This is a genomic window from Frigoribacterium sp. CFBP 13707, assembly GCF_014842245.1.
Taxonomy (GTDB): domain Bacteria; phylum Actinomycetota; class Actinomycetes; order Actinomycetales; family Microbacteriaceae; genus Frigoribacterium; species Frigoribacterium endophyticum.
In genome coordinates, this window is the sequence record NZ_JACYVL010000008.1 from 1 (window position 1) to 56,395 (window position 56,395).

At 73.3% G+C, this 56,395-nt stretch carries 49 protein-coding genes and 2 tRNA genes (1 of these 51 cut by a window edge); 28 read left to right on the plus strand and 23 right to left on the minus strand.

The genetic code is table 11. The features are described 5' to 3' along the window. Positions 1-238, plus strand: a 238-nt coding sequence (locus tag IFT45_RS16795; RefSeq protein WP_206759075.1) for a hypothetical protein, incomplete at its 5' end; no start/stop codon positions are given. 1,818 nt (positions 239-2,056) lie between these two features. On the opposite strand, the gene IFT45_RS12785 is transcribed toward IFT45_RS16795, so the two are convergent. Beyond that, a complete protein-coding gene (locus IFT45_RS12785; protein ID WP_192128573.1) occupies positions 2,057-2,269 on the minus strand; it encodes a hypothetical protein in 213 nt (70 codons plus the stop codon). Positions 2,270-2,426: 157 nt separating this feature from the next. Beyond that, the gene (locus tag IFT45_RS17545; protein ID WP_256414321.1) at positions 2,427-2,558 is read right to left on the minus strand and encodes a hypothetical protein; all 132 of its coding nucleotides are present in this window, start codon (positions 2,556-2,558) and stop codon (positions 2,427-2,429) included. A 226-nt stretch (positions 2,559-2,784) separates the two neighbouring features. Here IFT45_RS17545 and IFT45_RS12790 point away from each other — a divergent pair, with 226 nt between their 5' ends. From IFT45_RS12790 to IFT45_RS12800, 3 genes are read left to right on the plus strand one after another with little or no spacing between them, the layout of a single operon-like run. After that, the gene (locus IFT45_RS12790) at positions 2,785-4,617 is read left to right on the plus strand and encodes a circularly permuted type 2 ATP-grasp protein (protein ID WP_371811004.1); all 1,833 of its coding nucleotides are present in this window, start codon (positions 2,785-2,787) and stop codon (positions 4,615-4,617) included. Next, a complete protein-coding gene (locus IFT45_RS12795) occupies positions 4,611-5,540 on the plus strand; it encodes an alpha-E domain-containing protein (protein ID WP_167257887.1) in 930 nt (309 codons plus the stop codon). Before IFT45_RS12790 ends, IFT45_RS12795 begins: the two co-directional genes overlap by 7 nt. Beyond that, entirely contained in the window at positions 5,537-6,379 is an 843-nt protein-coding gene (locus tag IFT45_RS12800; RefSeq protein ID WP_192128575.1) for a transglutaminase family protein, read from the plus strand. Before IFT45_RS12795 ends, IFT45_RS12800 begins: the two co-directional genes overlap by 4 nt. A 15-nt stretch (positions 6,380-6,394) precedes the next feature. Here the strand turns inward: IFT45_RS12800 and IFT45_RS12805 are convergent, their stop codons facing one another. The 4 genes from IFT45_RS12805 to IFT45_RS12820 form a co-directional block, all read right to left on the minus strand. Further along, positions 6,395-7,219, minus strand: a complete 825-nt coding sequence (locus tag IFT45_RS12805; protein ID WP_192128577.1) for an endo alpha-1,4 polygalactosaminidase — start codon at positions 7,217-7,219, stop codon at positions 6,395-6,397. Between the two features lie 79 nt (positions 7,220-7,298). Further along, complete coding sequence (locus IFT45_RS12810; RefSeq protein WP_192128579.1) at positions 7,299-7,877, minus strand: hypothetical protein; 579 nt, start codon at positions 7,875-7,877, stop codon at positions 7,299-7,301. Between the two features lie 106 nt (positions 7,878-7,983). Then, the gene (locus tag IFT45_RS12815) at positions 7,984-9,321 is read right to left on the minus strand and encodes an MFS transporter (RefSeq protein WP_185231214.1); all 1,338 of its coding nucleotides are present in this window, start codon (positions 9,319-9,321) and stop codon (positions 7,984-7,986) included. Next, entirely contained in the window at positions 9,318-9,797 is a 480-nt protein-coding gene (locus IFT45_RS12820; RefSeq protein ID WP_192128581.1) for a MarR family winged helix-turn-helix transcriptional regulator, read from the minus strand. The genes IFT45_RS12815 and IFT45_RS12820 overlap by 4 nt, the downstream gene beginning before the upstream one ends. Positions 9,798-9,981: 184 nt before the next feature. Between IFT45_RS12820 and IFT45_RS12825 the strand changes: the two genes are divergently transcribed. From IFT45_RS12825 to IFT45_RS12850, 6 genes are all read left to right on the plus strand, one after another. Next, entirely contained in the window at positions 9,982-10,734 is a 753-nt protein-coding gene (locus tag IFT45_RS12825; protein WP_192128583.1) for an SDR family NAD(P)-dependent oxidoreductase, read from the plus strand. Between the two features lie 253 nt (positions 10,735-10,987). Then, a complete protein-coding gene (locus IFT45_RS12830; RefSeq protein ID WP_167257897.1) occupies positions 10,988-11,665 on the plus strand; it encodes a response regulator transcription factor in 678 nt (225 codons plus the stop codon). Beyond that, the gene (locus tag IFT45_RS12835; RefSeq protein ID WP_371811005.1) at positions 11,658-13,169 is read left to right on the plus strand and encodes an ATP-binding protein; all 1,512 of its coding nucleotides are present in this window, start codon (positions 11,658-11,660) and stop codon (positions 13,167-13,169) included. Before IFT45_RS12830 ends, IFT45_RS12835 begins: the two co-directional genes overlap by 8 nt. A gap of 256 nt (positions 13,170-13,425) precedes the next feature. Next, a complete protein-coding gene (locus IFT45_RS12840) occupies positions 13,426-14,055 on the plus strand; it encodes a PepSY domain-containing protein (RefSeq protein WP_192128585.1) in 630 nt (209 codons plus the stop codon). A gap of 109 nt (positions 14,056-14,164) precedes the next feature. Continuing rightward, complete coding sequence (locus IFT45_RS12845) at positions 14,165-15,034, plus strand: alpha/beta hydrolase (protein WP_192128587.1); 870 nt, start codon at positions 14,165-14,167, stop codon at positions 15,032-15,034. A gap of 37 nt (positions 15,035-15,071) precedes the next feature. Continuing rightward, positions 15,072-16,121 carry a biotin/lipoate A/B protein ligase family protein gene (locus IFT45_RS12850; protein WP_056052046.1) on the plus strand — a complete coding sequence of 350 codons (1,050 nt, stop codon included), beginning with the start codon at positions 15,072-15,074 and terminating at the stop codon, positions 16,119-16,121. 72 nt (positions 16,122-16,193) lie between these two features. Here the strand turns inward: IFT45_RS12850 and IFT45_RS12855 are convergent, their stop codons facing one another. Further along, entirely contained in the window at positions 16,194-16,478 is a 285-nt protein-coding gene (locus IFT45_RS12855; RefSeq protein WP_056052050.1) for a GNAT family N-acetyltransferase, read from the minus strand. Positions 16,479-16,525: 47 nt separating this feature from the next. On the opposite strand from IFT45_RS12855, the gene IFT45_RS12860 reads away from it, so the two are divergent. Next, positions 16,526-17,440, plus strand: coding sequence for a site-specific DNA-methyltransferase (locus IFT45_RS12860; protein ID WP_370543590.1), 915 nt, complete (start codon positions 16,526-16,528; stop codon positions 17,438-17,440). A 72-nt stretch (positions 17,441-17,512) separates the two neighbouring features. Here the strand turns inward: IFT45_RS12860 and IFT45_RS12865 are convergent, their stop codons facing one another. Beyond that, complete coding sequence (locus tag IFT45_RS12865) at positions 17,513-18,121, minus strand: MarR family winged helix-turn-helix transcriptional regulator (protein ID WP_167257904.1); 609 nt, start codon at positions 18,119-18,121, stop codon at positions 17,513-17,515. 242 nt (positions 18,122-18,363) lie between these two features. Continuing rightward, positions 18,364-20,229 carry an MDR family MFS transporter gene (locus IFT45_RS12870; protein ID WP_244638000.1) on the minus strand — a complete coding sequence of 622 codons (1,866 nt, stop codon included), beginning with the start codon at positions 20,227-20,229 and terminating at the stop codon, positions 18,364-18,366. 206 nt (positions 20,230-20,435) lie between these two features. Here IFT45_RS12870 and IFT45_RS12875 point away from each other — a divergent pair, with 206 nt between their 5' ends. Continuing rightward, complete coding sequence (locus IFT45_RS12875; protein ID WP_192128589.1) at positions 20,436-21,302, plus strand: M15 family metallopeptidase; 867 nt, start codon at positions 20,436-20,438, stop codon at positions 21,300-21,302. 122 nt (positions 21,303-21,424) lie between these two features. Here IFT45_RS12875 and pgm read toward each other — a convergent pair whose 3' ends face one another. Next, the gene (gene pgm / locus IFT45_RS12880; protein WP_192128591.1) at positions 21,425-23,044 is read right to left on the minus strand and encodes a phosphoglucomutase (alpha-D-glucose-1,6-bisphosphate-dependent); all 1,620 of its coding nucleotides are present in this window, start codon (positions 23,042-23,044) and stop codon (positions 21,425-21,427) included. Between the two features lie 69 nt (positions 23,045-23,113). Between pgm and pheA the strand changes: the two genes are divergently transcribed. Further along, positions 23,114-24,067 carry a prephenate dehydratase gene (gene pheA / locus IFT45_RS12885; RefSeq protein WP_192128593.1) on the plus strand — a complete coding sequence of 318 codons (954 nt, stop codon included), beginning with the start codon at positions 23,114-23,116 and terminating at the stop codon, positions 24,065-24,067. A 48-nt stretch (positions 24,068-24,115) separates the two neighbouring features. Here the strand turns inward: pheA and IFT45_RS12890 are convergent, their stop codons facing one another. Next, entirely contained in the window at positions 24,116-25,144 is a 1,029-nt protein-coding gene (locus tag IFT45_RS12890) for a diacylglycerol kinase family protein (RefSeq protein ID WP_192128595.1), read from the minus strand. A 128-nt stretch (positions 25,145-25,272) separates the two neighbouring features. Here IFT45_RS12890 and serS point away from each other — a divergent pair, with 128 nt between their 5' ends. The 3 genes from serS (at position 25,273) to IFT45_RS12905 (ending at position 27,630) form a co-directional block, all read left to right on the plus strand. Beyond that, positions 25,273-26,538, plus strand: coding sequence for a serine--tRNA ligase (gene serS, locus IFT45_RS12895; RefSeq protein ID WP_192128597.1), 1,266 nt, complete (start codon positions 25,273-25,275; stop codon positions 26,536-26,538). 5 nt (positions 26,539-26,543) lie between these two features. Further along, complete coding sequence (locus tag IFT45_RS12900) at positions 26,544-27,395, plus strand: HAD family hydrolase (RefSeq protein WP_371811006.1); 852 nt, start codon at positions 26,544-26,546, stop codon at positions 27,393-27,395. Between the two features lie 150 nt (positions 27,396-27,545). Further along, positions 27,546-27,630 (plus strand) — tRNA-Ser (locus IFT45_RS12905). Between the two features lie 102 nt (positions 27,631-27,732). Here the strand turns inward: IFT45_RS12905 and arfB are convergent. Beyond that, positions 27,733-28,155, minus strand: coding sequence for an alternative ribosome rescue aminoacyl-tRNA hydrolase ArfB (gene arfB, locus IFT45_RS12910; RefSeq protein WP_192128599.1), 423 nt, complete (start codon positions 28,153-28,155; stop codon positions 27,733-27,735). Between the two features lie 138 nt (positions 28,156-28,293). Between arfB and IFT45_RS12915 the strand changes: the two genes are divergently transcribed. From IFT45_RS12915 to IFT45_RS12930, 4 genes are all read left to right on the plus strand, one after another. After that, on the plus strand, positions 28,294-29,850 hold the full coding sequence (locus tag IFT45_RS12915; protein WP_056052072.1) for a sodium:proton antiporter: 1,557 nt from the start codon (positions 28,294-28,296) through the stop codon (positions 29,848-29,850). A gap of 31 nt (positions 29,851-29,881) precedes the next feature. Continuing rightward, positions 29,882-30,568, plus strand: a complete 687-nt coding sequence (locus IFT45_RS12920; protein ID WP_192128601.1) for an MSMEG_4193 family putative phosphomutase — start codon at positions 29,882-29,884, stop codon at positions 30,566-30,568. A 105-nt stretch (positions 30,569-30,673) separates the two neighbouring features. Then, on the plus strand, positions 30,674-31,339 hold the full coding sequence (locus IFT45_RS12925; RefSeq protein ID WP_192128603.1) for a DUF3090 domain-containing protein: 666 nt from the start codon (positions 30,674-30,676) through the stop codon (positions 31,337-31,339). Positions 31,340-31,402: 63 nt separating this feature from the next. Continuing rightward, positions 31,403-32,230: an SCO1664 family protein gene (locus IFT45_RS12930; RefSeq protein WP_192128693.1), complete on the plus strand. Its 828-nt coding sequence runs from the start codon at positions 31,403-31,405 to the stop codon at positions 32,228-32,230. A 14-nt stretch (positions 32,231-32,244) separates the two neighbouring features. Here IFT45_RS12930 and IFT45_RS12935 read toward each other — a convergent pair whose 3' ends face one another. Together IFT45_RS12935 and IFT45_RS12940 are read right to left on the minus strand one after the other, a co-directional pair. After that, a complete protein-coding gene (locus IFT45_RS12935; protein ID WP_192128605.1) occupies positions 32,245-34,248 on the minus strand; it encodes a VWA domain-containing protein in 2,004 nt (667 codons plus the stop codon). Continuing rightward, a complete protein-coding gene (locus IFT45_RS12940) occupies positions 34,241-35,626 on the minus strand; it encodes an AAA family ATPase (RefSeq protein ID WP_056052084.1) in 1,386 nt (461 codons plus the stop codon). The genes IFT45_RS12935 and IFT45_RS12940 overlap by 8 nt, the downstream gene beginning before the upstream one ends. A gap of 376 nt (positions 35,627-36,002) precedes the next feature. On the opposite strand from IFT45_RS12940, the gene IFT45_RS12945 reads away from it, so the two are divergent. Next, complete coding sequence (locus tag IFT45_RS12945; RefSeq protein WP_192128607.1) at positions 36,003-37,034, plus strand: glycoside hydrolase family 6 protein; 1,032 nt, start codon at positions 36,003-36,005, stop codon at positions 37,032-37,034. Positions 37,035-37,054: 20 nt separating this feature from the next. Here the strand turns inward: IFT45_RS12945 and IFT45_RS12950 are convergent, their stop codons facing one another. Beyond that, on the minus strand, positions 37,055-38,872 hold the full coding sequence (locus IFT45_RS12950; protein ID WP_244638001.1) for a serine/threonine-protein kinase: 1,818 nt from the start codon (positions 38,870-38,872) through the stop codon (positions 37,055-37,057). Positions 38,873-39,149: 277 nt separating this feature from the next. Between IFT45_RS12950 and IFT45_RS12955 the strand changes: the two genes are divergently transcribed. Together IFT45_RS12955 and IFT45_RS12960 are read left to right on the plus strand one after the other, a co-directional pair. Then, positions 39,150-40,589 (plus strand): LCP family protein, encoded by a 1,440-nt coding sequence (locus tag IFT45_RS12955; RefSeq protein ID WP_371811007.1) that lies wholly within the window; start codon positions 39,150-39,152, stop codon positions 40,587-40,589. Between the two features lie 513 nt (positions 40,590-41,102). After that, positions 41,103-41,192, plus strand: a tRNA-Ser gene (locus tag IFT45_RS12960). Positions 41,193-41,293: 101 nt separating this feature from the next. On the opposite strand, the gene IFT45_RS12965 is transcribed toward IFT45_RS12960, so the two are convergent. Then, entirely contained in the window at positions 41,294-41,923 is a 630-nt protein-coding gene (locus tag IFT45_RS12965) for a Pr6Pr family membrane protein (RefSeq protein WP_192128609.1), read from the minus strand. A gap of 113 nt (positions 41,924-42,036) precedes the next feature. Between IFT45_RS12965 and IFT45_RS12970 the strand changes: the two genes are divergently transcribed. The 3 genes from IFT45_RS12970 to IFT45_RS12980 all read left to right on the plus strand — a co-directional run bounded on the left by IFT45_RS12970 (position 42,037) and on the right by IFT45_RS12980 (position 47,444). Further along, the gene (locus IFT45_RS12970; RefSeq protein WP_192128611.1) at positions 42,037-44,649 is read left to right on the plus strand and encodes an ATP-binding protein; all 2,613 of its coding nucleotides are present in this window, start codon (positions 42,037-42,039) and stop codon (positions 44,647-44,649) included. After that, positions 44,646-45,356: a response regulator gene (locus tag IFT45_RS12975; protein ID WP_192128613.1), complete on the plus strand. Its 711-nt coding sequence runs from the start codon at positions 44,646-44,648 to the stop codon at positions 45,354-45,356. Before IFT45_RS12970 ends, IFT45_RS12975 begins: the two co-directional genes overlap by 4 nt. Before the next feature lie 273 nt (positions 45,357-45,629). Continuing rightward, positions 45,630-47,444 (plus strand): amino acid transporter, encoded by a 1,815-nt coding sequence (locus IFT45_RS12980; protein ID WP_244638004.1) that lies wholly within the window; start codon positions 45,630-45,632, stop codon positions 47,442-47,444. A gap of 150 nt (positions 47,445-47,594) precedes the next feature. On the opposite strand, the gene IFT45_RS12985 is transcribed toward IFT45_RS12980, so the two are convergent. Next, a complete protein-coding gene (locus IFT45_RS12985; RefSeq protein ID WP_192128615.1) occupies positions 47,595-48,641 on the minus strand; it encodes a hypothetical protein in 1,047 nt (348 codons plus the stop codon). 348 nt (positions 48,642-48,989) lie between these two features. Here IFT45_RS12985 and glgX point away from each other — a divergent pair, with 348 nt between their 5' ends. Then, positions 48,990-51,056, plus strand: a complete 2,067-nt coding sequence (gene glgX / locus IFT45_RS12990; RefSeq protein ID WP_185231254.1) for a glycogen debranching protein GlgX — start codon at positions 48,990-48,992, stop codon at positions 51,054-51,056. A gap of 183 nt (positions 51,057-51,239) precedes the next feature. On the opposite strand, the gene IFT45_RS12995 is transcribed toward glgX, so the two are convergent. Beyond that, positions 51,240-51,518, minus strand: coding sequence for a hypothetical protein (locus tag IFT45_RS12995; RefSeq protein WP_192128617.1), 279 nt, complete (start codon positions 51,516-51,518; stop codon positions 51,240-51,242). Between the two features lie 358 nt (positions 51,519-51,876). On the opposite strand from IFT45_RS12995, the gene IFT45_RS13000 reads away from it, so the two are divergent. Continuing rightward, entirely contained in the window at positions 51,877-52,350 is a 474-nt protein-coding gene (locus IFT45_RS13000; protein ID WP_192128619.1) for a DUF4383 domain-containing protein, read from the plus strand. Here IFT45_RS13000 and IFT45_RS13005 read toward each other — a convergent pair. From IFT45_RS13005 to IFT45_RS13025, 5 genes are all read right to left on the minus strand, one after another. Next, positions 52,347-53,255 (minus strand): aminodeoxychorismate lyase, encoded by a 909-nt coding sequence (locus IFT45_RS13005; RefSeq protein WP_371811008.1) that lies wholly within the window; start codon positions 53,253-53,255, stop codon positions 52,347-52,349. The two genes, IFT45_RS13000 and IFT45_RS13005, sit on opposite strands and share 4 nt — an antisense overlap. A gap of 354 nt (positions 53,256-53,609) precedes the next feature. Then, positions 53,610-53,885 (minus strand): hypothetical protein, encoded by a 276-nt coding sequence (locus tag IFT45_RS13010; RefSeq protein WP_167257815.1) that lies wholly within the window; start codon positions 53,883-53,885, stop codon positions 53,610-53,612. A gap of 94 nt (positions 53,886-53,979) precedes the next feature. Further along, positions 53,980-54,996, minus strand: a complete 1,017-nt coding sequence (locus tag IFT45_RS13015) for an NAD-dependent epimerase/dehydratase family protein (RefSeq protein ID WP_192128621.1) — start codon at positions 54,994-54,996, stop codon at positions 53,980-53,982. A 126-nt stretch (positions 54,997-55,122) separates the two neighbouring features. Beyond that, the gene (locus tag IFT45_RS13020; RefSeq protein WP_192128623.1) at positions 55,123-56,016 is read right to left on the minus strand and encodes a metallophosphoesterase; all 894 of its coding nucleotides are present in this window, start codon (positions 56,014-56,016) and stop codon (positions 55,123-55,125) included. A 68-nt stretch (positions 56,017-56,084) separates the two neighbouring features. Continuing rightward, a protein-coding gene (locus IFT45_RS13025; RefSeq protein WP_056052120.1) for a hypothetical protein crosses the window boundary here: on the minus strand, positions 56,085-56,395 show its 3' portion. It continues 121 nt past the right edge of the window; only the last 311 of its 432 coding nucleotides appear in the window; its start codon lies off the right edge, out of view; the stop codon is at positions 56,085-56,087.

Sequence of the window (56,395 nt, forward strand, 5' to 3'; positions counted from 1 at the left end):
TGTTCAGGCCATTGCGGCCGGCGTGTGGATCGCCAAAGCATCACGGGGTAGTGGCAACAAGCCCAAGAATGATGTGCCCAGTTACGCAGTAGGCAAGTACTGGGAGAAAAGCCGCGGTGAAGGATTAAAGCAGGCCATTGATCGAGTTATGCTCGGCCAGCAAATCGGAGTCAAAGGCACAGGGCCTACTTCGGATTACAACCAAATTAAAAAGTACCTTGGACAGCGAGCTAGATAGGCAGGGGGGTACGTGAACATTCGACAAGGCCGGCCCGTCTGCGTACGCCTGGACGTAGGACCTCGCTTCGTATGGTGGGGTGAAGATGCGGACAATGAGGCGCTGGATGCCGTAGGCGTGCAAAATGCGCAGGTCCTTACTTTTACGAGCGCTAGGCAAGCTGTGGACTTTGCAAGGAACCGAGGGTGGCACGAAGCCTCGGATGAACCTGTTGCGCTTGTGGATGTGCCAGCCGCCAGACAAAATGTTCGCCTGGCTTCGCGCTTAGAGGCCTATCGCGCTTGGCTGACAGCTGTAAATTTCGCAGACGATATTGAGCACTCCTTGGGTGTTTCGCAGCGACGTTCTGGTCAGGCATTAGCCGCCTACCAACGACTCGTGGAAGCGACGATTCCATACCTGACAGGCGAGTCGGATAGCCCGCGCAAGCGATGGTCGAAACACGACCTCGACCGAGTCGCGGCGATGGTTAGTCGGTCAATTCGAATTATCGAAGCGAGCCTTGGCTGCTAAACGCTCGTTTGCACCCCTAGGGATCGTATTTGTGAAGCGTAGGGACTATAAGTGCTGATAGTCACTCGGGCATGCGTCTCGTGGGGATATTTTTTCTGGCCCGCGACTCATCCTTTTTGCTGCGATTGGTCGCTCGTTGGCAACCTTCGGAGCAGACATCGCAGTCGAGATGCCGCAGGCGAGAGGCAGCCGCAGCAATCCCGCGATTTGGGATGTCAAACGGCAAAGGCCTCCTGGGACAAGTGTCTGACTTGTCCGCGCGAAAGACGGCCGTTCACTGGTACGAAGATGAGCCCTGCCAGGACGGCGGGGCCCATCGACACTCGAAGGCGTTGCGTGAACTAGGAGTCGTCCGTGTTGTTGATCAGGTTGTTTGGCCCGTAATCGAAGGAGTTGGTGGTGAGGTAGCCATCACCGTTGCGAGTTCCCACTCGGACTTACGTGGCTCGGGCGCCGAACGAGGCAGAGTAGGCCTGTCGCTCAGCCTTGATGTTGGTGACTGTCTAAGACTTCGTGTGGCTCTAGGACGCTCCACAGAGGCCCGTAATGTCACCGTCTCGGTCTTTCTCGCTTCTGATGACTTTGTGGGTCATGGCTAACTCCTTTGTCGGCGAAGTCGCCGGGTGTTACCTCAACTCGGACTGTCGCAGGTGTGGCTGGAACACCCCGGACATAGCTGAGGAATTGTCGATCAGAGAGCGCGGCTGCGTCCTGCTCTTATTCCGACGGGTGTCGCATGACTAAGCCCCTGTGCTACAGGCGCCCAAGGCGCGACTGGCGTGGCGTTAGCGCCCTGTTGCATCCTTGTGCCTCAGGTTTGCGTCAGGGTCTAGGAGAGCGGTGCGGCACAAGAACCAGGCCGTGGCGTACGTCCGGGTGAGCTCGGTAGATCACAACCTCGGCCGACAGCTCGAGGCTGGCGGCGGCGACTGGTTCTTCGAGAAGAGGGTATCGGGGTGGGTCTCGAGCGGATCGTGTAGCTCTGCACGACTGCATGCGGAGGGGGTGAGGCAACTACGCCGAGCGCACCGCACCAGGTTGCTCGCAACGAGAACCCGCCCGCCTGCGGTGACCCGTTCAACTCGCCGCAGGAATCGGCCGCCCCCCGGCGGCAACGGGTGTCGTGATCAGGGACACTCCTTCGAGACGAGGCGGATTCGACCGTCCTCGGTCTCATCCGACAGCGCCGGCCTGCTCGACTGAGCCTGCACCGAACGGCAGGACGCCCCGCCACGACCAGGTCGTGACGGGGCGTCCTCACGCTGAGCCGCCCGGAGGCGCGACCTCAGCGGACGTCTGCGGAGCTCAGCTCCAGCGCTTCCTCGCCTTCTTGGCGGCGACCTTGCGGGCCTTGGCGACGTTCTTGCCGGCGCTCTTGCGGGCCTTCTTCACCTGCGGGTCGTTCCAGAACGAGCCGAAGTAGCTCGCGATCTCCTTGTAGCGGCCGTGGCCGGCCTTGGCTCCGAAGGTGTACGCGACGAAGGCGATGACGGCGATGAACAGGAAACGGAAACTCATGGGGTCCTCCCGAGTGGAACGATGTGCGATTCGTCCCGACGCTAGTCCCTGAGGCTGCGCATCGGCTCGCCCGCGAGCATGAGATCGCCGGGTGCGGCCAGCGGTGACGGCGTCGCGCCCGAGAGGAGTCGCCCCTGCGTCAGCAGGGATCGCCCGGTCAGCCCGTCGGGTGCAGGAAGTGGTCGATCGCGTCGTGACGCGGCCACGCCGTGCCGCCGATCGGGAGGAGTCGCTGCTCGTCGGGCTGGGAGGCGGAGGCGAGCGCCTCGGTGATCGTCATCTGGTCCACGCTGCGACGCTACGTCGCGCGGCCCCGGGCGCTGCAGCCCCAGAGCGGGTGCGCCCAGACCGGGGGAGCCCCGCGCGGGGGACGGCGCCGCGGTGTCGGTGCGGCAGAGGCCGCCGCGCCAGCGTCCGGGCCGCCGCCCGCTCGCTCGGCACCCCCACAGCGAGCTCGTCCCCGCGTGCAACGCCGCGGAAACACCCCCGCAACACCCCGTGGATACCGTCGAGCCATGGGAGACCTCTTCGACGGATACGCGGCCACGGCCGACCCGGGCAGCCGTCGCGGCGGGGGCCTGCGAGCCGCCGCCGGGGCCCTCGGCGTCGGCTCGGGCGCCCGCCAGGCCGCGGCCCGGCAGGCCGCCGACCGCATGCCGCCCGCGCGCGCCTGGGACGAGATGTTCGAGCGAGACGGCACCCCGCGCCGGGCGTACCACGAGATCCACGCGACGCTCGAGGGCATGACGCAGGACGACCTGCGGCACCGTACCGCCGCGCTGGCCGACTCGTACCTCGCCCAGGGCGTCACCTTCGACTTCGCCGGCGAGGAGCGCCCCTTCCCCCTCGACGCCGTGCCGCGCGTGATCGAGCAGCCCGAGTGGGCCTCGGTCGAGAAGGGCGTCGCGCAGCGGGTGCGGGCGCTCGAGGCCTTCCTCTCCGACGTGTACGGCGCGCAGCGGGCCGTGGCCGACGGGGTCATCCCGGCGCGGCTGATCACCTCGTCGTCGCACTTCCACCGGCAGGCCGCGGGCATCGAGCCGTCGGGCGGCGCGCGCATCCAGGTCAGCGGCATCGACCTGGTGCGCGACGAGGCCGGCGCGTGGCGCGTCCTCGAGGACAACGTGCGGGTGCCGTCCGGCGTCAGCTACGTGATCTCGAACCGGCGGGTGATGGCACAGACCCTGCCCGAGCTCTTCGTCTCGATGAGGGTGCGGCCGGTGGGCGACTACCCCAACCGCCTCCTCGCGGCCCTGAAGAAGAGCGCACCGTCGGGCGTCGACGAGCCGACGGTGGTCGTTCTGACGCCCGGCGTCTTCAACAGCGCGTACTACGAGCACACGCTGCTGGCCCGGCTGATGGGCGTCGAGCTCGTCGAGGGGCGCGACCTCTACTGCTCCGGCGGACGCGTCTTCATGCGCACCACCGGCGGCCCCGAGCGGGTCGACGTCATCTACCGCCGGGTCGACGACGAGTTCCTCGACCCGCTGCAGTTCCGCGCCGACTCGGTGCTCGGCTCGCCGGGCCTGCTGATGGCGGCGCGCCTCGGCACCGTGACGATCGCGAACGCGGTGGGCAACGGCGTCGCCGACGACAAGCTCGTCTACACGTACCTGCCCGAGCTGATCCGCTACTACCTGGGCGAGGAGGCGCTGCTGCCGAACGTCGACACGTGGCGGCTGGAGGACCCGGGCGCCCTCGAGGAGGTGCTCGACCGCCTCGACGAGCTCGTCGTGAAGCCGGTCGACGGCTCGGGCGGCAAGGGCCTCGTCGTCGGCCCGGCCGCGAGCCGCCGCGAGCTCGACGAGCTGCGCACCCGCCTGCAGCGTGACCCCCGCGGCTGGATCGCGCAGCCGGTCGTGCAGCTGAGCACCATCCCGACCCTCGTCGACGAGGGGCTGCGGCCCCGGCACGCCGACCTGCGGCCCTTCGCGGTGCACGACGGCGACGACGTCTGGGTGCTGCCCGGCGGGCTCACCCGGGTCGCGCTGCCCGAGGGGCAGCTCGTCGTCAACAGCAGCCAGGGCGGCGGCTCGAAGGACACCTGGATCGTCGGCGGCGACGTCAACGCCTGGGCGGGCCACGACGTCAGCGCCCTGATCGCCGAGCAGACGACGCCCACGGCCGCGATCCCCATCGTGAGCGCCGCGGAGCCCGGCGCCCCGGCGGTCGCCGACCACAGCCCCGACCACGCTCCGCAGGACGACCCCCGCAACGACCAGCAGGCCCAGCAGCAGCAGGAGCACGTCCAGCAGCAACAGCAACAGCAGCAGCGACAGCAACACCGACAGCGGCACCGACAGCGACCGAACGACGACCGCGCCACCACCGAGAGGGAATCATGCTGAGCCGCATCGCCGAGAGCCTCTTCTGGATCGGTCGGTACATCGAACGCTCCGACGGCACCGCGCGCATCCTCGACGTGCACCTGCAGCTGCTGCTCGAGGACCCGTGGATCGAGGAGGACGCCGCCTGCCGCAGCCTCCTCGCGGTGATGGGCAGCGAGGCCCCCGCCGACGTGTCGCTGACCCGCGCCGACGTGCTCGCGATGCTGGCCGTCGACCGGCACAACCCCGCCTCGATCGCCTACTCGCTCGGCGCCGCCCGCGAGAACGCGCGACGGGCCCGCGAGATCGTCTCGACCGAGCTGTGGGAGTCGCTGAACACCACGAGGGCGCGCATGCCCCGCAAGGTGGCCGGCGACAAGGTGCACGAGTTCTTCGGCTGGGTGCGCGAGCGCAGCGCCCTCGCCGTCGGCATCATCGAGAGCGCCACGAGCCGCGACGAGGTCTGGCACTTCTTCACCCTCGGCCGGTCGATCGAGCGGGCCGACATGACCGCCCGCCTGCTAGCGACGCGCACGCTCACCGAGGCGTCCGGCCCGTCGTGGACGACCATCCTCCGCTCCTGCGGCGCCTACGAGGCCTACCTGCGCACCTACCGGGGCGTGCCGAGCGCCCGCAACGCGGCGGAGTTCCTCCTGCTCGACCGCCTCTTCCCGCGCAGCGTCCTGTTCGCGGTGAGCCGCGCCGAGATGTGCCTCCGCGAGGTGGAGCCGACGAACCACCGGGTGGCGGCCTCCGACAGCGGGGTGCGCATCCTCGGCCAGATGCGCAGCGAGCTCGAGTACCGGCCCATCGGCGAGATCCTCGACGACCTGCCCGGCCACATGGACAGCGTGCAGGCGGCGACGAGCGCGGCCTCCGAGGCGATCCGCCAGCGGTACTTCCCGACCAGCGCGGCACCGACCTGGGTCGGCGGCCGCGCGTGAGCCGCCTGCGCATCCGGCACCTGACCGGGTTCTCGTACGCCGGGGAGGCGGTGGCCAGCTACAACGAGGCCCGCATGCTGCCGGCGCACACCGAGGGGCAGTACGTGCTCTCGTCGCACCTGCGCATCGAGCCCGTCGCGGCCTCGCACGAGTACGTCGACTACTGGGGCACGCGCGTCTCGTCGTTCGAGGTGCTGCTGCCGCACCGGCAGCTCTCGCTGACCGCGACGTCGCTCGTCGAGGTCAGGCCCGTCGCGCACCCCGACACGAGCATGGGCTGGGACGACCTCGCGCGCGTCGCGGGCGCCACCGCCCCGTTCGTCGAGCACCTCGAGCAGACGCCGCTGACGACGCCGCCCGACGACCTCGTCGCGCTCGCGGCCGAGGCGCGGGGCTCGGCGGCGCCGTGCGAGGCGGCCCTCGCGATCTGCCGGGCCGTGGGAGGCGCGGTGGCGTACCTGCCCGGGGTCACGAACGTGAAGACCACCGCCGCCGAGAGCTGGGCCGCCCGGGCCGGCGTCTGCCAGGACATAGCCCACGTGACGATCGGGGCCCTCCGGTCGGCGGGCATCCCGGCCCGCTACGTCAGCGGGTACCTGCACCCGAAGCCCTCGGCCGAGCTGCGCGAGACGATCGTGGGCGAGTCGCACGCCTGGGTCGAGTACTTCTGCGGCACCTGGCACGGCTACGACCCGACGAACCTCATCGACATCGGCGAGCGGCACGTGGTCGTCGGCCAGGGCCGCGACTACCGCGACGTGCCGCCGCTCCGCGGCGTCTACGCGGGGTCGGGGGCGTCGTCGCTCTTCGTCACGGTGGAGATCACGCGCGAGGCGTGAGCGGACGGGCGCCCGTCAGCACCGCTCGGACACGTAGCCGGGGTCGTCGGGCCCCACGAGGTCGCGATCGCGGAGGACGGTGCTCGCAGGGGTCGTAGCCCGGCCGCAGGTGCCGGCGAACGTGTCGCGGAGCTCGTCGGAGTACTCGACCGCGAGCACCCGGTCGCCGTACACCTCGGTGAACGCGGGGCACTCGTCGTAGGCGTCGCACTCCTCGACGACCGCGAAGTCGAAGCCGACCTCGTCCCGGCCCCGCGACTCCAGCTCGGCCGTGTTCTTCTGCGCGGCGGCCAGCCCGACGGCGTGCGCCCGGTCGACGAGCAGCGTCGCGTAGGCGACGGCGTCGTCGAGGCCGAAGGCGCCCTCCGAGCGGCTGTAGGAGTCGAGGTTGTCGAACTCGACGGCGTCGTAGCCGTCGTCGGCGCAGCCCTCGATCGTGGCCGTCATGCGCGCCGCGACCGTGGCCCTCGTCTCGGGGCGGGCGAGGTCGAACAGGTGCTCGTCGGGCCACCCGGGGTCGACGAGCAGCTCGCCGGAGGCGCGGTGCACGAGGAGCTCGTCAGGCCAGTCCACGCCCGGCTGCGTCTGGAACCCGTTCACGTAGCAGACCCCGTAGGCGCCGGCGGCAGGCTCGGCCGTGCTGTCGCGCACGACGACGTCGGTGCCCGCCGGGGGGTCGTAGGCGGCACCGAGCTGGTAGTCGAAGGTCGCTCCGGGAGGAGGCGCCTGCGGTGCGCTCGCCGCGCACCCGGCGACGGCCGTGGCGACGACGGCGGAGGCGAGCAGCAGCAGCGCGGCGCGGACCGCGCGGCGACGGCGGGGGCGCGGCGAGGTGGGCACCCCGGGAGCCTAGACGCCCGGGTCGGCCTCGGGGAGGCGGGCGAGCGGCGGCGGGACGGGTGAGCCGACGCGCGACGGGTCAGTCGTGCTGCGGGGTCGCCGGCGTAGGCGGCTGATCCACTCCGGAGTGGATCAGCGTTCCTGGCGGGTCGCCCGCCGGGGCGGCTGCCGGTGCGGCGCCCCCGGTCGTCGCCCCGACCGCCGAAGCCACCCGCGGAGGCGTGGACCTCGGGCGTCGGCCGAACGTCGACCCGTCCGGGCTGTCGGCGAGCACGCGGTCCGCGAGGGCGACGAGCAGCACGACGAGCCCGCCGACCACGACGGCCGCCGCGAGCAGCGCCAGGGCCACCCCGACGTAGTCGCCGCCGGCCAGCGGGGTGACGACGGAGGTGCCCGCGGCGCCCGTGCCGTCGACCGCACCGGGCGTCGCGGCCGCGCCGGCACCGGCCGTCGCCGCGGCCGACGGCACCGCGGCGACCGGGGTCGCGGCGGCCCCGGCGCCCGTCGTCGTGAGGGGAGTCAGCGCCGTGGCGACGCCGCCGGCCTCGGCTCCGGAGCCGGCCGTGCGGTCGAGGCGAGCGAGCACGACGAGGCCCAGCGCGCCTCCCACGGTCGTGGTGGCGATCGCCACGACGCCGCTGACCGTCGCTCTGCCCATGGCCGGCCCTCCGCCGCCGAGTCGCTCGGCTCGTCGGTCGACGACCCGGTTGCTCGTGCCGGGAGCGTACGCCCCGCGGCGACCGCGCGGCGGCCCGGGCCGGTCGCTACGTCGTCTGGCGGACAGCGGCCTCGTCGGCCGCCATCGCCTCGGCGGTCTCCTCCCGCTGTTCGCGGAGCCCGTCGCCGTCGTGCTCGACCCGGAAACGCGGGTGGAGCACCGACCCGCCGCGGCGCAGCCGCAGGTGCTGGCGGCGGATCAGCCACGCCAGCGCGAGGCCGCCCGCCACGTAGCCGGCGCTCGCGCCGACGCCGATCGCCCAGCGCGGGCCGAGGGTGTCGGCGACCCAGCCGACGATCGGGGCGCCGAGCGGAGTGCCGCCCGTGAAGATCGCCATGTAGAGCGCCATCACGCGACCGCGCATCTCCGGGGCCGCCGACAGCTGCACCGAGCCGTTCGCCGTCGTCATCAGCGTGATCGACGAGAGCCCCACGGTGACGAGCACGGCGGCGAAGCTCCAGTACGTCGGCATCAGCGCCGCGACCGTGCAGGTCACGCCGAAGGCGAAGGCCGCGAGCACGAGCACGCGCATCCGCGGCCGCTCGCGCCGGGCCGACAGCAGGGCGCCCGCCAGCGAGCCGACCGCGATGCACGACGACAGCAGGCCGAAGCCGCTGGCGTCGACGCCGAACTCGACGCTCGCCATCGTCGAGGTGAAGATCGGGAAGTTCAGGCCGAAGGTGCCGATCACGAAGATCACGGCGAAGATCACCAGGAGGTCGGGGCGGCCGCGCACGTAGCGGAACCCCTCCCTGATCTGGCCCTTCGCCCGCGACACCCGGGGCTTCGCCTCGAGCTGCGACACCCGGATGAAGCGCAGCGACACCAGCACCGCCGCGAACGACGCCGCGTTGATCAGGAACACCCAGCCCGTGCCCACCCCCGCGATCAGAACGCCGGCGACGGCGGGGCCGAGGAGGCGCGCGGCGTTGAACGAGGCCGAGTTCAGCGAGACGGCGTTGGCCAGGTGCCCCGGCGGGACGAGCTCGGAGACGAAGCTCTGGCGGATGGGCGCGTCGATCGCGTTCGCCGTGCCGAGCAGCAGCGCGAAGACCCAGACCATCCAGAGCTGGGCGACGTCGGTCAGCACGAGGAGGCCGAGCGCGAGCCCGAGCAGCCCCATCGTCGCCTGCGTCAGCATCAGCATGCGCCGCCGGTCGAAGCGGTCGGCGATCAGCCCGGTGACCGGCACGAGGAGGATCGGCGGCGCGAACTGCAGCGCCATCGTGATGCCCACGGCCGTCGCGTCGTGGTCGGTGAGGTGCGTGAGCACGAGCCAGTCCTGGGCGGTCGACTGCATCCAGGTGCCGGTGTTCGAGACGAGCGCCCCGGCCGACCAGAGCCGGTAGTTGTAGAGCCGCAACGAGCGGAACATGGCGCTCACGAGAGGGTCAGCTTCCGCAGGATGTCGGTCGCGTCAGCCAGCGTGCGGCGCTCGTCGGGGGTGAGGGCGGCGAGCCGGGGCGCGAGCCAGGCGTCGCGACGGCGGCGCGTCTCGACCACGAACGCGGACCCCGCCGGCGTCGTCTCGAGCACGACGCGGCGCCGGTCGGCCTCGTCGACCCGGCGCGCCAGCAGACCGGCCTCGACGAGCTTGCCGACGGTGCGGTTCATCGACGGCGGCGTCACGCCCTCGTGCTCGGTGAGGGCGCCGATGGTCAGCGGCTGCGACTGGTAGACCCAGCCGAGCGCCGCCATCTGGGCGTCGCTCACGTCGGCCTCGGCCTTCTGCTGACGGAGGCGCCGCGCCAGCCTCAGCACCGACCCGCGCACCGTCGTGGCCAGCTGGGCGTGCGGCAGCGCACGGAGCGGGGCAGCGGCGGAGGGGGGAGCGGGGGAGGCGGGGGTCACGTCGGTCATCGCCCTCCAGTATGAGCAGTTAGCTCGGCTAAGTAAACATCTCAGGCAGATCGACGACACCTGTTGAGGATCGGTCGATGCAGGCGTATCGTCGTGGACGGCTCGACGACGAGCCCCCACGACAGGGCCCCGAGGGGCGCCAGGACGCCGGCGCGAGAACGCCGCAGAAGGAAGAAGGACCACCATGGCCAGGTTCACCGACAAGACCGCGATCGTCACCGGCGGAGGCAGCGGCATCGGCGCCGAGATCTCGCGGGCGCTCGCCGCCGAGGGCGCCTCCGTCGTCGTCACCGACATCAAGCTGGACGCCGCGCAGTCGGTCGTCGACGAGATCGTCGCCGCGGGCGGCGCCGCGACCGCCTTCGAGCAGAACACCGCCGTCGCCGAGCAGTCCGACGCCGCCGTCGAGTTCGCGAAGACGACCTACGGCGCCCTGCACCTCGCCGTGAACAACGCCGGCATCGCGGGCGCCCCGGCCGACATCGGCGAGTACGACGTCGCCACGTGGGACCGCGTGCGCAGCGTCGACCTCGACGGCGTCTTCTACGGCCTCCGCTACCAGCTGCCCGCCATCGTCGAGGCCGGCGGCGGGGCCGTCGTCAACATGAGCTCGGTGCTCGGCACGGTCGGCCTGGCCCAGAACGCGGCGTACGTGACGAGCAAGCACGCCCTGGTCGGCCTGACCAAGGTCGCGGCGCTCGAGTACACCGCCCGCGGCGTCCGCACGAACGCGGTCGGCCCCGGCTTCATCGACACGCCCCTCGTGCGCGCGTCGCTCTCCGGTGAGGCGCTCACCGCGCTCGAGCAGCAGCACGCCGCCGGCCGCCTCGGCACCGACGCCGAGGTCGCCGCCCTGGTGCTGTTCCTCCTCAGCCCGGAGGCGTCGTTCATCTCGGGCAGCTACTACCTCGTCGACGGCGGCTACTCGGCGCACTGACCCGCGCCTCCCCGGGGGCCTCGGGCTCGCTGCGCGGTGCGGCGGGTCCGTGTCCTCGTGGGCGGGTGGGCGCCGGCCCGCCCAGGAGGACGGCGACCCGCCGCAGCTCGAGGTGCGGCCGCCGACGACGACACCGACCCGCCGGCCGTGGCAGGCCGTGCGACGCCGGCCCCGCCGCCGCTTCAGCGCCGGTTCAGCGCTCGCCCGCCAGACTGGGCGCGTGGGCAGGGCGCCCGCGGGGAGGGAGTCGGCCGTGCGCGTGCTCGTCGTCGAGGACCAGGCGACCCTGGCCGAGGGCCTGCGGGTCGGGCTCGAGGCCGAGGGCATGGCCGTCGACGTGGCCGGCACCGGCACCGACGCCCTCTGGCGCACCCGCGAGGGCAGCTACGACGTCGTCGTGCTCGACATCATGCTGCCCGGCATGAGCGGCTACGCCGTCTGCCGCGCCATGCGCGAGGGCGGCGACTGGACCCCCGTCATCATGCTCACGGCGAAGGACGGCGAGTGGGACCAGGTCGAGGCCCTCGACACCGGCGCCGACGACTACCTCACCAAGCCGTTCTCGTTCGCCGTGCTGCTCGCCCGGCTGCGCGCCCTCGTGCGGCGCGGCGCCCGCGAGCGGCCCGTCGTGCTCGAGGCCGGCGACCTGCGGCTCGACCCCGCGGCCCGCACCGTGCACCGCGGCGACGCGCTCGTCGACCTGACGAGCCGCGAGTTCGCGGTGCTCGAGTTCCTGATGCGACGGGCCGGCAGCGTCGTCACGAAGCGCGAGGTGCTCGACGGCGTCTGGAACGACGACTTCGAGGGCGACCCCAACATCGTCGAGGTGTACGTGCGGCACCTGCGCAACAAGGTCGACCGCCCCTTCGGGCGGGAGGCGATCGTCACGCTCCGCGGGGCCGGGTACCGGTTGGAGTCGCGGGGTGGCTGAGCACGCCCCTCCCGTCGGGCGCCGTGGTCGCCGTGGCTCGCTGCGACTCCGCACCACCGCGGCCGCCGTGCTCGCCGTCGCCGTCACCCTCGGCCTCTTCACCCTCGTCTTCGCGGTCGTGCAGCGCGCCGTGCTCGACGACGCCCCGCGCTCGGCGGCCGAGGCGGACGTCTCGCGCGTCGCCTCGGCGCTCGAGGCCGGGCAGACGCCCGCCGTCGCGGTGGCCGGCGACGCGGACGGCACGCTGGTCGTCGTGCTCGACTCCGCCGGCGCCGTGCTCGCGGCCGGCGGCGAGGACGACCTCGTCGCCGAGGCGACCCGCCTCTCGACCGTGCCGTCGGGCGGCCGGGCACGGCTCGACGGCGAGGCCTTCGTCGTCGAGCGCGACACCCCCGACGTCGCCGGCGGCGCGACCGACGGGGCGTCGTCGGGTGGCGAGCCGTCCGCGTCGGCGTCGCGCGACGACGACGACGATGACGACGACTCGTCCGGCCGCGGGGGCCGGGGCGCCGACGACGACGCGGCCGGCGCGGCCGACGACGACGCGGCCGACACGGCTGAGCTCACCGTCGTGGCCGCGCGCTCCCTCGACGAGGCGCAGGCCGCCTCCGCGGCGAGCCTGGTGACGCTCGGCGTCGCCGTGCCCGTGGCGCTGGTCGTGCTCGGCGTGACGACCTGGTTCGTCGTCGGCCGGGCCCTGCGCCCGGTCGAGGCCATGCGCCGCGAGGTCGACGAGGTCACCGCCGCACGCCTCGACCGACGGCTCCGCGACCCCGGCGGGCGCGACGAGATCGCCCGCCTGGCCCGCACCCTGAACGGCATGCTCGACCGGCTCGACGCCTCCGCCCGCGCGCAGCGGCGCTTCGTCGGCGACGCGTCCCACGAGCTCAAGACTCCCCTGGCGACCATCCGGCAGCACGCGGAGGTCGCGCTGCTCCACCCCGGCAGCATCGACGGGCAAGCCCTCGCCGGCACCGTGCTCGGCGAGGAGGCGCGCCTCACGGCCCTGGTGCAGGGCCTGCTGGTGCTGGCCCGCGCCGACGAGGGGCAGCTCGGCGTGGCCCGACGGCCCGTCGACCTCGACGACCTCGTGGTGGCGGAGGCGTCGCGGCTCCGCGCCTCCTCTCCGATCCGCGTCGACGCCACCGGCGTCGGGCCCGCCCGTGTCGTCGGCGACGAGCCGCTGCTCGGGCAGGTCGTGCGCAACCTCGTCGCCAACGCCGCACGGCACGCCACCTCGACCGTCGCGCTCGCCCTCGTCGAGCGTGACGGCCGGGCGGTGCTGACCGTCGACGACGACGGCGCCGGGGTGCCCGTCGTCGACCGCGGGCGGGTGTTCGAGCGCTTCGTCCGCCTCGACGAGGCCCGCGACCGCGACGCCGGGGGCAGCGGCCTCGGGCTCGCCATCGTGGCCGAGATCGTCCGTGTGCACGGGGGAGCGGTGCGCGTCGACGACTCTCCGCTCGGCGGCGCGCGCTTCGTGGTCGACCTCCCCGCCGGCTGACGCCGCTCCTGCCGCCGGCTGACGCCGAGCCTCCCGTCGAGTGGTCACGATCTGCGCGTCGCCGGGCGCCAGAGCAGCAGATCGTGACCACTCGGCGCGCGGCCGCGCCGGCTGAAGGTCCCTTCAGGTCGCTTCAGGGGTGCTTCAGCGCCCGGTCGGCACAGTGGGGTCATCGCCGAGGGGCCCGCCCCGCACCGGCACTGACCACCCCCACGACCACCGGCCGCACCGCGGCTCGACGAACGGAGACACCGTCATGAAGAACACCAAGAAGACCCTGCTGATCGCCGGCGGAGTGGCGGCCGTGCTCGTGCTCGGCGGCGGCGGCGTCGCCCTGGCGACCGGCCTCGACGACGACCGGCTGTCGGCCCAGACCACCGACCGTGCCCGGGAGGCGGCGCTCGCCGAGACCGGTGGCGGCACCGTCACCGAGGTCGACACGATCGGCGACGGCCTGCCCGGCTACGAGGTCGAGGTCTCGCTGCCCGGCGGCGGCGAGACGCACGTGTACCTCGACGACGACTACGCCGTGACGTCGACCCGCACGGGCGACGACCGCGGGGGCGACCGGGGCGACCGGGGAGGCCGCGACGACGACGACCGCGACGGCGCCTCCGGCAGCGCGACCGACGACTCCGCCGGCGGCTCGGGCGACGCCACGACAGGCACCGACGACGACACCGTCACCGGCGCCGACTACGACCAGGCCTCCGCCGCAGCGCTCAGCGCGGCCGGCGGCGGCACCGTCACCGACGTCGACCGCAGCGACGACGGCGGCGTGGCGTACGAGGTCGACGTCCGCCTCGACGACGGCACCGAGGTCGACGTCGACCTCGACGCCGCGTTCGGCGTCGTCCGCACCGACGTCGACGCGCCGCGCAGCTGACCCTGACGCCGCGCAGGAGGCGCGGGTCGGCCCTCGGGAGCCGGCCCGCGCCTCCTCGCGTCCGCCCCGCCGCACCGTGGCCGCCCCCGGTCGGTGCCAAGATGACCGCATGCCCACCTTCTCCGCCGCCCGGGGCGACTTCGAGTTCGTCGACGCGCACGGCGTCACCGTCCACTACTACGTGTGGCGGGCGGCCGACCCCCGAGGGGCGGTGCAGATCATGCACGGCGTGGGCGAGCACGCGCTCCGCTACGAGGAGGTCGCGCAGCACCTCGTCCGCGCGGGCTGGACGGTCTACGCCGACGACCACCTCGGCCACGGCGCCACCGGTCTCGGCCAGCACGGCGGCGACCACACGAAGCTCGGGCGCCTCGGCCCCTCGGGCGTGCGGGGAGCGGCGGAGGCGGTGGTCCAGCTGACGGGGGTCATCCGCGCCGAGGCCCCCGGCCTCCCCGTCGTCGCGCTCGGCCACTCCTGGGGGTCGCTGATGCTCCAGGCGATCGTCGACCGGCAGGCCTCGCTCTACGACGCCGTCGTGCTCACCGGCACCGCCTACCGCGTGCCCGGCAGCATGAACGGCGGCGACCTCAACGCGCGCCACGCCCACCTCGGCAGCACCGGCTTCGAGTGGCTGAGCCGCGACCCCGCGGTCGCCGAGGCGATGGCGGCCGACCCCCTCGTCGTCGACGCGAAGGTGATGCAGCTCTTCGGCTGGCGCGACACGCTGCGCCTGCTGGGCCGCCCGTCGAAGCACCTCGAGCACGACGTGCCGCTGCTGATCATGGTCGGCGACGACGACCCGCTCGGCGGGGAGGAGAGCGCGCGCAGGCTCGCCGACGCCTACGTGAACCGGAGCGGCCTCACCGACGTCGAGCTCGTCGTCTACCAGGGCGCACGGCACGAGATCTTCCGCGAGACGAACCGCGACGAGGTGCTCGACGACCTGACCCGTTGGCTGGACGCCCGCGTGCCCCGCTGACCCGCGCCGCCCCGGCCGGCAGGCATAGGCTGCTCGCATGCACGGTGAGTACAAGGTCCCTGGCGGCAAGCTCGTGGTGGTCGACCTGGAGGTGCGCGACGGGCGCATCGCCGAGTTCCGCCTCGCGGGCGACTTCTTCCTCGAGCCCGACACGGCGCTCGACGCCATCGACCGCTCGATCACGGGCCTCCCGGTCGAGTCCGACGCCGCGACGATCGCCGCGGCCGTCCGCGCCGGGCTGCCCGACGACGCCGTCCTGCTCGGCTTCACGCCCGAGGCCGTCGCCGTGGCGATCCGCCGAAGCCTGTCGAAGGCGAGCGACTGGCGCGACCACGAGTGGCAGATCATCCACGACGCCCCCGTGTCGCCGAACATGCACCTCGCCCTCGACCAGGTGCTCACCGAGGAGGTCGGGGCCGGCCGTCGCGGCCCCACCCTGCGCTTCTGGGAGTGGGAGCAGCCGGCCGTCGTCATCGGCAGCTTCCAGTCGCTCCGCAACGAGGTCGACCTCGACGCGGCCGAGGAGCACGGCTTCGAGGTCGTCCGCCGCATCAGCGGCGGCGGCGCCATGTTCATGGACGCCCAGTCGATCGTCACCTACTCGCTCTACGCCCCCGGCGAGCTCGTGCAGGGCATGAGCTTCGCCGACAGCTACGCCTACCTCGACGAGTGGGTCATCACGGCGCTGAAGTCGCTCGGCATCGACGCGTTCTACCAGCCGCTGAACGACATCACGAGCGCCAAGGGCAAGATCGGCGGGGCCGCCCAGAAGCGCCTCGGCAACGGCGCGCTGCTGCACCACGCGACCATGTCGTACGACATGGACGGCGAGAAGATGGTGAAGGTGCTCCGCATCGGCCGCGAGAAGATGAGCGACAAGGGCACCACGAGCGCCGCCAAGCGCGTCGACCCGCTCCGCAGCCAGACCGGCCTGCCCCGCGCCGAGATCATCGAGCGCATGAAGCAGACCTTCACGGGCCTCTACGGCGCCACGACCGGCCACGTCACCGAGGCCGAGCTCGAGGCCGCCGAGCAGCTCGTGACGACGAAGTTCGCCACGCCCGAGTGGCTCCGCCGGGTCCCGTGACGTGAGCCCTGCAGGCGTGCCCTGCGGGCACAGCTCCGAGAGCCGGGGGGAGTCGCGGGTCGGCGACCGGGGTCAGCGGGCCAGCAGCTCCTGGTAGTCGACGTGCTCGTCGACCCAGTCGGCGACGAACGGGCAGAGCGGCACGACGCGCAGCGAGGTCTCGGCGCGCACGTCGTCGAGGGCGCCCTGCACGAGCTGCGCGCCGAGGCCGGCCGAGCGACGGCTCGGCTCTATCTCGGTGTGGGTGAAGCGGATCTCGTCGCCGACGACGTCGTAGGCGGCGAAGCCGACGGTCTCGCCGTCCTCGACGAGGGCGTACTGGGACTGCTGGGGGCGGTTCTCGACGGTGATGCTCATCCGGCGACCCTACGCCCGGTGAACTGGCCGCTGCCCGGCACGACAGAATGGTGACCATGCCCGTCGACTGGACCCGTGACTCCCCGAGCCTCGTGGTCCACGGCGACAACCTCGACGCGACCCGTCAGCTGCCCGACGGCGCCTTCACGGTCGTCTACCTCGACCCGCCGTTCAACACCGGGCGGCCGCAGCAGCGGCGCTCGACGACCTCGATCCGCAGCGTGGAGGGGTCAGTCACCGCCGTGACCGGTTTCAAGGGGCGGGGCTACGAGCGGATCCGCGGCGACCTGATGCGCTACGACGACCACTTCGACGACTACTGGTCGTTCCTCGAGCCGCGCCTCGCCGAGGCCTGGCGCCTGCTCGCCCGCGACGGCACTCTCTACCTCCACCTCGACTACCGCGAGGCCCACTACGCGAAGGTGCTCCTCGACGCGCTCTTCGGCCGTGAGTCGTTCCTCAACGAGATCATCTGGGCCTACGACTACGGCGCCAAGAGCCGCAACCGCTGGCCCACGAAGCACGACACGATCCTCGTCTACGTGAAGGACGCCTCGGCGTACCACTTCGACTCCGAGACGGTCGACCGGGAGCCCTACATGGCGCCCGGGCTCGTCACGCCCGAGAAGGTCGCCCGGGGCAAGCTGCCGACCGACGTCTGGTGGCACACGATCGTGTCGCCGACCGGCCGCGAGAAGACCGGCTACCCCACGCAGAAGCCCGAGGGCGTGCTGCGCCGCATCGTGCAGGCCTCGTCGCGCGAGGGCGACTGGGTGCTCGACTTCTTCGCCGGCAGCGGCACGACGGGTGCCGTGGCCGACGCCCTGGGGCGCCGCTACGTGCTCGTCGACAGCAACGAGGAGGCGGTGGCCGTCATGCGTCGACGGCTCCCGTCGGCGGAGTTCGTCGTCGCGGAGCCGCCGGCCACCGAGCCGGGCTCCGAAGCGGCCACGGCGAGCTGAGCGGCGCGGCCGAGCAGAGCGGGGCGCCCGGCCGCACGGGTCAGGGGGTCAGCGGGTCAGCGGGTCAGCGGGTCAGGCGTTCTCGGTCTCGCGGACGGTGGCGACGTGCGGGTGGGCGGCCACGGCGGCCGGTGCCGCGGTCGTCGCGTCGTGCCCCTGGCCGGCGGGCCCGTCGACGCCGTGGTCGTCGATCTCGATCGCGGAGGTCATGTCGCGGAGGAAGCCCACGACGGCCGCCGACTCGTCGGCGGTGAGCGACTCGGCCGCGCTGATCATCCGCGTGTGCATGCTCGCCATCGTGGCGCGCACCTCACTGTTCGAGTCGCCGGTGGCCGTGAGCAGGACTCCGCGCTTGTCGGTCGGGTGCGAGTGGCGCTCCATGTGCCCGCTGCGCACGAGGCGGTTGATGAGCACCGAGGTCGAGGCGGAGGTGATGCCGAGGTGGTCGGCCAGTTCTTTGGCGCTGACGGTCTCGCTGCGGCGCTGGGCGCGGAGGAGGAAGCGGACGGCCGCGAGGTCGGTCTCGCCCATCTTCATGGAGGTGCGCGTGCGACGGCGCATCTCGGACTCGGCCGCACGGTAGCGGCGCAGGGCGTTGAGCACTTCGACGCCGCGCTCCTCGTTGCTGCTGGAGTACCAGTAGCCGGAGGCGTCGTAGATCGGGGCTGACCTGTCGGGCATGCTAGAGAGTCTAGCTAGGGCCGGCGACGGTGGCGAGGGGCCCGTCGTTCTCCCAGGGAGGGGCCCGCGGCGCGGCCCGGAGACGAGGACGGGCCGTGCACCCTGAGGTGCACGGCCCGGGGTCGTCGCGCCTCCCGCGCTGAGCTTCACGGGCAGGGACCGCCGGAGGCGAGACGACCAGGACGTCAGCGCGTGGCGCCTACGTCGTCGTCAACGTTACTCGCCTCGGCGACGGAGTCCAGTCACGGTCGCTGATCCGCAGGCTCCTCGGAGGCTCCGTCGACTGCCGTCCCCCGGCGGGGAGCGTCGCCCCCGTCGATCGTCCGGACGCTGCCCGTGTCGGGCGAGACGAGTGCGCCCGTCGCGGCCGCCGCCTCCTGCGCCTGAACGGCCGCGTCGGCGGCGAGGGCCGCCTGGGCGTCGTCGTGGGCCTCGTCGATGGCCGACTTCTGTCGCAGCGGCGTCGCCTTGAGGAAGAAGCTGAGCAGGAACGCCACGAGCACCACGGCCAGCGCGACCCAGAAGACCGTCACCGTGGCGTTCGCGAACCCGTCGAGGAAGGGCGCCGCCAGGCGGCGATCGGCCGTGTTGAGGAACGACGTGTCGCCGTTGAGCGCCCCGCCGACCTGGGAGGTGTCGCCGCCCTGGGCCGACTGGTACAGCCCGAGGATGGAGGCGTTGGCCGGGTCGCTCGCGACGGCCGGGTCGGCGAGGGCCGCCTGGGCGTCGGCCTGCAGGTCGCGGTCGGCGAACGCGCCGGCGATGGTCTGCGGGATGCGCGAGAACAGCACCGAGAAGAGCACGGCGGTGCCCAGCGTGCCGCCGATCTGGCGGAAGAACGTCGAGGCCGAGGTGGCCACGCCGATGTCGCGCGGGCCGACGGAGTTCTGCGACGCGATGGTCAGCGTCTGCATCAGCTGGCCGAGGCCGAGGCCGACCAGCAGCATGCCGAACATCATGAACCAGTAGGGCTTGTCGTACGACAGGGTCGTGAACCAGAAGAAGCCCAGCGCCATGAAGGCCGTGCCGGTGATCGGGAAGATCTTGTAGCGGCCGGTGCGGGCGATCAGCTGGCCGGAGACGATCGACGAGATCATCAGGCCGGCGATCATCGGCAGCATCTGGAAGCCGCTCTCGGTCGGCGTCGCGCCGTTGACGAGCTGCAGGTACAGCGGCACCGTCAGGAGGGCGCCGAACATGCCGAAGCCGACCAGGACGCCCAGCACCGTCGACATCGCGAAGGTCGGGATGCGGAAGAGCTTGAGCGGGATGAGCGCGTCGTCGCCCATGCGGCGCTCGACGGCGATGAACGCGGCGATGCCGACGACGCCGACGACGTAGCAGGCGAAGGCGCGGGGCGAGCTCCAGCCCCACTCGCGGCCCTGCTCGGCGACGAGCAGCAGCGGCACGGCGGCCACGATCACGGCGCCGGCGCCGAGCCAGTCGATGCGGACGTTCTCGCGGCGCACCTGGCCGGGGATGTGGAGGAACCGCACGACGACGCCCAGCGCGACGATGCCGATCGGGATGTTGATGAGGAACACCCAGCGCCAGCCGGTGACGAAGAGGATCTCGTCGGCCCCGGCGAAGAGGCCGCCGACCAGCGGGCCGATGACGCTCGAGATGCCGAACACGGCGAGGAAGTAGCCCTGGTACTTGGCGCGCTCACGCGGGGCGAGGATGTCGCCCATGATCGTGAGCGGCAGCGCCATGAGGCCGCCGGCGCCCATGCCCTGGATCGCCCGGAAGATCGCGAGCTGGTACATGCTCTCGCTGAACCCGGCGGCGAGCGAGCCGACCAGGAAGATCGAGATCGCGATGAGGAACAGCGGCCGACGGCCGAAGATGTCGCTGAGCTTGCCGTAGATCGGCGTCGAGATGGTCGACACGATCAGGTAGGCGGTGGTGACCCAGGCCTGCAGGCTGAGCCCGTCGAGGTCGTCGGCGATGGTGCGCATGGACGTGCCGACGATCGTCTGGTCGAGGGCGGAGAGGAACATGCCGGCCATCAGCCCGAAGATGACGAAGAGGATCTGACGGTGCGTCATCAGCCCCTGTCTCTCGGCGGGCGCGGCGGCGGCGGGGGAGGAGTCGGTGACCCGGGACATGTGTGGTCTTCCTGGTGCGGTGAGTCTGACGGGGTGCGCGGCGGGCCGCGGGGGGAGGGGGCAGCGGCGCCGGAGGCGCGGTGAGCGCCGATCGTCGACGTCACGTCGACGAGAAACTTGCGTGGTACGCAGAAGTTACTCCACGCGGCGTCGCGCCGCCACGTGACGTCCGCTCGACCCGCGGTGCGCCCCCTACCCTGGAGCGCATGTCGTCACGCCGCCCGCGCCTCCGCCCCGCCTCCCCGGGCCGCGGGGCACGGCGCCGCGCGGCGACGGCCCTGGCGCTCGGGCTCGTGGCCGCGGTGCTCGCCGGGTGCACCGGCGCGGGCGACGGGGCCTCGGTGACCGGCACCGCGACTCCCTCGGCGACGCCCCGTGCGAGCTCGACGCCCCCCGCCCCGGCCCCGACGGAGGACCCCGTGACCCCAGCCCCGGAGCCGGCCGCGCCGGCGACGCCCGCGTTCGACCGCGGCGCCCTCTCGGTCGACGACCCCGCCAGCCTCTGGGTCGTCAGCGACAAGCTGCGGCCGCTCGACCCGGTCGACTACGCCCCGGCCGACCTCGTCACCGTCGACGTCTCGTCGCAGAACCCGCCCGTGTTCCGCGCGGAGGCCGGCGACGCCCTGCTCGCCCTCTTCGCCGCGGGGGAGGCGGAGGGCGCGGGCCCCATGACCGTCCAGAGCGCGTACCGCTCGTACGCGACGCAGGTGACCGTCTACGCGGGGTGGGTGCAGCAGCTCGGCCAGGCCCAGGCCGACGTGCAGAGCGCCCGACCGGGCTTCTCGGAGCACCAGACCGGGCTCGTCGCCGACATCAGCCCGCTGCCGCTGAGCTGCGTGCTGCAGGCGTGCTTCGGCGACACGTCGCAGGGCCGTTGGCTCGCGGAGAACGCGTGGCGGTTCGGCTGGCTGCTGCGGTACCCGGCCGACAAGACCGCGGTGACGGGCTTCACGTACGAGCCCTGGCACTTCCGGTACGTGGGCGTGCCGCTCTCGACCGAGATGCACCAGCAGGGCGTCACCACGCTCGAGGAGTTCTTCGGCCTGCCGGCCGCGCCGACGTACGCCGGCTGACCGTCGCGGTGGCGGCGGCGGTGGCTGCGGCAGTGGCTGCGGTTGCGGCTGTGGTCGTGACGACGAGGAGGGGCCGGGCTGCGATCGCGGCCCGGCCCCTCCTCGTCGCGTGAGCGGCGTCGCTAGCTGCCGAGGGCGGCGTCGACGATCGTCTTCGCCTCCTGCTGCACGCGCGCCAGGTGCTCGGGGCCCTCGAACGACTCGGCGTAGATCTTGTAGACGTCCTCCGTGCCGCTGGGGCGGGCCGCGAACCACGCCTTGTCGGTGACGACCTTGAGGCCGCCGACCGCGGCGCCGTTGCCGGGAGCCTCGCTGAGCGTGGCGGTGATCGGGTCGCCCGCGAGCTCGGTGGCCGTGATGGCGTCGCCGTCGAGCTTGCCGAGGCGCGCCTTCTGCTCCTTGCTGGCGGCGGCGTCGACGCGCTCGTAGACGGGGTCGCCGAACTCCTCGGTCAGCTCACGGTAGAGCTGCGACGGGGTCTTGCCCGTGACGGCGATGATCTCGCTCGCGAGCAGGGCGAGGAGGATGCCGTCCTTGTCGGTCGTCCAGACCGTGCCGTCCTTGCGCAGGAAGGACGCGCCGGCGCTCTCCTCGCCGCCGAAGGCGACGGAGCCGTCGACGAGCCCGGGCACGAACCACTTGAAGCCGACCGGCACCTCCCAGAGGCGACGGCCGTGCTTCTCGGCGACCTTGTCGATGATGCTCGACGACACGAGCGTCTTGCCGATCGCGGCGTCCTCGCGCCACTGCGGGCGGTGCGTGTAGAGGTAGTCGACCGCGACGGCCAGGTAGTGGTTCGGGTTCATCAGGCCGCCGTCGGGCGTCACGATGCCGTGGCGGTCGGCGTCGGCGTCGTTGCCGGTGAGCACGTCGAACTCGTCCTTGCGGTGCACGACGCTGGCCATGGCCGACGGGCTGGACGGGTCCATCCGGATCTTGCCGTCCCAGTCGAGCGTCATGAAGCGCCAGGTCGGGTCGACGCCGGGGTTCACGACGGTGAGGTCGAGGCCGTAGACGTCGCGGATGGCGCCCCAGTACTCGACGCTCGCACCGCCCAGCGGGTCGGCGCCGATCTTGACGCCGGCGGCCTTGATGGCCTCCATGTCGATGATGTTCGCGAGGTCGCCGACGTAGCCGCGGAGGAAGTCGTGGCGGCCCGGGCTGCCGTCGCCGCGGAGCACGTCGACGTTGCCCGCCGCGATGATCTCGTTGGCCCGGTCAGCGATCCAGCCGGTCGCGTCGCTGTCGGCGGGCCCGCCGTGCGGCGGGTTGTACTTGAAGCCGCCGTCGCGGGGCGGGTTGTGGCTCGGCGTGACGACGATGCCGTCGGCCTTGTCGAGGTTCGCCGGGTCGGAGTTGTAGACGAGGATGGCGTGGCTGAGCGCGGGGGTCGGCACGTAGCCGCCCTCGGCGTCGGCCAGCACGTGCACGCCGTTGCCGGTGAGCACCTCGACCGCGGTGCGCTCGGCCGGCCCGCTCAGCATGTGCGTGTCGCGCCCGATGAACAGCGGGCCCGTGATGCCCTGCCCCGCCCGGTACTCGACGATCGCCTGCGTGATCGCGGCGATGTGCGTCTCGGTGAAGGCGGCGTCGAGAGACGAGCCGCGGTGGCCCGAGGTGCCGAAGACGACCTTCTGCTCGGCCTTCGTGACGTCGGGGACGAGGGAGTAGTAGGCGTCGACGACCTCACCGGTGTCGATCAGGTCGCTGTCTTGTGCGGGGGTTCCGGCGCGGTCGGTCATGGGGTCATCCTGGCACCAGCCGCCGACCTGCGTCGCGCCTCGTCGACGGCCCTCAGTAGGCTCTCGGTCATGTCGACCCCCGCCTCCCCGCTGACCTACAGCTACCTCGGCCCGGCCGGCACCTTCACGGAGGCGGCGCTCAAGCAGGTGCCGGAGGCCGCGGGCGCCGTGTGGCACAGCGTCAACAACGTCGGCGAGGCCCTCGCCGACGTCGTCTCGGGCCGCAGCACGGCCGCGATGATCGCGATCGAGAACAGCGTCGAGGGCGGCGTCTCGGCGACGCAGGACGCCCTCGCGACAGTTCCGGGCCTCCGCATCGTCGGCGAGTACCTCGTGCAGGTCGACTTCGTGCTCGTGGCGCGCCCCGGCACGACCCTCGACCAGGTGCGCGTGGTCAACGCCCACCCCGTCGCCTACGCCCAGACGCACCTGTGGCTCGAGGCGACGCTGCCCGGCCACGGCCACCTGCCCGCGACGTCGAACGTCGCGGCGGCCGCCGACCTGCTCGCCGCGCCGGCGGGGGCGGGGCGCGCCGACGCCGCCGTCGCGCCGCCCACGATCACCGAGCACCACGACCTCGACGTGCTGGCGACCGAGATCGGCGACAACCGGAACGCCGTCACGCGGTTCGTGCTGGTCAGCCGCACGGTGCCGGTGCCCCCGGCGACCGGGGCAGACAAGACGAGCCTCATCGTCGAGCTGCCCGAGGACGGCGCGGGCGCCCTGGTCGACATGCTCGAGCAGTTCGCGACCCGGGGCATCAACCTCAGCCTGATCCAGTCGCGCCCGATCGGCGACGCCCTCGGGCGGTACCGGTTCGTCATCGACCTCGAGGGGCACGTGCTCGACGAGCGCGTCGCCGACGCGCTGCTCGGGCTCAAGCGCTTCAGCCCGAACGTCATCTTCCTCGGCTCGTACCCCCGGGCCGACGGCCGACCGGTCGAGGTCTCGCCGCGCAACGACGACGATGCGTTCGTCGACGCCCGCGACTGGCTCCGGGGGCTGGTGGCCGGCTCGCTCTAGTTCGCGAGCCGGCCCCGGCCCGGTCTGTCGGTGCCTAGCTGCCGGTGCCTAGCTGTCGGCGGGCACGCGCACGGTCAGCGCGCCCTCGTCGACGACCGCGCGGAGGGCGACGGCCTTGCCGACGGAGTCGCCGTCGATCTCGAAGTCCTGCGGCGAGTCGAGCCGCACCACGAGCTTGCGGCCCTTCATGTAGCGCAGGGTGCGCACCTCACGGCTGTTGGCGGCGAGGATGCGGCGGCCGACCTGGGTGCGACGCAGCACGCCGTTCTCCCACACGATCTTGAACCAGATCTGGAACCAGCCGAAGAAGCCCTCGGGGCGCAGCGCGACGATGTCGAACTGGCCGTCGTCGATCGCGGCGTCGGGCAGCAGCATGATGTTCGCCGGCAGGAGGCCGCAGTTGCCGACGATGACCGTGTGGGCGCGCATCGACTTGCGGCCGCCCCCGTCGAGCTCGTAGCGCACGTCGATCTTGTTGTTGTCGCGCAGGGCACGGATGATGGCGTCGACGTAGGCGAGCCAGCCGACGCGCGCCTTCAGGTCGTCGTTGGTGTTCGCGAGCATCTTGGCGTCGAGGCCGACCCCGGCCATGACGACGAAGGCGAACGTCTCGCGCTGGCCGTCCTCGCGCTCGATGTCGACCACCCCGAGGTCGATGTCGCGGTCGCGGCCCTGGAAGGCGGTGGCGATGGAGTCGTCGAGGTTGTCGAGCGACAGGTCGAGGTTGCGGGCCAGGAGGTTGCCCGTGCCCGACGGCAGCAGGCCGATCGAGGCGTCCGTGCCCCGCAGGGCCTCGGCCACGGCCCGGACGGTGCCGTCGCCGCCCGCGGCGATCACCATGTCGGCGCCGTCGGCGAGGGCCTGTGCGGTGACCTCCCCGCCCGGGTCCTCCTTGCTGGTCTCGTAGAAGCGGGTCTCGCCCCAGCCGGCCTCGCGCTCGTGGCGGGCGATCGACTCCTTGACGGCCTCGATGTCGACCTTGATCGGGTTGTAGACCAGCGCGGCCGTCTTCTGGGTCGTCTCGGCCGCGGGCGTCGAGCCGGGCTCGGCGGGCGAGGAGGAGGGGGAGGGGGTCATGCGCCGAGCGTATTGGTCGGGGAGCCCCCGCGACCGGTCTCGGGGCAGGTCGCCGGGAGAACGGGCCGACCCGCGACTCCGGGGAGGGACGGGGGCTGACGTCCACACGCACTCCTTAGGATGGTCGCGTGATCGATCCCCAGCTGCTCCGAAACGCCCCCGACCTCCTCAAGGCCAGCCAGCGCGCCCGCGGCGACTCCGAGTCGCTGGTCGACGACGCCGTGGCCGCCGACTCCTCCCGCCGTGCCGCGATCTCGGCCTTCGAGGCGCTGCGCGCCGAGCAGAACGCCTTCGGCAAGACCGTCGCGAAGGCCCCGAAGGAGGAGAAGGCCGCGCTCGTCGCCGAGGCGCAGGCGCTCGCCGCCCGCGTGAAGGAGGCCCAGGCCGCGTCGACCGAGGCCGACGCCGCGTTCGACCGGGCGATCCGCTCGCTCGGCAACCCGGTGATCGAGGGCGTGCCCGCCGGCGGCGAGGAGAACTTCGTCACCCTCCGCGAGGTCGGCACCCGCCCCGCCTTCGACTTCGAGCCGCTCGACCACGCCGACCTGGGCGAGGTGCTCGGCGCGATCGACATCAAGCGCGGCACCAAGGTGTCGGGCTCGCGCTTCTACTTCCTCCGCGGCATCGGCGCGCGGCTCGAGCTCGCGCTGATGAACATGGCGCTCGACCTCGCGGTGAAGAACGACTTCACCCCGCTGATCACGCCCACGCTGGTGCGCCCCGAGATCATGGCCGGCACGGGCTTCCTCGGCTCGCACAGCGACGAGGTCTACCACCTGCCCGCCGACGACCTCTACCTCACCGGCACGAGCGAGGTCGCGCTCGCCGGCTACCACGCCGACGAGATCCTCGACGTCGAGGCCGGGCCGATCCGCTACGCGGGCTGGTCGACCTGCTACCGCCGCGAGGCCGGGGCCGCCGGCAAGGACAACCGCGGCATCCTCCGCGTGCACCAGTTCAACAAGCTCGAGATGTTCAGCTACGTGCACCCCGACCAGGCCACCGCCGAGCACGACCGGCTCGTCTCGTTCCAGGAGACGATGATGCAGTCGCTCGGCCTCAACTACCGCGTCATCGACGTCGCGGCCGGCGACCTCGGCTCGAGCGCCGCCCGCAAGTTCGACATCGAGGCCTGGGTGCCGACGCAGGGCACGTACCGCGAGCTCAGCAGCACGTCGAACTGCACCACCTTCCAGGCCCGCCGGCTCGACACCCGCTACCGCACCGAGAGCGGCAAGACCGCTCCCGTGGCGACGCTGAACGGCACCCTGGCGACGACGCGCTGGCTGGTGGCGATCCTCGAGACGCACCAGCGGGCCGACCGCTCGGTGGTCGTGCCCGAGGCGCTCCGCCCGTGGCTCGGCGGCCTCGAGGTCATCGAGCCGGTCGCGTGAGCGGCGTGGGCCGTCCGACCGACGTCGCGGCCTCGGACGCCGCCGCGGGCGTGGTCGACGGTGAGCGCTGGCTCGTCGCCCTCGACGTCGACGGCACGATCATGCAGGAGGACGGCACGATCAGCGACGGCGTCGCGGAGCAGATCCGCCGCCTGCGCGAGGCCGGCCACGCGGTGATGATCGCCACGGGCCGCTCGGTCTCGACGACGCTGCCGGTGATGGACCGCCTCAGCCTCGTCTCCGACTACGTCGTCACGGCGAACGGGGCGATCACGCTCGGGCGCGACGAGTCGGCGCCCACCGGCTACGGGCAGGTGCACGTCGAGGAGTTCGACCCGACCGACGTGCTCACCACGATCCGCGGCGAGATCCAGGAGGGCGGCTACGCCGTCGAGGACCGCGACGGGGTGCTGCGCTACTGCGGTTCGTTCCCGACCGTCGAGTCGAGCGGCAACGCCGAGAAGGTCGAGTTCGAGCAGCTCTTCGACCGCCCGGCGACCCGGGTGGTCGTGGTCTCGCCCGACCACGGCACCGACGACTTCCTCGAGGTCGTCGAGCGGATGGGCCTCTCGAAGGTGAACTACAACGTCGGCTGGACGGCCTGGCTCGACATCGCGCCCGACGGCGTGACGAAGGCGACGGCCCTCGAGCGGGTGCGCGAGTGGCTGGGCATCCCGCGCGAGCGCGTGTTCGCCGCCGGCGACGGCCGCAACGACATCGACATGCTGCGCTGGGCCTCGGCCCAGGGGCGCGGCTGCGCGATGGGCCAGGCGCCCGACGACGTCTTCGCCGTCGCGAACGAGCGCACCGGCTCCGACGTCGACGACGGGCTCGCCGCGGCGCTCGCGACGCTGTAGGCGGGGTCGACGGGGGCGGGTCGACGCAGTCGGGTCGGGGTCGGGGTCGAGGGGGCGACCGCCTCGCGGGCTGGTCGATCGCGCCCGTGTCGCCCGCGCCTCCTCGGTTAGACTCGGCCACGGTCGTGCGGGCTCGCCCGTCGCGCACCGGGAGGGCTGTCCGAGCGGCCGATGGAGCTTGTCTTGAAAACAAGTGGGCAGAGATGTCTCGTGGGTTCGAATCCCACGCCCTCCGCACCACGTCGCCTCGGCGACGACGAACCACGTCCTCGCACCGGAACCAGGCCGCGGCGTGGTTCGCGTGCGACGACCTGGTGCCTCACGGCCCGAGCGGCTGCTAGTCGTCGGTGGGGCGGCGGCGCTGCTGCTTGGTGGCCGAGCGCTCGCCCTTGGCGCTGAGCCGGCGGCGGTCGGAGCCGCGCGTCCGGCGCGTCGGCCGTCGCGGCGCGGCGTCGGGGGCGAGAGCCGCGGCGACGATCTCGGCGAGCTTCGCGAGCGCCGTCTCGCGGTTGCGCAGCTGCGACCGCTGCTCGGACGACGTGACGGTCAGGGCGCCGGCGACCAGGCGGCCGTCGAGACGCGACGTCAGGCGCTCGCACTGCGCCTCCGTCAGGCTGTCGGCGTGGGCGACGTCCCACGACAGCTGCACTCGGCTGTCGGAGGTGTTCACGTGCTGCCCGCCCGGCCCCGACGACCGCGAGAAGCGCCAGGTCAGCTCCGCCGCGGGGATCGTGAGCGCACGCGACACGACCAGGTCCATGGCCCCACCCTCGCACGCCGGGGGCGCCCGTGGGCGCACTGCCGCAGCAGCGCGGCGGGCCGGGGCGGCGCTGGTCGCGGCGGGGGCCCCGAGCCGGTACCGTGCACCGGTGACGACACGAGGGGCGAGGGCGACGCGGTGATCCCCGAGACGATCGCGTGGGTGGTCGCGGCGGTGCTCGTCACCGTCGCCACGAGCGGAGTCGCGGGTCGGGCCGGCTGGTCGGCCCCGGTCGCGCTCGTCACGGTCGGCGCCGTCGCGTCGTTCCTGCCGTTCGTGCCCGAGGTGGTGATCGAGCCCGACGCCGTGCTCTACGGGCTGCTGCCGCCGCTGCTCTTCGCGGCCGCGATCCGCACGCCCCTCGCCGACATCCGGGCCCGGCGCGACAGCATCCTCGTGCTCTCGGTCGGGGTCGTCGTGGTCACCCTCGCCGCCGTCGGCTTCGCGCTCTGGGCCCTCGTGCCGGCGGTGGGCCTCGCCGCGGCGCTGGCGCTCGGCGCCGTGGTCGCCCCGACCGACGCGGTCGCCGTCCAGGCCGTCGCCGGCAAGGCCCGCCTGCCCCGCCGCGTGCTCTCCATCCTCGAGACCGAGAGCCTCCTCAACGACGCCACGGCGCTCGTCGCCCTCAACACCGCCATCGCGGCCGTCGTCGGCGTCGTGCACCCGATCGAGGTGGGCGGCGAGTTCCTCCTGGCGGTCGGTCTCGGCGTGGGCATCGGCCTCCTGGTCGGCCTCGGATTCTCGGTCGTCCGCCGCTTCCTCCACTCGCCGGTGCTCGACACGAGCCTGTCGCTCGTCGTGCCCTTCGTCGCGTTCGTGCCGACGCAGGAGATCGGCGGCAGCGGCGTGCTCGCCGTCGTCGTGGCCGGGCTCTGGCTCGGCTGGCGGGCCCCGCTCATCCAGTCGCCCGAGGCTCGCATCGCCGAGTCGGTCAACTGGCGCACGATCCAGTTCCTGCTCGAGAACGCGGTCTTCCTGCTCATCGGGCTCAGCCTGTCGGGCATCGTGCGCGGCCTCCGCCGCTCGAGCCTCGACGGGCTGCAGATCGCCGGGGTCGTCGTCGCCCTCCTCGTCGTCCTGGTGGCGTCGCGCTTCATCGCCGTCGGCCTCGCGAAGGTGCTGTTCGACCACGGGCCGCGGGCGCTGCGCGAGCGCTCGTGGAACTGGCGCACGGTCACCGCCGTCTCGGCCGCCGGCATCCGCGGCGTCGTCACGCTCGCCGCCGTGTTCCTCCTGCCCGCCGAGACGCCCGAGCGCGAGCTGCTGCAGTTCCTCGCCTTCGCGGTCGTCGTCGGCTCGCTGCTGCTCGGCCTCTTCCTCCCGCCGATCATCCGGGCGCTCCGCCTGCCCCGCACCGCCGACCTGCAGGAGGAGTCCGACCGCGACCGCCTCCTCGACGAGGCCCGGGCCGCGGGCCTCGAGGCCCGGCGGGAGGCGAAGGAGTCGCGGGTCGACGAGCAGGGCGAGCCGGCCGTCGGGGCGGCCGGCCGCGACGAGTCCGACGACCTCACCGACCTCACGGGCGAGCGGCTCGAGCACGACCGGGTGCGACGTCGCATGATCGAGGCCGAGCGGGCCGCCGTGCTCGCGGTGCGACGGGAGCGCCGCTACCCGGAGACCGCGGTGCGCCAGGTGCTCGAGCTCATCGACGCCGAGGACGTCGCCCTGCGCCGCCGCGAGGGGCCCCGCGAGTAGGCCCTCGGCGGCCGGTGTCTAGGCTCGGGGCATGGCCACCGTCATCCTCGTCCGTCACGGGCGCACCACCGCCAACGCGAGCGGAGTCCTCGCCGGGCGCACCCCGGGCGTCCTGCTCGACGACGTCGGGCGCCAGCAGGCCGTCCGCACCGGCGAGCGGCTCGCCGTCGTGCCGGTCGTCTCCGTCGTCTCGAGCCCGCTCGAGCGCTGCCGCGAGACCGCCGGGTACGTCCTCGACCGGCAGGAGGGCAGCCCGACGACCCCGGTCGAGGAGGGCATCTCCGAGTGCGACTACGGCGACTGGCAGGGCCGCACCCTGAAGGAGCTCAGCGCCGAGCCGCTCTGGGCGACCGTGCAGGGGCAGCCCTCGGCCGTGACCTTCCCCGGCGGCGAGTCCATGGCGGGCATGCAGGCCAGGGCGGTGGCGGCGATCCGTCGCCACGACGCCGCCGTCGAGGCGGAGCACGGCCCGGGCGCCGTGTGGGTCGCGGTCAGCCACGGCGACATCGTCAAGTCGGTGCTCGCCGACGCGCTCGGCATGCACCTCGACCTCTTCCAGCGCATCGCGGTCGGCCCGGCCTCGGTCTCGATCGTCCGGTACGGCACGAGCCGCCCCGAGGTCCTCGCGACCAACACCGACTCGGGCGACCTCTCGTGGCTGCGCGCGGCGGCGCCCGCGGCGGACGCCGCCGTCGGGGGAGGCGCGGGGCACGAGTGACGACCGGCACCGTCGACGAGGTGGCCGGCCCGCCCGCCGGCACCGCGACTCCCGCCCTGCACGCAGCCTGGGCCGGGCCGGCCCGCCGCTCGTAGGATGGGCGGCATGCCCACCATCGTCCACGGATTCGACTGGCCCGACCGGATCGTCGTCGGCACGATCGGCCAGCCCGGTCAGCGCGAGTTCTACCTGCAGGTGCGCGACGGTGCCCGCCTCGTCAGCGTCGGCCTCGAGAAGCAGCAGTCCGCGGCCCTCGCGGAGAAGATCGACGAGATCCTCGACGAGCTGAGCTCGCGGGAGGGCACGTCGCTGACGATCCCCACCGTCACCCCCGTCGAGCTCGTCGACAACGAGCCGCTCGAGCAGCCCGTCGAGCCGGAGTTCCGCACCGGCGCGCTCAGCCTCGGCTGGGACCCGACCACGGCCCAGGTCGTCATCGAGGCCTTCCCCGTGGTCGAGCTCGACGACGACGAGTCGGAGGCCTTCTCGGCGGCCCTCGCCGCGGCCGAGGCGGACGACGACGAGGCCGCGGTCGAGATCGAGGTGGAGGCCCCCGAGCTGCTGCGCGTGCGCATCCCCGTCGGCACCGCCCGCGCCTTCGCCGCCCGGACCCACGAGGTCGTCGGCGCCGGCCGCCCCCTCTGCCCGCTCTGCGGCACGCCGATCGACCCCGAGGGCCACGTCTGCCCGGCCGCCCCGGGCCTCGGCGAGATCGGGCCCGACGACCTCGACGACCTCTTCGACGGCGGCCGGCCCGACGGTCGGCCGTAGGCCGTGACCGTGGCCCGCGAGCCGGAGGTGCCCGTGCCCGGTGCTCCCGCAGCTGACGCGCCCGTGGCCGGTGCTCCCGTCCCGTCAGGGCCTGTCCCGTCGGGGCCTGTCCCGTCGGGGCCCGTCCCGTCGGGGCCCGTCCCGTCGGGCGACCTCGAGCTGACCGGCCGCGTGCGCATCGCCTCGAACGACACCTTCGTCGGCACGATCGACGGCACGGCCGTCGTCTACAAGCCGGTCGCGGGCGAGGCCCCCCTGTGGGACTTCCCCGACGGCACCCTGGCGGGCCGCGAGGTCTCCGCCTTCCTCGTCAGTGAGGCGTTCGGCTGGGGCGTCGTGCCGACCACGTGGCTGCGCGACGGGCCGCTCGGCCCGGGCATGGTGCAGCTCTGGCAGGAGGTCGACCCCGAGCAGTCCGCGGTCGACCTCGTCTCGAGCGACGAGGTGCCCGAGGAGGGCTGGCTGCCCGTCATCGACGGCACCGACGAGCGCGACCTGCCGGTGACGCTCGTCCACGAGGACTCCGCGGCGCTGCGGCGCATGGCCGTGTTCGACGTCGTCGTCAACAACGCCGACCGCAAGGGCGGCCACGTGCTGGCCCTGCCCGGCGGGCACCGGCACGGCGTCGACCACGGCCTCACCTTCCACGTCGAGCACAAGCTCCGCACCGTGCTCTGGGGCTGGCTCGGCGACGAGCTCGCCCCCGACGAGCTCGAGGGGCTCGCGCGCGTGCGGGCCGACCTCGACGGAGCCCTGGGGGAGGCGCTGGCCGAGCACGTCACCCCGCTCGAGGTCAGCGCGACGATCGCCCGGTGCGAGCACCTGCTGTCGTCCGGTCGCTTCCCCGAGCCCCGCGGCCACGGCTCCGCCGTTCCCTGGCCGCTGTTCTAGCGACCCGGTGCGGCTCAGGCCGCGCGGCCGGGGCCCGGCTGCCGCCCGTCGAGGTACGACTCGACCACCGCGGCGCCGAGGTCGTCGGCCTCCGGCGCGACGACCGTGCCGCCGACCCGGCGTGCCATGGCGTCGACGAACCGGGCGAGGCCGGGGTCGTCGCCGAGGCGGAAGATCGTCGTCTGCGCGCCGAGGCGCATCGAGGCGTCGAGCTCGCGCACGGTGACGGCGATCGTCAGCGGCGCCGGCGGGTAGTCGAACCAGGTGGCGCCGTCGGCCTCCAGGTGGGAGGTCGGCTCGCCGTCGGTGACGATGAGCAGCACGGGCTGCGCGGAGGGGTGCTTCCGGAAGTGGCGGTTCGCGAGCAGCAGCGCGTGGTGGAGGTTCGTGCCCTTCTCCCACTTCGCGTCGAGGCCCACGAGCTCCTCGATCTCCATCGTCCGCGCCTCGCGGCCGAAGCCGATCAGCTGCAGGTCGTCGCCGCGGAACCGGCTGGTGACCAGCGTGTGCAGCGCCAGCGCCGTCCGCTTCATCGGCACCCAGCGGTCGTCCATCGCCATCGAGAACGAGGTGTCGACCAGGAGGGCGACGCACGCCTGCGTCCGGGCCTCGGTCTCCTGCACCTCGACGTCGCCGATCTCGATGCGCACGCCGTCACGGGTGGACCCGCCGCCGCCCGCCACGCGCGTCACGGCGTTGGTGACCGTCCGGGTGACGTCCCAGGGCTCGGTGTCGCCGAACGCCCACTCCCGCGTCGCGCCCGACCGCTCGCCGGCCGCGCCCGCCCGGCGGACGTCACGCGCGCCTCGTCGGCCGGAGACCGTCTCGGCGATGTCGCGCAGCAGCGCCTTGCCCAGCTGGCGCATCGCCTTGGGCGTGAGGCGCAGGCGGCCGTCGGCGGCTCGGGACATCGTGCCCGAGTCGCGCAGGGCCTGCTCGAGGCGCTGGAGGGCCCGCGCGTCGACCACCGCCTCCTGCCCCAGCTGCCGGGTGAGGGCGTCGAGGTCGAGGTCGTCGAGCTGGGAGCCGGGGCCCGACTGCGCCAGCTGCTCGGCGAGGGCGTCGAGGTCGGCGAGATCCTGGAAGACGCCGGTGCCGTCGCCCAGGCCCATGCCCTCGCCGCCGCCGAACTGCTCCGAGCCGCCCCAGTCCTCTCCGGGGCGCAGCCCGCGGAGCACGTCGTCGAGCTGCGACAGCTGACCCATCAGCTCGGGGGAGCCGAAGGCCTGCTGGGCGAGCGCGTCGAGCTCGTCGCGCTGCGCGGGGGTCAGCGAGTTGCGCAGCCGCTGCGCCGCGGCCGCCCGCGCCGCGAGGGCGTCGATCAGCTCGTCGACGGTCTCGGGCCCCTCGGGGAACGCGTCGCCGTGCGCGGCCATGAAGTCGTCGAACTGCTGCGCGACGTCGTCGCCCCGCCGGTGGGCCTCGAGGAGGTCGGTGAGGTCGGCGAGCATCTGCGTCGTCGCGGCACGGTCGGCGTCGGTGGCGCCCTCGAGCGCCTGCTTCATGCCGGCGAAGCGCTGGTCGAGCAGCTCACGGCCGAGCAGGTCGCGGATGGCGTCGTAGTCGGCCTGGGCCTGCCGGCTCTGCCAGCGGTAGCCCGCCAGCTCGGCGACGGCGGCGGCGGGCGACGGGGGCAGGCTGTCGAGCTGCAGCTCGGCCAGCGCACGGTCGCCGTCGTCGAGCTCGACGTCGCGCGCGAGCTGGCGGCGCTCGTCGAGCACCGCCCGCTCGAGCAGCGCCGCGACCTCGCGCAGCGTGCCGTCGAGGTCGGTGCCCCGCATCAGCTCCCGGCGTCGCTCGGCGACGCGGCGGGCGAGGTCGTAGAGACCGCGACCGTCGCTGCCGCCGCGGCGCAGGAACTCGCGCAGCGCCGCCTCGGGCGACCGCCCCGCCATGACGTCCTCGCCGACCGCGTCGAGGGCCTCGCGCAGGTCGACCGGCGGGGCCAGGGGGTCGGGCCCGCCGTCGAACCTCCGGTAGCTCGAGCCGCGCCCGAGCCTCCTGTTCGCCCTAGCCATAGACGGCCTGCCCGTCGCCCGCCTCTTTGCTGACCCGGCGGGCCAGCCAGAGGCCCTCGAGCGCGAGCTCGATGGCCCCCGCACGCTGCCCGTCGCTGGTGGCGCCGAGACGCTCCGCGACCCGGTCGTAGAGGTCGGACTCGCCGAGCGAGGGCAGCCCGGCGAGGAAGTCGCGCGCCGTCACCTGCTCGCCGGTCGTGACCATGCGGCCCGCCTCGAGCGCGTCGACCAGCAGGTCGAGGTCGACGCCCCGCAGGTGCGCGCGCACGGCCTCCGCCGTGGCCGTCCGCAGCAGGTGGTCGAGGATCTCGTCTTCTCGCCCCTCCTCGCCCGACTCGAACTCGATCTTGCCGCCGAGCACGTCGACGGCCGTCTCGAGGTCGATCGGCCGGGCCACGGCCTCGGGCTCGCCCTGGCGCGTCGCGCGGTGCAGCGCGGCCGCGGCGATCGTCTCGGCCCCGGCGATCGCGAAGCGAGCGCTGACGCCGCTGCGCTGGTCGACGGAGGGCGAGTCGCGGAGGGCGCGCGTGAAGCGGGCGAGCACCTCGACGAGCACGTCGGGCACCTCCGCCACGAGGTCGGCCTCCTGCCGGATCACCGCGATCTCGTCGTCGAGCTCGATCGGGTAGTGGGTGCGGATCTCGGCCCCGAACCGGTCTTTCAGGGGTGTGATGATGCGGCCGCGGTTCGTGTAGTCCTCCGGGTTCGCGCTCGCGACCACGAGCACGTCGAGCGGGAGCCGCAGCACGTAGCCGCGGATCTGGATGTCGCGCTCCTCCATCACGTTGAGCATCGCGACCTGGATGCGCTCGGCCAGGTCGGGGAGCTCGTTGACGGCGACGATGCCGCGGTGGCCGCGGGGGATGAGCCCGAAGTGGATCGTCTCGGGGTCGCCCAGGCTTCGGCCCTCGGCCACCTTCATCGGGTCGACGTCGCCGATGAGGTCGGCGACGCTCGTGTCGGGCGTCGCGAGCTTCTCGACGTAGCGCTCGTCGCGCCCGCGCCAGGCGACCGGCAGGTCGTCACCGAGCTCGGCCGCCCGGCGGACGCTCTCGGTCGTGATCGGCTCGAACGGGTGCTCGCCGAGCTCGGAGCCCTCGATCACCGGCGACCACTCGTCGAGCAGGCCCGCCAGGGTGCGCAGCAGGCGCGTCTTGCCCTGGCCCCGCTCGCCGAGCAGCACCACGTCGTGCCCGGCGAGCAGCGCCCGCTCGAGCTGGGGCAGCACGGTGGTCTCGAGCCCGTGCAGCCCGGGCCAGGGGTCTCGGCCCTCGCGCAGGGCGGAGAGCAGGTTGTCGCGGATCTCGGTGCGGAGCGGTCGCAGCCGGTGCCCGGAGGCTCGCAGCTCGCCGACGGTCGTCGTCGTGGGTCGTGTCACGCGAGCGACGGTACGCCTGACCACCGACGTCCACCAGGGCCCGGGGCGGGCGCCGTGCCGGCTCGTAGCCCGCACCCAGGGAGCGGGAGGCCCGCTGCCAGCCCGGGTACGGGAGACGTGCAGCCACCGTGCCCGCGACTCCCACGGCTCCCGGGGCGAGCCCGCAGGAGGCGCGGGCCGGGTCGGCCGGAGGGGGGACGACGGGCGTGCCCCCACCCCCGAAGACGGGCGGCGCCGGCACCGCACGGGGGCTTGAGGCGCACGGGGGCCCGTGCTGCACTGTCGGCACCAGGTCGGCGAGCCGTGGCCCCGCTCCCGCCGCCTGGTCGACGGGTGCTCCGCCCCGCCGCCCTCCTCACCGAACGGAACCCACCCCGTGACCCCTCTCGCCCGCCGGGGCGTGGTGCTCGGGGCCGCCGTCGCGCTCGCGACCGGCCTCGTCGCCGTGCCCACCGCCTCCCCCGCCGACCCCGCGTCCGCGGCGACCGCAGCGTCGTCCGCGACCGTCACCACCGCCACCATCCGCACGGCCTCGGCCGGCACCGTCTACCGCGGCGGCCTCTACGTCGACCCGACCGGCGCCGCCGCGACGGCGGCCTCGCAGCTGCAGGCTGCAGGCCGCGCCACGGAGGCCGCCGCGGCCCGGACGATCGCCGACCAGTCGATCGCCACCTGGCTCGGCAGCTGGTACGACGACGCCATGCTGGTCAAGGTCGTGCAGCGCACGCTCGCCGCCGCCGAGGCGAAGGGGCGCACGCCCGTCTTCGTCACGTACGAGATCCCCGGTCGCGACTGCGGCGGCTGGTCGGGCGGCGGGGCGGTCGACGACGCCGCCTACCTGCGCTGGAACCAGCTCGTCGCCGACACCCTCCGTGGCCACCGCGCCGTCGTGCTCGTCGAGCCCGACTCGCTCGGCCACCTCGGCTCCTGCCCCGAGACGACCACGACCCGGACCGCGACCCTCGCCGCCGCCGTCGCGGCCCTGGCCGACGCGGGCGTGCCCGCCTACCTCGACGGCGGCAACTCGAACTGGGTCCCGCCCACCGAGATGGCCGCCCGGCTGAAGGCGGCGGGCGTCGACCGCGCCCGGGGCTTCTTCACCAACGTCGCGAACTACTACGGCGTCGACCCGGAGCGGGCCTACGCCGACAAGGTGTCGGCGGCGCTCGGCGGCACCCACTACGTCATCGACGTGTCGCGCAACGGGCGGGGCTGGAAGGGCACCTGGTGCAACGCCCCCGGGGCGGGCCTCGGCCAGACCCCGCGCGTGACGGGCGGCACCACTGGACTCGACGCCCTGCTCTGGGTCAAGACGCCGGGAGCGAGCGACGGCCCCTGCAACGGCGGCCCGCCGGCGGGGCAGTGGTACCCGGCGTACGCGGTCGCCCTGGTCGCGAACAGGAAGTAGGAGGCGCGGGGCGCGCGGGCTCAGTCGGTCGCGGTGCCGGGGCCCTTGCCCTTGTCCTTGCCGTTGCCGTTGCCCGGCCCGGTGACGACGGTGGCGTCCACCCCGGGCACGGCGGCGCCGGCGCCGGTGGGCTTGCCGTTGCCGTTGCCGTTCCCGTTGTTGCCGGTGCCGGTGCCCTGGCCGGGCACGGTGCCCGACGGCGGCGTCGCCTGGCCCGGACCGCCCTCGTCCTCGTCGGGCTCGTTCTCGTCCTCGTCCGGCTCCTCCTCCGAGGGCGCGGGCGCCGTCGTCTCCGGTGCGGGGGCGGGCGCCACGGTCGGTTCCGTGCTCGGCTCCTCGGCGGGGGCCTCCTCGCTCGGCGCGACGCTCGGCTCCGGGCTGGTCTCGGTCGTCTCGACCGGGGCGGTCGGGTCACCGGCGGGGTCGCTCCCGCGGCCTGCCCCGAGGGCGAGGGCCACGGCGGCCAGCACGGCGAGCAGCACGACGGCGACGACCACGCCGACCAGCACGCGACGGCGGCCCGGTCGCTCGTCGTCGCCGCTGCTGCGCGCGGCCCCCGAGGAGGCGCGGGTCGACCCGAGCGGTGAGGTCGCGGCCCCGGCGGCCCCGGCCCCCGCGGCGGCCCCGGCCGATCCGGCAGGCGCGAACCGTCGCGTGGGGGCGTCGTCCGACGGCAGCGCCCGAGTCGGGGCGTCGCCGGCCCCGGCCGCGGGGTCGAGACGGGCCGTCGGGGAGTCCCCGACGGGGAAGCGGGCGGTGGGGGCGTCGCCGGCGGGCATCGCGCCGGTCGGCTGGTCGGCGCCTGCGCCGGCGCCGGCTCCTGCTCCGGTGGCCGCGGCTGCGGCGCCGGCACCCGCGGCGAGACCGGCACCCGCGGCGAGGCCGGCACCGGCGGCGAGGCCCGCCACGGCAGCGGCGCCGGCCCCGCGCCCGTCGCCGGTCGCCTCGGGGGCCGCCACCGCGCCTCCGGCACCCGCTCCCGTGGCCACGACGGGCGCGGCCGCACCGCGCGCCTCCCGCAGCACGTCGAGGGCGGTCGGGCGGGCCGCGGGGTCGCGGGCCGTCATCGCGGTGAGCAAGGCCTGCCAGTCGGCGCCGACCGACGCCGGCACGACCGGGTCGCGGCTGAGGCGCGCGCTCAGCGACTCCATCAGCGTGCCCGGGAACTCACGGCGGCCCGTGACGACCTCGAGCAGCACGAGGCCGAGGGACCAGATGTCGGAGGCCGTGCCGACCTCGCCGCCGAGGGCCTGCTCCGGGCTGAGGTAGGCGGCGGTGCCGAGCACGGAGCCCGGCGCCGTGAGGCGGGTGGCCCCGCTGAGCTGGGCGATGCCGAAGTCGGCGAGCAGCGCGCGGAACTCCTGGCCCGGGACGGGCGACGGCGCCAGCAGCACGTTGCCCGGCTTGAGGTCGCGGTGCACGATGCCGGCGGAGTGGACGACGTGGAGGGCCTCGGCGAGGTCGGCGGCCATGCGCTGCACCTCGTCGCCCGCGACGGGGCCGTCGTGCAGGCGCCGGTCGAGCGTGGGGCCGTCGACGAGCTGCATGACGAGGTAGGGGCGCTCGTCGCCGTCGACGACCGCGACGTCGGCGTCGTAGAGGGTCACGAGGGCGTGGTGCTCGAGCGAGGCGAGCAGGTCGATCTCGGAGTGCGCCCGCCGCAGGTCGTCGGCGTCGCCGCTGTTCGGCGCGAGCAGCTTCAGCGCCACCGGGCGCCGGAGAGCCGTGTCGACGGCGCGGTACACGGTGGCCATGCCCCCGCGCCCGAGGACGCCGTCGAGTCGGTAGCGGTCGCCCAGGAGGGCTCCGCTCAGGTCACGGCTGCGGTCGTCGCCCATGTCGTCCCTCCGGCAGGTCGACTCCCCACTCTAGGCGGGGCCCCGGCTCCCGCGTGCGTCCGGGCGGACCGGGTCGCAGGGTCGTCGCCCGCCTCTCGTCGACGCGGTCGGCCTCCGCGGTGCGGCACCCCCAGTGAGGGGCTGCGCCGGTCCGTTCCTGTGGCGGGCACCTAGGGCGCTCTGTCTACAATGCCTTCTGCCCGCCCATCGCACGGGCGCCGCCGGCCTCCTCGTGAGCGCCCTGGCCGAGTGCCCGCGACGACCGAGAGGACCCTGCGTGAGCGATCCCCGCGACCGACGAGACCGACGTGACCGACGTGACCGCTCCCCGAGACGCGACCGCGCGACCGGGGGCCACGGCGCGGGTCGGAGCCGCACCACGACCGGGCAGGCCACCGAGACGGCGCACCTCTCGCGGCGAGCCGCGAGGTCGGGCTCGACCGGCATCGCGCGCCACGGCCGCCTGCGCTCGGGCGGGCCGGTCGGCGGCGTCGCGAAGATCCTCGCGGGGGCGCTCGCCGTCGTGCTGGTCAGCGGGGCCTCCGTCGGCGCCATCGCCGCGTACCAGGTGAAGAGCGACCTCGGCGAGGGCGTCGCCCTGCCCGCGGCCAAGGGAGAGACCAAGGCCCCCGAGGTGCCCTCGATCGCGGCCTACGAGGGCGGCTTCAACATCCTCGTCGTCGGCACCGACAACGACGCCTCACAGGACTCCTCGGCGTTCGGGGAGCGCGACGCCACGTTGAACGACGTGAACATCCTGCTCCACGTCTCCGCCGACCACTCCAACGCGACGGCCGTGAGCATCCCGCGCGACATGGTCGTGCCCATCCCGGCCTGCGCCCGCGAGGACGGCAGCGGCTACTACTCGGCGATGGCGGCCCGGCCGATCAACGAGGCCTGGTCGTACGGCGGCCTGAGCTGCGTCGTCTCGACGGTCTCGTCGCTCACCGGCCTCGACATCCCCTTCGCGGGGATGATCTCGTTCAACGGCGTCATCGAGATGTCGAACGCCGTCGGGGGCGTGCCCGTCTGCGCCGCGACCCCGATCACCGACCGCTACACGGGGCTCAACATCCCCGCCGGCGAGACCGTGCTGTCCGGAGCGGACGCCCTGGCCTTCCTCCGCACCCGGCACGGCGTCGGCGACGGCTCCGACCTCGGCCGCATCAGCAGTCAGCAGGTGTACCTGTCGTCGTTGCTGCGCACCGTCAAGAGCGCCGACACGCTGGGCGACCCCACGAAGCTCTACTCGCTGGCCCGCGCCGCAGCGAGCAACATGACCCTCTCGGAAGGGCTCACCGACGTGACCACCATGGTCCAGATCGGCAGTGCCCTGAAGGACCTCCCGCTCGACGCCGTGAACTTCGTGCAGTACCCGGGCACGACCGACGGCAGGGGCGTCTACGCCGGCAAGGTGCAGCCGACCACCTCGGTGGCCACGCAGCTGTTCGACGCCATCCGGGCCGACGTCCCGTTCGCCATCCCCGAGGGCAGCACGGGGATCGGGTCGGAGACGACCGGGACGGCCGCTCCGGTGGACCCGGGTGCCGCGGCTCCGGCGCCCGCCGACACCGCGACTCCCTCAGCTCCCGCCGAGACGACGTCCCCCGCGGAGACGACGGCTCCCGCGGCGCCGGCGGTGCCCGCCGAGGTCATCAGCGGGCTCACGGGCCAGACGGCGGCCGACCAGACGTGCTCGGTGGGGTTCGGCAACTAGCGCTGGCCGTGGCCTGCCCCGGGAAGTCGTCCCGGCGAGTAACCAGCTCGCCGGGACGACCCGGGTCTCACGCGGCGGCCCGAACCGGCACGCATGAGGGGCCCTGCGGCGCCGGGATCAGGGGTTCGGCGCCGCAGGGGGACGGAGTCGACGTCGCTGTCGGCGGGGGTGTGCCCACCGCGGGCGTCGGGTACGCTCGCGGAGTCGGGGTGGCACGCTGACGCGCTCGGGCAGCGGGGGAGTGTCCGGCAAGGGGTGGACGAGCTCGTGCTGTCGAGCTGCCGCACCTCCGCCGTCGTCGGCGTCAGGGGTACTCTATGTGTCCGCATAATGGCGGACAAGCCGGTCGTGGCCCCCAGGAGGGGGGCTTGCGGGTGAATCGCGGGTGAGAGACCACGGCCCCGGCCGGCCGTCGAGCGGCGAGGCACGCAGTGCGGGAGGCGCGGTTCGGCAGATCGCGCTCGGCCCGCTATGATCGTCGGTGCGCGCTGTCGTCCACGACGCAGCGCTCGAGGAGCCGTCGCATAGTTCGGCCTAGTGCACCACCCTGCTAAGGTGGAGTTCCCTTTGTGGGAACCGTGGGTTCAAATCCCACCGGCTCCGCTGGAAAGCCCCGATCGACCACCTCTCGCCAGGTGCCGACCGGGGCTTTCCTTCGTTCACGGTGGTCGTGTCCAGGGTGTCCGTGTCGAGGGTGGCCGTGCTCAGGGCGTCGGCGTGGTGCTCGTCCGGCGGCGGCGGCCGACGAGCACGACCAGCGTCGCCAGCACCGCCAGGGCGACGACCAGCACCACCAGGTAGAGCGCGACTCCGCCCGCCCCGCCGACTGCCGACGGGTCGTAGAACGGGTACGGCCAGAACCCGATGACCGCTCCGCGGACGAGCGAGTACACGCTGTAGACGACCGGATAGACGAGGCAGACCGCGGCCGCCCACCAGGGCAGGCGCCGCTCGGGAGGCCACACGACCCAGTCGACCAGCACCGCCACCGGCATCAGCATGTGCACCACGACGTTGACCCACGGCACGAGGGCCCCGACGTCGAGGCCGGCCAGCAGCACGTTGAAGACGATCCCGACGAAGACCATGGCGACGACGGTGCCGGCCCGCACGACCGACCAGGCGCGGGAGTCGGGGGTGCCGCGGGCGACCCTGATCGCCCCGACCGTGAACACCACGGTCGCGAGCAGGTTGCTGAGGTTCGTGAAGTACGAGAAGAAGTTCGCGATCGAGGAGTCGTTCACGAGCGTGACCCGGAACTGCGCGGCCACCGCCGTGAGGGTGAGCGCCGCGAAGACGAGGCGGTAGACGATCGTGACGGAGCCGGGGCGCATGGGCCGACCCTAGCGCTCGACGTGCGTCCTCCCCAGGCGGACGCTTCGCGAGGTCGTCCCCGGCGCGACGGGCCCCCGACGCCCCGGTCGTGCACGGGTGCGATGCTGAGCGCATGACACGAGGACGACTGCGGGTGCTGCTCGGCGCGGCACCGGGGGTGGGCAAGACCTACACGATGCTCGAGGAGGGGCGTCGGCTGCGCGACGAGGGCAAGGACGTCGTCGTCGCGGTCGTCGAGACGCACGGCCGCGCCGCGACGGCCTCGGTGCTCGGCGACCTCGAGGTCGTCCCGCGCCGCGTCGTCGAGCACCGCGGCGTCGAGCTCGACGAGATGGACCTCGAGGGCGTGCTCGCCCGTCGGCCCCAGCTCGCGCTCGTCGACGAGCTCGCCCACACGAACGCCCCGGGCGGCACGCACGACAAGCGCTGGCGTGACGTGCAGGTGCTGCTCGACGCCGGCATCTCCGTGATCTCGACCGTCAACGTGCAGCACATCGAGTCGCTCAACGACGTCGTCGAGCAGATCACCGGCACGGTGCAGCGGGAGACCGTGCCCGACGCCGTCCTCCGGTCGGCCGACCAGCTCGAGGTGGTCGACCTCGCGCCCCAGGCGCTGCGCGACCGCCTGGCGGCGGGCGACGTCTACCCCGCCTCGCGCGTCGACGCCGCCCTCTCGAACTACTTCCGGCTCGGCAACCTCACCGCCCTCCGCGAGCTGGCGCTGCTCTGGCTCGCCGATGAGGTCGACAGCGCCCTGAAGGCCTACCGGGTCGAGCACGGCATCGACAGCCCGTGGGAGGCGCGAGAGAGGGTCGTCGTCGCGCTCACCGGCGGTGCCGAGGGCGAGACGCTCGTGCGGCGGGCGGCCCGCATCGCCGCGCGGTCGGCCGGGGGAGAGCTCATCGCCGTGCACGTCAGCAGCCAGGACGGCCTGCGGCAGGGCGTGCCGGGAGCGCTCGCGGCGCAGCGCGCCCTCGTCGAGAAGCTCGGCGGCACCTACCACCAGGTCGTCGGCGACGACGTGCCCCGGGCCCTCGTCGAGTTCGCCCGCGGCACGAACGCGTCGCAGCTGGTCATCGGCGTCAGCCGGCGGGGGCGCCTCGCGACGGCGCTCACGGGCCAGGGCATCGGCGCCACGGTCATCCGCGAGTCCGGCCAGATCGACGTGCACATCGTCAACCACGGCTCGGCGGGGCGGGGCTGGGCGCTGCCGCGCATCGGCGGTGCCCTGTCGCGCGGGCGCGTCCTCGCCGGCTTCGCCCTCACGCTGCTCGGCGGCCCGCTGCTGGCGTGGCTGCTGGTCGGGCACCGCAGCGAGGACGGCATCGCGGGCGACGTGCTGCTCTTCCAGCTGCTCGTCATCGTGGTGGCCGTCGTCGGGGGCCTCTGGCCCGCGCTCGTCGCGGCCCTGCTCTCGGGCGTGGCGCTCGACCTCCTCTTCATCGCACCCGTCTACGAACTGACGATCGCCGAGCCCCTGCACTTCCTCGCGCTGGTGCTCTACGTCGTCAACGCCGCGCTCGTCAGCTGGGTCGTCGACCAGGCGGCCCGGCGCAGCCGGGCGGCGGCGCGGGCCCTGGCCGAGACCGAGCTGCTCGCCACCGTCTCGGGCAGCGTGCTGCGCGGGCAGGACGCCGTGCAGGCGCTCGTCGAGCGCACGCGGGAGGCGCTGGGGCTGACGCGGGTGCGGGTCCTGCAGGGCGACGTCGAGCTCGCGTCCTCCGTCGCCCCGGGCGGCGGGGTCGTCGGGGCGGCTCCGCGCCCCGACCAGCGCTCTGGTCCGCCCCTCGACTCCGACTCGATCGCGACGCTGCCCGCGGGCTCGGGGGCGGCCCTCGAGCTGACCGGCGGCGGGCTCCAGGCCGCCGACCGCCGCCTCCTCGTGGTGGTCGCGGCGCAGGTCGAGGCGGCGCTCGAGCACTCCGCCCTGAGCCGCGAGGCCGGCCAGGTGGCGCCGCTCGCCGAGGTCGACCGCATGCGGAGCGCCCTGCTCGCCGCCGTGGGGCACGACCTCCGACGCCCGCTGGCCGCGGCGACGGCGTCGATCAGCGGGCTGCGCCAGGCCGACGTCGACTGGAGCGACGCCGACCGCGACGAGCTGCTCTCGACCGCGTACGAGAGCCTCGAGTCGCTCGCCACCCTCGTGACCAACCTGCTCGACGTGAGCCGCGTGCAGGCCGGCGCCCTCGCCGTCTCGACCGACGACGTCGACGTCGACGAGGTCGTGCTCGGGGCGCTCGACGAGCTCGGGCTCGGCCCCGCCGACGTCGAGCTCGCCCTGCGGGCTTCCGTGCCGCCCGTGCGGGCCGACCGCGTGCTGCTGCAGCGGGTCCTGGTCAACCTGCTCGACAACGCCCTGCGGTTCTCGCCGGAGGGGCAGCGGGTGCGCATCTCGACGAGCGGCTTCGCCGACCGGGTGGAGGTGCGGGTCGTCGACCGGGGGCCGGGCATCCCTCCCGAGCGGCGCGGCGAGATCATGACGGCGTTCCAGCGGCTCGGCGACACCGACAACGCGACCGGCCTCGGCCTCGGGCTCGCGCTCAGCAAGGGCTTCACCGAGGCGATGTCGGGCACGCTCACCCTCGACGACACCCCGGGCGGCGGTCTGACGATGGTCGTCTCGCTGCCGGACGGCGACGGCCCCGGCGATCCTGACGGGATCCCTACGCCGGTGGCCCTCGCCGCGGCTCGGGCGTCGGGTACGGTCGGCGAGGAGGAGCCGTGAAGATACTGATCGCCGACGACGACCCGCAGATCCTGCGGGCGCTCAAGGTGACCCTGGGGGCCCGGGGGTACGAGATCCACACCGCGGCCGACGGCCGCGAGGCGCTCGACGCGATCGTCGCGCACCGCCCCGACCTGGTGATGCTCGACCTCGGCATGCCCCGGCTCGACGGGGTCGAGGTGATCGCGGGCATCCGCGGCTGGTCGACCGTGCCGATCCTCGTGGTCTCGGGTCGCACCGACGCGGCCGACAAGGTCGAGGCGCTCGACGCGGGAGCCGACGACTACGTGACGAAGCCGTTCGCGATGGAGGAGCTGCTGGCGCGGCTCCGGGCGCTCACGCGGCGGCTCGCTCCCGGCGACGACGACGCCCCCGTCGTGGCCTTCGGCGACGTGCGGGTCGACCTCTCGTCGACCACCGTCACCCGGGGCGGCGAGACGGTGCGGCTCACCCCGACCGAGTGGCGCGTGCTCGAGCTGCTGCTGCAGAGCCCGGGCAAGCTCGTCACCCGCGAGACCCTGCTGACGCAGGTGTGGGGGCCGTTCCACGCGAAGGACACCGGGTACCTCCGCCTCTACTTCGCGCAGCTGCGCAAGAAGCTGGAGCCCGTGCCGGCGACTCCGCGCTACCTCGTGACCGAGCTCGGCATGGGCTACCGCTTCCTGCCCGACGAGACCCCCGCGGGGGAGGCCCGCCCCGAGTCCTAACGCGATCCTCACGCCCGCTCGGCTCCCGGCGCACCACCGGGGCTTAGCGTTGTGTGCGCGCGCCGTCCCGAGGCCGCGCGAGCGAGAGGTCCGACCGTGTCCACAGTCTCCGAGAAGTCCGGCAGGGACGCCGATGCGCTGGAACCGCAGCCGACCCCGGTGGCCGGCGCGCGCCTCCGGAACTGGCTGCTCGACGGCCTGACCGAGAACTCCGGCGCCCACCAGGGCCCGCACGCCGAGAAGGTGGAGAAGACCCACTCGTGGTGGCGCGTCATGTGCCTCACCGGCGTCGACTACTTCTCGACCCTCGGCTACCAGCCGGCCATCGCCGCCGTCGCGGCGGGCCTCCTGTCGCCGCTCGCCACGATCGTGCTCGTGGTGCTGACGCTGCTCGGCGCGCTGCCCGTCTACCGTCGCGTCGCCCGCGAGAGCCCGCGCGGCGAGGGCTCGATCGCGATGCTCGAACGCCTGCTGCCCTGGTGGGGCGGCAAGCTGTTCGTGCTCGTGCTGCTCGGCTTCGCGGCCACCGACTTCATGATCACCATCACGCTGTCGGCGGCCGACGCCACGGCGCACGCGGTCGAGAACCCCTTCACGCCCGAGTGGTTCCACGGAGCCGAGGTGCCGATCACGCTCTTCCTGGTCGCCCTCCTCGCGGCGGTCTTCCTCCGCGGGTTCAAGGAGGCGATCGGCATCGCCGTCGTGCTGGTCGGCGTCTTCCTGGTGCTGAACCTCGTCGTGATCGCCGTGTCGATCTTCCACGTGGCCGAGAACACGGTCGTGATCGGCAACTGGTGGCAGGCGCTCACGGCGCAGCACGGCAACCCGGTCGTGATGGTCGGCATCGCGCTGATCGTCTTCCCGAAGCTCGCGCTCGGGCTCTCGGGCTTCGAGACCGGCGTCGCGGTCATGCCGCAGATCACCGGCGACCCCGACGACACGGACGAGCGGCCCACCGGGCGCATCCGCGGCGCCCGGCGACTGCTGACCACGGCCGCCTTGATCATGAGCTCCTTCCTCATCCTGTCGAGCTTCGTCACGACGCTGCTGATCCCGCAGGAGGAGTTCCAGTCGGGAGGGTCGGCGAACGGCCGGGCCCTGGCGTACCTGGCGCACGAGTACCTCGGCAACGGCTTCGGCACGCTCTACGACGTCAGCACCATCTGCATCCTCTGGTTCGCCGGCGCCTCCGCCATGGCCGGGCTGCTGAACCTGGTGCCGCGCTACCTGCCCCGGTACGGCATGGCTCCGCAGTGGGCCCGGGCCGTCCGGCCGCTCGTCCTGGTCTTCACGGTGATCGCGTTCGTCATCACCATCGTGTTCGACGCGGACGTCGACGCCCAGGGCGGGGCCTACGCGACGGGCGTGCTCGTGTTGATCACCAGCGCCTCCGTCGCGGTCACGCTCTCGGCCCGTCGGGCCCGGCAGCGCAAGCGCACGATCGGCTTCGGGGCCATCGCGCTCGTCTTCGTCTACACGACGATCGTCAACGTGGTCGAGCGGCCCGACGGCGTGCGGATCGCCGCGATCTTCATCGTGGGGATCATGGCCGTCTCGCTCATCTCGCGGGTGCGTCGGTCGTTCCAGCTGCGGGCGACGTCGATCACCTTCGACGACACGGCCCTGGGGTACGTGCGGGAGGACGCCGACGAGTACGGCTCGATCCGGCTCATCGCGCACGAGCCCGGTCGCGAGGTCGCCGAGATCTACAAGAAGAAGCTGACCGCGGAGCGGCGCTACAGCGGGATCCCGCAGCGGGCGCCCGTGATCTTCGTCGAGGTGCACCCGGGCGACTCGTCGAACTTCGAGGAGGACCTCGTCGTCACCGGCCACGTCGTGCACGGCTACCGGGTGCTGCGGGTGACGAGCGGCGCGGTGCCGAACACGCTCGCCTCGGTGCTGCTGGCGATCCGGGACGAGACCGGGGTCGCGCCCGACATCTACTTCGAGTGGACCGAGGGCGGGCCGCTGTCGAACATGGGCCGGTTCCTGGTCACGGGCGCCGGCGAGGTCGCCCCGGTGACGCGCGAGGTGCTCCGCCGCGCCGAGCCGAACCGCTCCCGCCGCCCCGACGTGCACGTCAGCTAGCCCGCCGCCGCCGCCGCGCCGCCGCTCTCCGCCCCCGCCCCGCGCCTTCAGCTGGCAGAACCACCGACTGATCAAACAACCACGACAAAGCGTGGTTCTTTGATCAGTCGGTGGTTCGCGTTGCGGCTCGGCTCGGGGCCGCAGCCTCGCTCATCGCGCGCTGAAGCGCTGCTTCGCGAGCTCGGACGCGGCGGAGACCCGGCGAGGATCCAGGGGAACGCCCGCCGCGCGCAGCTTCTCAGCGAGACGGAACGGCTCGACGATGTCGCCGTAGTCGCAGTGCACGACTCGTCGGACCTCGGGGAGCGATGACAGACGGTCATCTCTGCGCTTCTCCGCCCGGACGGCTTGTCGAGTGGTCTTCCCGGCCAACATCTCTGGGTCGACGTACTTGTCGAGGCCGTCGAACTCGAGCACGACGCCGAGCAGCGCGAAGAAGAAGTCGCACCGGCCGATGAACCCGTGCTGATCGGAGAACGTCACCTGCAACTGCGGAAGCGGCGCTCCTAGCTCGTACAGGGCGATGCGCACCAGTGACTCCCCTCCGTTCTCCGCCCAGGGCGAGGCGAAGGACAAGGCGCGTCGGGCTGCTTTGCCGCTCCGGGACGATGCGGGGGGAAGATCACGGCAGAGGTCCCCGACGATCGTGTCGATGAGCGCCGGGACGTCGGCATCGCGACGATGTGCTCGGGGCATGACGAGCCGCCTGAGCACGGCGTCGACGCAGAGGACAGCATCGGCGAAGCTTCCCGTGACGCACATGTCGGCTGCCGTCCGCCGCAGCGACGTGACCCTGAGCGGACCCAACTCGACGACCTCGCTCGGCGGTACCTGGCCGGGTCGGCGGAGGATCCCCGCAGTGGTCTGGGGGGTGAGGCGGCGGGGATCGGTGACCTGGACGCGGCCGACGGCGTCGGAGACCGACGGCAGGCCGTGAGCGGCGACCGCGCTCTGATGAGAGACGACGCAGGTCGAGGCGAGTGCAGCCGTGACCGCGCGGATGCGGAGCAGGTGTCGACCTCGGGAGCCTGCGGCCTGCCATTCCACGGCCGTGACGTAGGCACCCCGCCGGATGCGGACGAGTTCGCCACTCGCGGCTCGCCTCCTGAGAACGAGCGACTCGCGCGACTGCGAACCATGCGTCGCTGACCACAGGATGGGGGAGGTCAGCCAGTCGGAGAGCTCGAGAGTCGTCATCTCGGGAGGATGAGCCCTCGGCGGCCTCGTGGCGGCGTCAAGACTGCGACCTGTGCAGGCCGACGTGGCGGCAGACGTTGGGGAGGGCGTGCTTCTCGTGGTCGTCTGAACCACCGACTGATCAAAGAACCACCGTTTTCCGTGGTTCTTTGATCAGTCGGTGGTGTTGGGGGAGGGGAGAGGGGGGAGAAGCAGGCCCGGGCGGGGAGGGGCGGGGAGGAGGGAGGCGCGGGGCGGGTCCGGCGGAACGGGGCGCGGGGCGGGTTTGAGGGGGCGGGGGGAGGGGTACGGGGGCGAGCGGACCGCTCAGCTTGGCCCGCGCCTCCCGCGCTCCTGTACATCTGAGTGATGACCGCATCTCGCTCCAAGCCCTACCCCCTCGGCGTCACGCCCCTCGACGGCGGCGGCGCCCACGTCGCCGTGTACTCCGAGACCGCCGACCACATCTGGTTCTGCCTGTTCGACGACGACGCGGCCGACGGCACCCCCGGTGCCGAGCACCGCACCGAGCTCGTCGAGCGCACCGGCCACGTGTTCCACACGGTCGTGCCGGAGGCGCGGGTCGGCAGCCGCTACGGCTTCCGTGTCGCAGGCCCCTGGGACCCTGCCGCGGGCCTCCGCCACAACGAGCACAAGCTGCTGCTCGACCCGTGGGCCACCGCCCTCGACGGCACCTTCGACTGGGGCCAGGCCGTCTTCGGCCACGACATGGACGACCCCGAGACGATGGACACCACCGACTCCGCCCCCGCCATGCCGCGCAGCGTCATCGCCGACCGCAGCTTCGACTGGGGCGACGACGAGCGCCCGCTCACGCCCCTCGAGGAGACGGTCGTCTACGAGGTGCACGTGAAGGGCTTCACGCGCCAGCACCCCGAGGTGCCGGAGGAGATCCGCGGCACGTACGCGGGCCTCGCGCACCCCGCCGCGATCAAGTACTTCACCGACCTCGGCGTCACCGCCGTCGAGCTGCTGCCGACGCACCAGTTCGTGCAGGACAGCCACCTCGAGGAGAAGGGCCTCCGCAACTACTGGGGCTACAACTCCATCGGCTTCTTCGCCCCGCACGACGAGTACGCCTCGAAGGCCGCCGGCACCCGCGGCGGCCAGGTCGCCGAGTTCAAGGCCATGGTCAAGGCCTTCCACGAGGCCGGCCTCGAGGTGTGGATGGACGTCGTCTACAACCACACCGCCGAGGGCAACCACATGGGCCCGACCCTGTCGTTCAAGGGCATCGACAACGCGGCCTTCTACCGTCTCGTCGAGGGCGAGGAGTCGGCCTACTTCGACACCACCGGCACCGGCAACAGCCTCAACGTCAGCCACCCCGCCGCGCTCGCCCTCATCATGGACAGCCTCCGCTACTGGGTGACCGAGATGCACGTCGACGGCTTCCGCTTCGACCTCGCCACCACGCTGACCCGCCAGGGCGGCGAGGCGAGCGAGCACAGCGCCTTCCTCACGCTCATCCACCAGGACCCGGTGCTGAAGAGCGTCAAGATGATCGCCGAGCCCTGGGACACCGCGGGCTACCAGGTCGGCGGCTTCCCGGCCGACTGGTCGGAGTGGAACGGCAAGTTCCGCGACGACGTCCGCGAGTTCTGGAACGGCGAGCCCGGCGTGCTGTCGACCTTCTCCGACCGCGTGCTCGGCAGCCCCGACGTCTACGAGGACTCGCGGCGCTCGCCGCTCTCCAGCGTCAACTTCGTCACGGCCCACGACGGGTTCACCCTCGCCGACCTGACGATGTACCAGGAGAAGCACAACGAGGCCAACGGCGAGGACAACCAGGACGGCGAGAGCGACAACAAGTCGTTCAACGGCGGCATCGAGGGCCCGACCGACGACGGCGCCGTCAACGCGTACCGCGACCGTCAGCGCCGTAACTTCCTGGGCACGCTGCTCGTCAGCGCGGGCGTGCCGATGATCCTCGGCGGCGACGAGATCGCGCGCAGCCAGGGCGGCAACAACAACGCCTACTGCCAGGACAGCGAGATCTCGTGGTTCGACTGGGAGCAGGCTGACCTCGAGCTGCTCGAGTTCACGCGCGAGCTGATCACGCTCCGTCGCGAGAACGCCGCGCTGCGCCCCGACTGGTTCCGCTACGCCCCCGAGGTCGAGAGCGACGACCACGTGCAGGTGCGCCGGGCCGACGACCACTCGTTCTCGAGCGGCGACTGGCAGCAGGGCGAGAACAAGGCGATCACGTTCGTGCTGACGCACAAGGACGCCGACGCCTTCGCCTTCCTCACCAACGGCTCGACGAGCGTCGTCGAGTTCCAGGTGCCCGAGGCGCCCCACGGCGAGTGGGAGCTGGCCAGCTCGAGCGACCCCGACCAGGTGGTCGAGGGCCCGGTGACCACGCTGCTCGTGCGCGACGCGAGCTTCACGCTGCTGCGGAGCCGCGCCTCCTAGGGGGCCTGCCGGAGGCGCGGGCCGGCCACCCGGGGGAGACCCCGGTGGCCGTGCCCCCGCCTCCGCTCCCGCCCCCCGCGTCGTCGGCGGGGGCACGACGAAGGGCGGGTGCCCGTCACCGTGGTCGATCGAGATCGACCCGGCGACGGGCACCCGCCCTCCGTCGTGCGGTGCGGCGGCCCGCTACGCGGTCGCGAGCTGGCGCGACGTCTCGAGCCGCAGGAAGTCCGCGTAGGTCGGCTCGGCGACCGCTGCGGGGGCAGCGTCGACGTGCACGGTCGTCGGCTCCGACGACAGGCGGCGACGCTTGGGGTAGGGGTGGATGCGGGCGGCGGGCACGCGCTCGTCGCGGAGGTAGGAGCTGTCGCTCGTGACGTCGACGCGCGACCGGACGTGGCGGACGAGCTGCTCGGCCGTGAGGCCGGCGAGCTGGCGGGCGGAGGGGTGCAGCGGGGTGGTCATGTTCATCTCATTCCTGGCGGTCCTGCGAACGCCTAGAGGGGAACTCGGGGCTGGTGACGCCGCCGTGAATCGGCGTCGAGACGAGTGTGGCACGCAGATGTCTAGAGAAACTAGTTAGCGCCATGAACGTTCGCTTCGTGGATACCGGTGTACCCCGCCAGGACACCCGGCACCCTCGCGGGGCCTCGCCGGGGCCGCACGTCGGCCTCAGGCCGGACCCTCCCCGGGCTCGTCCGTCCGCTCGCCCGCCCGCGCGTGCCCCGTGCTCCGCGCCCCTGTCAAGGCCCGGACACCGCCGAGCCGGGCGGCCTTCATGGGACGGGACCGACCACCAGGGCCCACCACGAAGGAGGTCCCCATGAGCACCTCAGCTCGGACCACCACCGCCCGTCACCGCTTCGCCGAGACCCCCGTGCAGAAGGCCTCGCTCGTCGTCGGCGTCGTCTTCCTCGTCGTGGGGCTGGCCGGGTTCATCCCCGGCCTCACGACGAACGTCGGCGAGCTGCACGGCGCCGGCCACGGCTCGGGAGCCCTGCTGCTCGGGGTCTTCCAGGTCTCGGTGCTGCACAACGTCGTGCACCTGCTCTTCGGCGTGCTCGGCGTCGCCCTGGCCCGCGCCGTGCGCAGCGCCCGCCTGTACCTGATCGTGGGCGGCGTCGTCTACGCCGTGCTCTGGATCTACGGCCTCGTCATCGACAAGGAGAGCCAGGCCAACTTCGTGCCGCTGAACTCGGCCGACGACTGGCTGCACTTCGTCCTCGCGATCGGCATGGTCGCGCTCGGCCTCCTCCTCGGCCTCCTCCTCGGCCGCCGCGCCGCACGGCGCCGCTAGTCGCGCCGCGCCTCCATGGCGTCGGCGAGGTCCTGCGAGAAGTCGCGGTCGAACGCGACGGGGACGCCGTCGAGCGACGAGATCGGCGAGATCTGCCGACCGCTCGACGCGAGCCAGAGGGCGTCGGCCGCGCGGGCGCTCTCCATCGGCAGCAGCTCGTACGCCGTCTCGTGGCCGAGGGCCTCGAGCGTCTCGAAGACCGCGGCCTGCGTCGTGCCCTCGAGGATGCCCTGGTCGGTGCTCGGCGTGACGAACCGGTCTCCGAAGCGCGCGATCAGCGACGCCGAGGGGCCCTCGAGCGCGTAGCCGTCGCTGCTGACGAAGATCACGTCGTCGGCCCCGCGGCGGGCGGCCTCGCGCAGCACGCTCTTGTTGACGGCGTACGAGAGCGTCTTGGCGCCCTGCAGCAGCCAGGGCGAGGTCTGCGCGACGTCGTGGCGGTAGCCGCGGTCGAGCGCGACCACGGCGATGCCGTCGCGGCGCTCGTGCGAGTGGTCGGGCATCGAGTCGGTGCGCACCCATGCGGTGGGCGTGCCGTCGCCGCCCTCGACGCCGCGGGTGACCACGAGCTTCTGCAGGAGGAACGGCGCGGGCGCGTGCAGCCGCGCCGAGGCCAGGCAGGCCTCGCGGACCACGTCGAGGTCGAGCTCGGGCAGGTCGAGCATCGCGGCGGACCGGGCGAGACGCCGCAGGTGCGGCTCGAGCGCCTGGATCGCGCCGTCGGCGACTCCGAGCCCCTCGAAGACGCCGTCGCCCCGCGTCACGCCGAGGTCGGCGACGTCGATGACGGGATCGTGCGCGTCGACGACGTGCCAGCCCGTCTCGCCCTCGGCCAGGGGCGGTCCCCCCGCCGTGGCCTTGTCGATCAGCACGAGGACGGGCGCGGAGGCGGGGGAGTCGGTCACGTCGTCAGCATAGGAGTCGCGGGTCGGGTCGGGCCAGGACCTCCCGGAGCCGCACGACGAGCACCTGTCCGACGGCAACCCCGACGGGTCGCTAGACAGCCTCGTTAGGCCGTCTAGCTAAAAAAGGGTGCTGATCAGCTTTTTCTGGGGTACGCAACCCCTGGTGGCTCCCAGTTCGACGCCGTACCGTGGGCTGTGCCCGCCTAGGCCGGCTCGTGGTTCCCCACAGGGTGCGGAGCTTCACACGCAGGGGCGTCTCCTGTGGGGGACCACCACGAGCCGGGGCCAGGGCCAGGGCCAGGCGGCGGTGCCGCGGCCAGCGCGACCACCAGGCCACGCCGGCCTGGCAGCGGCCTACTCGGGCTTCGGGTGCCCCGGGATCGAGTCCCCCGACAGGTTGAGCTCGGAGGGATCGACCTCGATCTCGCCCACGTCGTCCGGTCCGCCGGTGCCCGGCAGGGTCTTCACGGCGTCGGAGTCGATCTCGTCGTCGTCCATCGCCGGCGAGTCGCCCGGCTCGGTCGACTGCATCTCGCGGATCGTGCCGTCGCTGCGCGGGCTGTCGAACGTCGGGTCGTCGGTGGTCTCGGTCGCCTCGTCGAGGCCCTTGGAGTGATCGTCGTTGGTCATGCCGTGACGCTACGCCGCGGTCGCCCGTGGGCGCCCGGGTGGTGCCCAGCCAGCCGCCGCGGCCACCAGCAGCCGCCAGCCGCTGTCGACGCCGTCAGCCGCTGAGCGGGTGCGAGCCGTCGTGCGAGTCGCGGAAGGCGACCGCGCGGGCGAACTCGCGGAGCGTCGCGTCGGAGCTGTGCCGCGGCGCCCAGCCGAGCACGCGGCGCGCACGGTCGGTCGACATGACCGGGATCTTCGCCGCGATGTCGAGCCAGCCCGGCTCCGTGGGCTGCAGGCGCAGCAGCCACGTGATCGACACGAGGGCCCGCATCGCCCGGTACGGCACGGGCAGCAGGCGCGTGCCGAAGGCCTCGGCGACGTGCTCCGGGGTGACCACCGGCTCCGCGGCCAGGTTGAACGCGCCTCCGGCCTGCCTGTCGATCGCTCGCCAGAACCCGTCGGCGACGTCGTCGGCGTGGACGACCTGCGACACGAAGCGCGGGGCGACGGGCAGGAACGGGAGGCGGTGGCGCTGCATCCAGCGCGTGGGCACCCAGCGGCCGAGGAAGAGGCCGACGATCTCGCTCGCGGCGGCCGGCTGGAAGACCAGGCCGGGGCGCATGCGGGTGAGGGTCACCTCGGGGTGCTCGCGCTCGAAGTCGTCGAACGCACGCTCGTTGGCGGCCTTCTGCCGGGAGTAGCTCGAGCGGCGCACGCCCTTCGTGCGGTAGGTCTCGTCGACGCGACGGCGCTTGGGGCCGCGGCTGTAGGCGCCGACCGACGAGGCCGCGAGCACGTGCGGCACGCCGGCGCGCACCGCCGCGGCGAGGACGTGGGAGGTGCCGGTCACGTTGGTGCGCCACATGCCGTCACGGTCGTGGCTGGGCTGCAGGGCCCACCCCAGGTGGACGACGGCGTCGGCGCCCTCGAAGGCGTGCGCGAGCTGCGCCACCGCGACGTCGTCGCCGACGTCGATCGAGAACCAGGCGACGCCCCCGTAGGGCGGCGAGGCGGTGCGGGGCGCCCGGCGGGCGACGCCCGCGAGCTCGGTCACCTCGGGCTCGGCCTGGAGCCGGGTCAGCAGGGCGGTGCCCAGGTTGCCCGTGGCTCCGACGACGACCACGCGCATGCGGGCTCTCTTCCTGCTCGGGGCGGGGGCGACGACGGCCCCCGGGTGCTGCGTCGAGCGTACGCCGGGGCGCCTGGGCGCGGCGCGGGCGGGGGTGCGCCGCCGCGCGGGCCGGCGCACGGGTGCTCAGCGCGGCGGAGCGGCCGGGCCGGCCTCCGCGGCGATGCGGCGCACCGCCTCCTCGTCGAGCACGAAGACCTCCTCGCCGTCGCCGCGAGCGTGCGCCCGCACCACGGTCGAGCGCACCGGGCCCTCGGCGAGCACGTCGACGACGAGGAAGGCCGAGCCCCGCACCGCCCGCTCGGTCCCGTGGGGCGCCGCGACGTCGGTCTCGTTCGTCACGCCCGGCGCCACGAGCACGGGCACCCCGGCCAGCGAGCCGACGACGTGGTGGTGGTAGTGCCCGGCCAGGACGACGCGGACGTCCGTTCCCTCGATCACCGCGCCCAGCGCCTCCGGGGCCTGCAGCGCCAGCGACTCGTGCAGCGTCGTCGGTGCGGGCACGGGCGGGTGGTGCAGCACGAGCACCGTGCCGCGCTCGGCCGGCGTCGCCAGCAGCTCGCCGAGCCAGTCGAGCTGCTCGGGGCGGAGCGAGCCCCAGCCCGCCCGCGGCACCGAGCTGTCGAGCGTCACCACGCGCCACCCGTCGAGGTCGGTCACCCCGTCGATCGGCACCTCGACGGAGTCGGGCGCCGGCCCGCCGTGCCCGTCGCCGAGCACGGCGCCGAAGCCCTCGCGCACGTCGTGGTTGCCCGGGGCCAGCACGACCGCGGCGTCACGACGGCCCGCCCACGTCTCGAGGCGCCCGCGCAGCAGGGCGTAGGAGTCGCGGGTGCCGTCGTCCGACAGGTCGCCCGAGCCCACGAGCAGCCGCACCCCCTCGACCCGGTCGGCCTCGGCGAGGACGCGGTCGAGCGCCGCGGTCGTGTCGACGACCCCCTGGTGCAGGCTGCCGTCGCCGGAGAGGTGGGTGTCGCTGAGGTGGACGAGGCGGAGCGCTCCCGCGGGCAGGGCGTACATGGGGGGAGCGTACTGCCGGGGGCGTGCTGCGGGCGGGGCGTGCGTGCTGCGCGCGCTACGGGGCGTGGCTAGGAGCTGAGCTCGTCGACAGGGCAGAGCCGCGCGTCGAGCAGGCGGCCGAGGCGGTCGAACATGCCGGTGACGCTCGCCCACTGGTCGGGGGTCGGCGCGGTCGGCTCGACCCAGAGGCCGTAGAAGCGGCGGCCGAGCGAGAGGGACTCGAGCAGGATCGTGCCGGTGAAGTCGGTCAGCACGGTGCCGTCGCGTTTGAGGTCGGCGGCGAGCACGAGGTCGCCGGCGTCGGTGCGGAAGCCGTTCGCGGCCAGGGTACGGGCCGTCCTCGCCGCGGAGAGCCGGGGCAGGTGCGCGCGACGGGCGA

Bases quoted from the DNA above. Each gene is read 5' to 3' on its own strand.
- IFT45_RS12785 (WP_192128573.1), bottom strand. From the start codon at position 2,269: ATGAGTTTCCGTTTCCTGTTCATCGCCGTCATCGCCTTCGTCGCGTAC.
- IFT45_RS12790 (WP_371811004.1), top strand. From the start codon at position 2,785: ATGGGAGACCTCTTCGACGGATACGCGGCCACGGCCGACCCGGGCAGC.
- IFT45_RS12795 (WP_167257887.1), top strand. From the start codon at position 4,611: ATGCTGAGCCGCATCGCCGAGAGCCTCTTCTGGATCGGTCGGTACATC.
- IFT45_RS12810 (WP_192128579.1), bottom strand. From the start codon at position 7,877: ATGGGCAGAGCGACGGTCAGCGGCGTCGTGGCGATCGCCACCACGACC.
- IFT45_RS12820 (WP_192128581.1), bottom strand. From the start codon at position 9,797: ATGACCGACGTGACCCCCGCCTCCCCCGCTCCCCCCTCCGCCGCTGCC.
- IFT45_RS12825 (WP_192128583.1), top strand. From the start codon at position 9,982: ATGGCCAGGTTCACCGACAAGACCGCGATCGTCACCGGCGGAGGCAGC.
- IFT45_RS12840 (WP_192128585.1), top strand. From the start codon at position 13,426: ATGAAGAACACCAAGAAGACCCTGCTGATCGCCGGCGGAGTGGCGGCC.
- IFT45_RS12845 (WP_192128587.1), top strand. From the start codon at position 14,165: ATGCCCACCTTCTCCGCCGCCCGGGGCGACTTCGAGTTCGTCGACGCG.
- IFT45_RS12850 (WP_056052046.1), top strand. From the start codon at position 15,072: ATGCACGGTGAGTACAAGGTCCCTGGCGGCAAGCTCGTGGTGGTCGAC.
- IFT45_RS12855 (WP_056052050.1), bottom strand. From the start codon at position 16,478: ATGAGCATCACCGTCGAGAACCGCCCCCAGCAGTCCCAGTACGCCCTC.
- IFT45_RS12860 (WP_370543590.1), top strand. From the start codon at position 16,526: ATGGTGACCATGCCCGTCGACTGGACCCGTGACTCCCCGAGCCTCGTG.
- IFT45_RS12865 (WP_167257904.1), bottom strand. From the start codon at position 18,121: ATGCCCGACAGGTCAGCCCCGATCTACGACGCCTCCGGCTACTGGTAC.
- IFT45_RS12870 (WP_244638000.1), bottom strand. From the start codon at position 20,229: ATGTCCCGGGTCACCGACTCCTCCCCCGCCGCCGCCGCGCCCGCCGAG.
- IFT45_RS12875 (WP_192128589.1), top strand. From the start codon at position 20,436: ATGTCGTCACGCCGCCCGCGCCTCCGCCCCGCCTCCCCGGGCCGCGGG.
- pgm (WP_192128591.1), bottom strand. From the start codon at position 23,044: ATGACCGACCGCGCCGGAACCCCCGCACAAGACAGCGACCTGATCGAC.
- pheA (WP_192128593.1), top strand. From the start codon at position 23,114: ATGTCGACCCCCGCCTCCCCGCTGACCTACAGCTACCTCGGCCCGGCC.
- IFT45_RS12890 (WP_192128595.1), bottom strand. From the start codon at position 25,144: ATGACCCCCTCCCCCTCCTCCTCGCCCGCCGAGCCCGGCTCGACGCCC.
- arfB (WP_192128599.1), bottom strand. From the start codon at position 28,155: ATGGACCTGGTCGTGTCGCGTGCGCTCACGATCCCCGCGGCGGAGCTG.
- IFT45_RS12920 (WP_192128601.1), top strand. From the start codon at position 29,882: ATGGCCACCGTCATCCTCGTCCGTCACGGGCGCACCACCGCCAACGCG.
- IFT45_RS12925 (WP_192128603.1), top strand. From the start codon at position 30,674: ATGCCCACCATCGTCCACGGATTCGACTGGCCCGACCGGATCGTCGTC.
- IFT45_RS12935 (WP_192128605.1), bottom strand. From the start codon at position 34,248: ATGGCTAGGGCGAACAGGAGGCTCGGGCGCGGCTCGAGCTACCGGAGG.
- IFT45_RS12950 (WP_244638001.1), bottom strand. From the start codon at position 38,872: ATGGGCGACGACCGCAGCCGTGACCTGAGCGGAGCCCTCCTGGGCGAC.
- IFT45_RS12965 (WP_192128609.1), bottom strand. From the start codon at position 41,923: ATGCGCCCCGGCTCCGTCACGATCGTCTACCGCCTCGTCTTCGCGGCG.
- IFT45_RS12970 (WP_192128611.1), top strand. From the start codon at position 42,037: ATGACACGAGGACGACTGCGGGTGCTGCTCGGCGCGGCACCGGGGGTG.
- IFT45_RS12980 (WP_244638004.1), top strand. From the start codon at position 45,630: ATGTGCCTCACCGGCGTCGACTACTTCTCGACCCTCGGCTACCAGCCG.
- IFT45_RS12985 (WP_192128615.1), bottom strand. From the start codon at position 48,641: ATGACGACTCTCGAGCTCTCCGACTGGCTGACCTCCCCCATCCTGTGG.
- glgX (WP_185231254.1), top strand. From the start codon at position 48,990: ATGACCGCATCTCGCTCCAAGCCCTACCCCCTCGGCGTCACGCCCCTC.
- IFT45_RS12995 (WP_192128617.1), bottom strand. From the start codon at position 51,518: ATGACCACCCCGCTGCACCCCTCCGCCCGCCAGCTCGCCGGCCTCACG.
- IFT45_RS13000 (WP_192128619.1), top strand. From the start codon at position 51,877: ATGAGCACCTCAGCTCGGACCACCACCGCCCGTCACCGCTTCGCCGAG.
- IFT45_RS13010 (WP_167257815.1), bottom strand. From the start codon at position 53,885: ATGACCAACGACGATCACTCCAAGGGCCTCGACGAGGCGACCGAGACC.
- IFT45_RS13015 (WP_192128621.1), bottom strand. From the start codon at position 54,996: ATGCGCGTGGTCGTCGTCGGAGCCACGGGCAACCTGGGCACCGCCCTG.
- IFT45_RS13020 (WP_192128623.1), bottom strand. From the start codon at position 56,016: ATGTACGCCCTGCCCGCGGGAGCGCTCCGCCTCGTCCACCTCAGCGAC.